The sequence below is a fragment of the Pseudomonas sp. PGPR N4 genome (assembly GCF_059693665.1).
Genome location: NZ_JCAUKV010000008.1, coordinates 222,716 through 279,746 on the forward strand (window position 1 = coordinate 222,716; position 57,031 = coordinate 279,746).

The 57,031-nt window shown below is 63.6% G+C and carries 41 protein-coding genes (1 of these 41 only partly in view); 20 read left to right on the forward strand and 21 right to left on the reverse strand.

Features of this window, described 5'->3' with window-relative positions:
• A protein-coding gene (gene ampD / locus AC58X1_RS24310) for a 1,6-anhydro-N-acetylmuramyl-L-alanine amidase AmpD (RefSeq protein WP_150570074.1) crosses the window boundary here: on the forward strand, window positions 1–65 show its 3' end. Its footprint begins 502 nt before the window's first position; only the last 65 of its 567 coding nucleotides appear in the window; its start codon lies beyond the left edge, outside the window; the stop codon is at window positions 63–65.
• On the forward strand, window positions 62–892 hold the full coding sequence (ampE, locus tag AC58X1_RS24315) for a regulatory signaling modulator protein AmpE (protein WP_497429591.1): 831 nt from the start codon (window positions 62–64) through the stop codon (window positions 890–892). Before ampD ends, ampE begins: the two co-directional genes overlap by 4 nt.
• Before the next feature lie 8 nt (window positions 893–900).
• Here the strand turns inward: ampE and AC58X1_RS24320 are convergent, their stop codons facing one another.
• Window positions 901–1,677: a TatD family hydrolase gene (locus AC58X1_RS24320; RefSeq protein WP_497429592.1), complete on the reverse strand. Its 777-nt coding sequence runs from the start codon at window positions 1,675–1,677 to the stop codon at window positions 901–903.
• Window positions 1,678–1,679: 2 nt separating this feature from the next.
• A complete protein-coding gene (gene cra / locus AC58X1_RS24325; RefSeq protein WP_101316594.1) occupies window positions 1,680–2,675 on the reverse strand; it encodes a catabolite repressor/activator in 996 nt (331 codons plus the stop codon).
• A gap of 282 nt (window positions 2,676–2,957) precedes the next feature.
• On the opposite strand from cra, the gene ptsP reads away from it, so the two are divergent.
• The 3 genes from ptsP to AC58X1_RS24340 are packed head-to-tail and all read left to right on the forward strand — an operon-like array spanning window position 2,958 to window position 8,490.
• On the forward strand, window positions 2,958–5,810 hold the full coding sequence (gene ptsP / locus AC58X1_RS24330) for a phosphoenolpyruvate--protein phosphotransferase (protein ID WP_497429593.1): 2,853 nt from the start codon (window positions 2,958–2,960) through the stop codon (window positions 5,808–5,810).
• Entirely contained in the window at window positions 5,810–6,757 is a 948-nt protein-coding gene (pfkB, locus tag AC58X1_RS24335) for a 1-phosphofructokinase (RefSeq protein WP_447735729.1), read from the forward strand. The genes ptsP and pfkB overlap by 1 nt, the downstream gene beginning before the upstream one ends.
• Entirely contained in the window at window positions 6,754–8,490 is a 1,737-nt protein-coding gene (locus AC58X1_RS24340; RefSeq protein ID WP_101316600.1) for a PTS fructose-like transporter subunit IIB, read from the forward strand. Before pfkB ends, AC58X1_RS24340 begins: the two co-directional genes overlap by 4 nt.
• A gap of 34 nt (window positions 8,491–8,524) precedes the next feature.
• Here the strand turns inward: AC58X1_RS24340 and AC58X1_RS24345 are convergent, their stop codons facing one another.
• Window positions 8,525–8,746: a DUF3820 family protein gene (locus AC58X1_RS24345; protein WP_101316602.1), complete on the reverse strand. Its 222-nt coding sequence runs from the start codon at window positions 8,744–8,746 to the stop codon at window positions 8,525–8,527.
• A gap of 199 nt (window positions 8,747–8,945) precedes the next feature.
• Between AC58X1_RS24345 and AC58X1_RS24350 the strand changes: the two genes are divergently transcribed.
• A complete protein-coding gene (locus AC58X1_RS24350) occupies window positions 8,946–9,422 on the forward strand; it encodes a ferritin-like domain-containing protein (protein WP_101316604.1) in 477 nt (158 codons plus the stop codon).
• Here AC58X1_RS24350 and AC58X1_RS24355 read toward each other — a convergent pair.
• The 15 genes from AC58X1_RS24355 to norR form a co-directional block, all read right to left on the reverse strand.
• Window positions 9,419–10,915 (reverse strand): sensor domain-containing diguanylate cyclase, encoded by a 1,497-nt coding sequence (locus AC58X1_RS24355; RefSeq protein WP_101322943.1) that lies wholly within the window; start codon window positions 10,913–10,915, stop codon window positions 9,419–9,421. The genes AC58X1_RS24350 and AC58X1_RS24355 overlap by 4 nt on opposite strands.
• 203 nt (window positions 10,916–11,118) lie before the next feature.
• A complete protein-coding gene (locus AC58X1_RS24360) occupies window positions 11,119–12,441 on the reverse strand; it encodes an OprD family porin (RefSeq protein ID WP_497429594.1) in 1,323 nt (440 codons plus the stop codon).
• A gap of 205 nt (window positions 12,442–12,646) precedes the next feature.
• Window positions 12,647–12,871: a hypothetical protein gene (locus tag AC58X1_RS24365; protein ID WP_188035371.1), complete on the reverse strand. Its 225-nt coding sequence runs from the start codon at window positions 12,869–12,871 to the stop codon at window positions 12,647–12,649.
• Between the two features lie 130 nt (window positions 12,872–13,001).
• Window positions 13,002–14,414 carry a heavy metal sensor histidine kinase gene (locus AC58X1_RS24370; RefSeq protein WP_150570081.1) on the reverse strand — a complete coding sequence of 471 codons (1,413 nt, stop codon included), beginning with the start codon at window positions 14,412–14,414 and terminating at the stop codon, window positions 13,002–13,004.
• The gene (locus AC58X1_RS24375) at window positions 14,389–15,063 is read right to left on the reverse strand and encodes a heavy metal response regulator transcription factor (protein ID WP_103436083.1); all 675 of its coding nucleotides are present in this window, start codon (window positions 15,061–15,063) and stop codon (window positions 14,389–14,391) included. The genes AC58X1_RS24370 and AC58X1_RS24375 overlap by 26 nt, the downstream gene beginning before the upstream one ends.
• Before the next feature lie 9 nt (window positions 15,064–15,072).
• The gene (locus AC58X1_RS24380) at window positions 15,073–18,165 is read right to left on the reverse strand and encodes a multidrug efflux RND transporter permease subunit (protein WP_150573626.1); all 3,093 of its coding nucleotides are present in this window, start codon (window positions 18,163–18,165) and stop codon (window positions 15,073–15,075) included.
• Window positions 18,162–19,325 carry an efflux RND transporter periplasmic adaptor subunit gene (locus AC58X1_RS24385; RefSeq protein ID WP_497429595.1) on the reverse strand — a complete coding sequence of 388 codons (1,164 nt, stop codon included), beginning with the start codon at window positions 19,323–19,325 and terminating at the stop codon, window positions 18,162–18,164. Before AC58X1_RS24385 ends, AC58X1_RS24380 begins: the two co-directional genes overlap by 4 nt.
• 161 nt (window positions 19,326–19,486) lie before the next feature.
• Window positions 19,487–20,221, reverse strand: coding sequence for a YkgJ family cysteine cluster protein (locus AC58X1_RS24390; RefSeq protein ID WP_497429596.1), 735 nt, complete (start codon window positions 20,219–20,221; stop codon window positions 19,487–19,489).
• Window positions 20,218–20,529, reverse strand: coding sequence for a hypothetical protein (locus tag AC58X1_RS24395; RefSeq protein ID WP_101316620.1), 312 nt, complete (start codon window positions 20,527–20,529; stop codon window positions 20,218–20,220). The genes AC58X1_RS24390 and AC58X1_RS24395 overlap by 4 nt, the downstream gene beginning before the upstream one ends.
• A 104-nt stretch (window positions 20,530–20,633) precedes the next feature.
• Window positions 20,634–21,533 (reverse strand): chemotaxis protein, encoded by a 900-nt coding sequence (locus tag AC58X1_RS24400; protein WP_101316622.1) that lies wholly within the window; start codon window positions 21,531–21,533, stop codon window positions 20,634–20,636.
• A gap of 246 nt (window positions 21,534–21,779) precedes the next feature.
• Window positions 21,780–22,964, reverse strand: a complete 1,185-nt coding sequence (locus tag AC58X1_RS24405) for an HlyD family type I secretion periplasmic adaptor subunit (protein ID WP_497429597.1) — start codon at window positions 22,962–22,964, stop codon at window positions 21,780–21,782.
• Window positions 22,961–25,153, reverse strand: coding sequence for a type I secretion system permease/ATPase (locus tag AC58X1_RS24410; protein ID WP_497429598.1), 2,193 nt, complete (start codon window positions 25,151–25,153; stop codon window positions 22,961–22,963). Before AC58X1_RS24410 ends, AC58X1_RS24405 begins: the two co-directional genes overlap by 4 nt.
• Window positions 25,150–26,583, reverse strand: coding sequence for a TolC family outer membrane protein (locus AC58X1_RS24415; RefSeq protein ID WP_150570087.1), 1,434 nt, complete (start codon window positions 26,581–26,583; stop codon window positions 25,150–25,152). Before AC58X1_RS24415 ends, AC58X1_RS24410 begins: the two co-directional genes overlap by 4 nt.
• A 58-nt stretch (window positions 26,584–26,641) precedes the next feature.
• The gene (locus AC58X1_RS24420) at window positions 26,642–39,175 is read right to left on the reverse strand and encodes a BapA/Bap/LapF family large adhesin (RefSeq protein WP_497429599.1); all 12,534 of its coding nucleotides are present in this window, start codon (window positions 39,173–39,175) and stop codon (window positions 26,642–26,644) included.
• 168 nt (window positions 39,176–39,343) lie between these two features.
• Window positions 39,344–40,894: a nitric oxide reductase transcriptional regulator NorR gene (gene norR / locus AC58X1_RS24425; RefSeq protein WP_497429600.1), complete on the reverse strand. Its 1,551-nt coding sequence runs from the start codon at window positions 40,892–40,894 to the stop codon at window positions 39,344–39,346.
• A gap of 150 nt (window positions 40,895–41,044) precedes the next feature.
• On the opposite strand from norR, the gene hmpA reads away from it, so the two are divergent.
• The 12 genes from hmpA to AC58X1_RS24485 all read left to right on the forward strand — a co-directional run bounded on the left by hmpA (window position 41,045) and on the right by AC58X1_RS24485 (window position 52,814).
• A complete protein-coding gene (gene hmpA, locus AC58X1_RS24430) occupies window positions 41,045–42,217 on the forward strand; it encodes an NO-inducible flavohemoprotein (protein ID WP_497429601.1) in 1,173 nt (390 codons plus the stop codon).
• A gap of 281 nt (window positions 42,218–42,498) precedes the next feature.
• Complete coding sequence (locus tag AC58X1_RS24435) at window positions 42,499–43,005, forward strand: disulfide bond formation protein B (protein ID WP_101316636.1); 507 nt, start codon at window positions 42,499–42,501, stop codon at window positions 43,003–43,005.
• A gap of 559 nt (window positions 43,006–43,564) precedes the next feature.
• Window positions 43,565–44,509 (forward strand): ubiquinol oxidase subunit II, encoded by a 945-nt coding sequence (cyoA, locus tag AC58X1_RS24440; protein ID WP_101316638.1) that lies wholly within the window; start codon window positions 43,565–43,567, stop codon window positions 44,507–44,509.
• A 3-nt stretch (window positions 44,510–44,512) separates the two neighbouring features.
• Window positions 44,513–46,531, forward strand: coding sequence for a cytochrome o ubiquinol oxidase subunit I (gene cyoB / locus AC58X1_RS24445; RefSeq protein ID WP_497429602.1), 2,019 nt, complete (start codon window positions 44,513–44,515; stop codon window positions 46,529–46,531).
• A gap of 3 nt (window positions 46,532–46,534) precedes the next feature.
• Complete coding sequence (locus AC58X1_RS24450; protein ID WP_101316642.1) at window positions 46,535–47,158, forward strand: cytochrome o ubiquinol oxidase subunit III; 624 nt, start codon at window positions 46,535–46,537, stop codon at window positions 47,156–47,158.
• Window positions 47,158–47,490: a cytochrome o ubiquinol oxidase subunit IV gene (cyoD, locus tag AC58X1_RS24455; protein ID WP_150570092.1), complete on the forward strand. Its 333-nt coding sequence runs from the start codon at window positions 47,158–47,160 to the stop codon at window positions 47,488–47,490. Before AC58X1_RS24450 ends, cyoD begins: the two co-directional genes overlap by 1 nt.
• 11 nt (window positions 47,491–47,501) lie before the next feature.
• Entirely contained in the window at window positions 47,502–48,389 is an 888-nt protein-coding gene (gene cyoE, locus AC58X1_RS24460; protein ID WP_103436097.1) for a heme o synthase, read from the forward strand.
• Window positions 48,390–48,523: 134 nt separating this feature from the next.
• A complete protein-coding gene (locus AC58X1_RS24465; protein ID WP_497429603.1) occupies window positions 48,524–49,648 on the forward strand; it encodes a hypothetical protein in 1,125 nt (374 codons plus the stop codon).
• 191 nt (window positions 49,649–49,839) lie between these two features.
• Window positions 49,840–51,048 carry an alanine transaminase gene (alaC, locus tag AC58X1_RS24470; protein ID WP_101316650.1) on the forward strand — a complete coding sequence of 403 codons (1,209 nt, stop codon included), beginning with the start codon at window positions 49,840–49,842 and terminating at the stop codon, window positions 51,046–51,048.
• Window positions 51,049–51,197: 149 nt separating this feature from the next.
• Window positions 51,198–51,572 (forward strand): YkgJ family cysteine cluster protein, encoded by a 375-nt coding sequence (locus AC58X1_RS24475; protein WP_103438698.1) that lies wholly within the window; start codon window positions 51,198–51,200, stop codon window positions 51,570–51,572.
• Window positions 51,573–51,658: 86 nt separating this feature from the next.
• Window positions 51,659–52,222: a GNAT family N-acetyltransferase gene (locus AC58X1_RS24480; protein WP_101316654.1), complete on the forward strand. Its 564-nt coding sequence runs from the start codon at window positions 51,659–51,661 to the stop codon at window positions 52,220–52,222.
• 52 nt (window positions 52,223–52,274) lie between these two features.
• Window positions 52,275–52,814: a hypothetical protein gene (locus AC58X1_RS24485; RefSeq protein ID WP_150570100.1), complete on the forward strand. Its 540-nt coding sequence runs from the start codon at window positions 52,275–52,277 to the stop codon at window positions 52,812–52,814.
• 11 nt (window positions 52,815–52,825) lie between these two features.
• On the opposite strand, the gene AC58X1_RS24490 is transcribed toward AC58X1_RS24485, so the two are convergent.
• A complete protein-coding gene (locus AC58X1_RS24490; RefSeq protein WP_497429604.1) occupies window positions 52,826–53,299 on the reverse strand; it encodes a DMT family transporter in 474 nt (157 codons plus the stop codon).
• A gap of 90 nt (window positions 53,300–53,389) precedes the next feature.
• On the opposite strand from AC58X1_RS24490, the gene AC58X1_RS24495 reads away from it, so the two are divergent.
• Complete coding sequence (locus AC58X1_RS24495; RefSeq protein WP_497429605.1) at window positions 53,390–54,298, forward strand: LysR family transcriptional regulator; 909 nt, start codon at window positions 53,390–53,392, stop codon at window positions 54,296–54,298.
• A gap of 95 nt (window positions 54,299–54,393) precedes the next feature.
• Window positions 54,394–54,786, forward strand: a complete 393-nt coding sequence (locus tag AC58X1_RS24500; RefSeq protein WP_497429606.1) for a lysozyme inhibitor LprI family protein — start codon at window positions 54,394–54,396, stop codon at window positions 54,784–54,786.
• A gap of 18 nt (window positions 54,787–54,804) precedes the next feature.
• On the opposite strand, the gene AC58X1_RS24505 is transcribed toward AC58X1_RS24500, so the two are convergent.
• Both AC58X1_RS24505 and AC58X1_RS24510 read right to left on the reverse strand, forming a co-directional pair.
• On the reverse strand, window positions 54,805–55,698 hold the full coding sequence (locus AC58X1_RS24505) for a bestrophin family protein (protein ID WP_220633113.1): 894 nt from the start codon (window positions 55,696–55,698) through the stop codon (window positions 54,805–54,807).
• Window positions 55,699–55,801: 103 nt separating this feature from the next.
• Window positions 55,802–56,452, reverse strand: coding sequence for a trypsin-like peptidase domain-containing protein (locus AC58X1_RS24510; RefSeq protein WP_101322947.1), 651 nt, complete (start codon window positions 56,450–56,452; stop codon window positions 55,802–55,804).
• Window positions 56,453–57,031 lie beyond the last annotated feature (579 nt).

Below are 57,031 nucleotides of genomic sequence, written 5' to 3' on the forward strand. Positions count from 1 at the left end.
CCGGCGCCGCCTTTGACTGGCCGCGTTATCGCGCCGACTTGCTGAACAATGAGGGACAACCATGAGTTTTCTGGTGTTGGTGCTGGTGCTGTGGGTGGAGAAGTTTTCGGCGCTGCGTCAGCGGTTGCAACGTGATGGCTTTTTTCTAGGCGAGCTGGCCCGGCTTGAGCGCCGTGGCAAACAACAGCCCTGGTGGCAGTTGGCGGTTCTGGTACTGGCGCCGGTCGCGCTGCTTGTTTTGCTGCTGCATGTGCTCGAGCCGGTGGCGTACGGCCTGCTGGCATTGCCGGTGCACTTGCTGGTGTTGATCTACAGTCTAGGCCGCGGTGATGCCAAGGCGGCGTTGGGGCCATTGCGCGATGCCTGGCACCGGGGGGATGAGCAGGCGGCGCTGCATGTCGCTGAGCGTGACCTGGGCATGCAGGCCGATGATGCGCCGAGTTTGCTGGTGAAGGTGCAGGGGTATCTGTTGTGGCACGCCTACCAGAGTTTCTTTGCGGTGATCTTCTGGTACTTCCTGCTCGGGCCTGGCGCGGCATTGGCCTATCGGCTGCTGGTGCTGTGCAGCGAGTACAGCGGACAGCCCGCGCTTAAAGCCAGGGCCGAGCAGCTGCGGCATGTCATGGATTGGCTGCCAGTGCGGGTGCTGACCCTGAGCTTTGCCCTGGTCGGCAACTTTGTCGCGGTGATGCGGGTAATGCTGCACGAGTTGCTCAATTGGCGTATCAGCGCTGCGCTGCTGGTAACCCGGGTTGGGCGTGCCGCTGACGACATCCCCGAACAGGAAGACAGCCAGTTGGGCCTGGCCCGTCTGGACAGCTTGTGGGAGTTGCTGTTGCGCTCGGCAGTGCTGTGGTATGCGGCCTTTGCTCTGTGGACGGTGTTGCTGTAGAGGAGGCGCTACCAGCCAAACAGCTCGCAGGCTGTGCGGCTGGACGCGGCCGCCAGCTGCTCCGGGGCGACGCCCATCAACTCGGCCAGCACCTGAGCGATCTGCGGTAAGTGCTCGGGGCTGTTACGCAGGCCTGGGTACATTGCCGGCGCCATGTCCGGCGCGTCGGTCTCCAGTACCACGCTTTCCAGCGGTAAGCGTGCCACGGTCTTGCGCAGGCGTAGCGCTTGCGGCCAGGTCGCCGCGCCGCCCAAGCCCAGCTTGAAGCCGAGCTTGATGTATTCGCGGGCCTCTTCGAAGCTGCCGGCAAAGGCGTGGATGATGCCAGCCCGTTGCAAGCGATAACGCTTGAGCGTGGCGATCACCTGGGCATGGCTGCGGCGTACGTGCAGCAGCGCCGGTAGGTCGAAGTCGCAGGCGATCTGCAATTGCGCTTCAAACAAAGCCTGTTGTTCGGCAGGGTCGAGCTCCGGCAGGTAGTAGTCCAGGCCGATCTCGCCCACCGCACATAGGCGCGGGTCGCCGCGCAGGCGCTCGAACCAGTTGCGCAGTTCCAGCAGATGTTCAGGCCGATGCTGGGCCAGAAACACCGGATGCAGACCTAGCGCGGCATACACACGCGGGTCGCCGCAAGCCAGTTGCCAGACCCGCTGCAGGTTATCTGCCGTCACCCCCAATACCACCACCCGTTCCACGCCGCCCGCTGCGGCATTACCCAAAACATGCTCGCGGTCGGCGTCGAACTCTGGGAAGTCCAGATGGCTGTGGGTATCGATCAGGCGCATGGTCAGGTCGGCTGAATACGTTGCTTGAAGGTTCGCGGTACCGCGTGCACACCCGGTTGGTAGCGCTTCTGTTCGATGGCCGCCAGGGCCAGCTCCAGCGCGGCGGCGGCGATCAGACCGTGCTGCTGGGCCATGGCATTGACTGGCAGCGGCAGGAAATCGAGCAATTGGTTGTCACCAAAGGTGCCCAACTGCAGTTGGCGTGATTCGGCCGGGCGGGCCTGGAGGGCGTCGAACACCCCTTGCAGCAGTACATAGGAGGTGGTCACCAGCGCATCCGGCAAGCCGCCATGCTCGGCAATCAATTGCTCCATCAAGCGCTGGCCGCACTCGCGGCTGAACGCTTCGCCCTGATAGCGGCGGATCTCCCCGGTGAACTGCTGCAGGGCTTGATCGAAGCCGCCGGCCCGGGCCTGGCTGACCGACAGTTCTGGGCGTGCACCGATCAGGGCAATGCTGCGCGGGGCGGTTGCCAGCAGACTGCGGGCGAGTTGCTGGCTGGCATCGCGATCGTCGCTGATGACCGAGCAGAAGTGCGTAGGGTCAAGGCCACGGTCGATGGCAATTACCGGCAGGCCTTTGTCTTGCAAGGCGCGGTAGCTATCGTCCTCACCTGGCAAGCAACTGGCGACGAACAGCGCATCGCAGCGCCGGGCCCGGAACAGCTGCTGCAGTTGCCGCTCGATGTCCGGCTGGTCGTCGCTGCTGGCGATCAGCAGTTGGTAGCCACGCGCGCGGGCCGCCTGTTCGAGTTGCTTGGCTATGCGTGCATAGCTGGGGTTCTCCAGATCCGGGAGAATGAAGCCCAACGTGCGCGTGTGCCGGCTGCGCAGACCCGCCGCCTGGGGGTTTGGCGTGAAACCATGGGCGTCGACAACCGCCTGGACACGCTCGACGGTGGCGCTGCTGATACGCTGCTGTTCGGCCTTGCCGTTGATGACATAGCTGGCGGTGGTGACTGAAACACCTGCCAGACGGGCGATATCACTGAGTTTCACCGAATTTTCCTTGTTATTTCCGGGACTGGCTGTGGCACCTGATTGGGTAGTTTGACCCAGCCTCAAGCCTGCGCGCAGGCGACCATTGTCGCAATTGTCCGACGGGATGGGGCTTTTTCGTCGCAAGATTATCGAGTAACGTGGCCGCCTGGTCAGATTAAACGTTTCAGCCGACAATTATCAGCGGGCACTGCCGCCTGCGTCGGCTGTTGAGCTGGTTGTTTTGCTGAATTTCACAACAATACCTCAGTACCCGCTGCGGGACTGCAAAAGGAGAAGGTCATGCTCGAGCTCGCCAAAGAGCAGATAGCCATGGGTCAGTCTGCCGCCGACAAAGGCCAGGCTCTGCGCCTGCTGGCTGACTGCCTGGTTGCCGATGGACTGGTTGCCGAGGGCTACCTGCAAGGCTTGCAGGACCGCGAGGAGCAAGGCTCGACCTTCCTCGGTCAGGGCATTGCCATTCCCCACGGCACGCCGCAGACGCGTGATCAGGTGTTTGCCACCGGCGTGCGCTTGATGCAGTTCCCCGAGGGCGTGGACTGGGGTGATGGGCAGATGGTCTACCTGGCGATTGCCATCGCCGCCCGCTCCGACGAACACCTGCGCCTGCTGCAACTGCTGACCCGCGCCCTCGGTGAGACCGACCTGGCCCAGGCACTGCGCCGGGCCAGTTCGGCCGAGGCGCTGCTCAAACTATTGCAGGGCGCACCGCAGGCGCTGGCGCTGGATGCGCAGTTGGTCAGCCTGAACCTGCCGGCTGACGACTTCGAAGAGCTGGCCTGGCGCGGCGCTCGTTTGCTGCAACGCGCCGGCTGCGTCGAAAGCGGCTTTGCCGCCATGCTGCAGCAGGCCGAGCCGCTGCCGCTGGGCGAAGGCCTGTGGTGGCTGCACAGCGAGCGCCAGGTGCGCCAGCCGGGGCTGGCGTTCATCACCCCGCAGCAGCCGCTGCGTTATCGCGATCAGCCGCTCAATGGTCTGTTCTGCCTGGCCAGCCTGGGTGCTGCCCATCAGGCGTTGCTCGAGCGCCTGTGCGAAGTGCTGATCGAAGGCCGTGGGCAGATGCTCTATCAGGCCACCAGCAGCCGCACCGTGCTTGAAGTGCTCGGCGGTGAAGTTCCGGCTGACTGGCCCAGTGCACGGATTGTGCTGGCCAATGCCCACGGCCTGCATGCACGCCCGGCCAAGGTGCTGGCGCAACTGGCCAAAGGCTTCGAGGGTGAAATCCGTATTCGTCTGCTCGACGACAGCCAGCCGGCGGTATCGGTGAAGAGCCTGAGCAAGCTGCTCGGCCTCGGCGCCCGCCGTGGTCAGACGCTGGAATTGATTGCCGAACCGAATATTGCCAACGATGCCCTGCCGGTGTTGCTGGCGGCCATCGCCGACGGCCTTGGTGAAACCGTTGAAGCACTGCCCCAAGCCAGCACCGAAGAGGTCGTAGTGGTTGCCGAACCGCTCTCGGCACCTGTGCCTGGCAGCCTGATTCAAGGCGTGCCTGCGGCCCCGGGGATTGCCTGCGGGCCGGCGCATATCTGCGTCGAACGTGACATCGACTATCCGCTGCGCGGTGTCTCGCCAAGCCAGGAGCGAGCGCAATTGCGCGCTGCGCTGGAAACCGTCAATGCAGAATTGCAGGCACTGGTGCAGCGCAGCGACAAAGCCATCGGCGAGATCTTCATCACCCATCAGGAAATGCTCGCCGACCCGGCCCTGATGGACGAAGTCGAGCAACGCCTGGGCCAGGGCGAAAGCGCTGCCGCCGCCTGGATGAGCGTTATCGAGGCCGCCGCGCGCCAGCAGGAAGCCCTGCACGACGCACTGCTCGCCGAGCGCGCCGCCGATCTGCGTGACATTGGTCGGCGCGTGCTGGCGCAACTGTGCGGCGTCATCGATACCCCTGAGCCAACAGAGCCCTATGTGCTGGTGATGACCGAAGTCGGCCCGTCCGACGTCGCCCGGCTCGATCCGCAGCGGGTCGCCGGCATCGTCACCGCCCAAGGTGGCGCTACTGCCCATAGCGCCATCGTTGCGCGTGCGTTGGGCATCCCGGCGGTAGTCGGTGCAGGCGCGGCGATGCTGTTGCTGGCCCCCGGCACGCCGCTGCTGCTCGACGGCCAGCGCGGCCGGGTCAGCGTGGCGCCGGCCGCGGATGAGCTGCAACGCGCGTTGACCGAACGCGACCAGCGTGAACAGCGCCTGCAGCAAGCCTGGGCCAGCCGCCATCAACCCGCCGTCACCCGCGACGGCCATGCCATCGAAGTTTTTGCCAACATCGGCGGCAGCCAAGGCATCGACAAAGTGGTCGAGCAGGGCGCCGAAGGGGTTGGCCTGCTGCGCACCGAGCTGATCTTCATGGCCCACCCGCAGGCGCCCGACGTGGCAACCCAGGAAGCCGAATACCGGCGCGTACTCGATGGCCTCGACGGGCGGCCGCTGGTAGTGCGCACGCTGGATGTCGGCGGCGACAAACCGCTGCCGTACTGGCCGATCGCACGCGAAGACAACCCGTTCCTTGGCGTACGCGGTGTGCGCCTGACCTTGCAGCGCCCGCAGATCATGCGCGACCAGTTGCGCGCATTGTTGCAGGCCGCCGACGGCCGCCCCCTGCGGATCATGTTCCCGATGGTCGGGCAGATCCACGAGTGGCGCGAAGCCAAGGCCATGGTCGAACAATTGCGCGAAGAGATCCCGGTCGCCGACCTGCAACTGGGGATCATGGTCGAGGTGCCTTCCGCGGCCTTGCTGGCGCCACAGCTGGCGCGCGAGGTGGACTTCTTCAGCATCGGCACCAACGACCTGACCCAGTACACCCTTGCCATCGACCGCGGCCACCCGAGCCTGTCAGCCCAGGCCGATGGCCTGCACCCGGCAGTGCTGCGCCTGATCGACATGACCGTGCGCGCCGCCCATGCCGAAGGCAAGTGGGTGGGGGTCTGTGGCGAGCTGGCCGCCGACCCGCAAGCGGTGGCCATATTGCTTGGGCTTGAGGTCGACGAGCTCAGCGTGGCCTCGCGCAGCGTCGCCGAAGTCAAGGCGCTGGTGCGCCAGCGTGATTACCAGACGGCCCGTGCGCTTGCGCTCGAGGCCCTGCAACAAGACAGCGCCGCCGCCGTGCGCGCGTTGGTGGAGCACTACTGATGGCCAAGATCCTGACCCTGACCCTGAACCCGGCGCTGGATATCACCGTCAGCCTCGACAGCTTGCGCGCAGGCCAGGTCAACCGCAGCCAGGCGCAGCACAGCCACGCCGCCGGCAAGGGCCTGAATGTCGCCCAGGTGCTGGCCGACCTTGGCCACAGCGTGACCGTCGGCGGGTTTCTTGGCCGCGACAACCTGCAGCTGTTCGAAGCGCTGATCCAGTGGCGCGGCTTTGCCGACTGCTTTGTCCGCGTGGCCGGCGAGACGCGCAGCAACATCAAGCTGGTCGAGGCCAACGGCTGCGTGACCGATATCAACGGCCAGGGCCCGGAGGTCGATGCCGCTTCACGCAGCGCGCTGATGCGCAAGCTGCTGCAGATTGCGCCAGGGCATGACGCGGTGGTGGTTGCCGGCAGTCTGCCGCGCGGCATCGACCCGCAGTGGTTTGCCGAGCTGCTCGGGCAGCTCAAGGCGCAAGGCTTGAAGATTGCTCTGGACAGCAGCGGCGAGGCCTTGCGCGCCGGCCTTCAGGCAGCGCCCTGGCTGGTCAAGCCGAACACCGATGAGCTTGCTGAGGTACTCGGCCACAGCGTCACCGGTCGGGCCGAACAGCAGCAGGCTGCCAGCCAACTACTGGCAAGCGGCATCGAGCATGTAGTGGTTTCGCAAGGCGAGCACGGCGTCAGCTGGTACCGCGCAGGTGCCGTGCTGCACGCACAACCGCCGCAGGTGCGCGTGGCGAGCACGGTCGGTGCCGGCGACTCGCTGGTGGCCGGCATGGTCCATGGCCTGTTGCAGGGCGAGGCGCCAGCACAGACGCTGCGCCGCGCCACCGCCATCGCCGCCCAGGCGGTGACGCAGGTCGGCTTTGGCATCCGCGACCGCGCGCAGCTGGAGCAACTGCAAGCAGGCGTACACATCACAGAACAACAAGAGGCTTGCCGATGAACATTGCCATTGTCACCGCCTGCCCCAACGGCCAGGTCTCCAGCGTACTCAGCGCGCGCCTGCTGGCGGCTGCAGCGCAGCGCCGCGGCTGGAGCACCAGCGTCGAGGTGCAGGATGCCGAGCACCCCGAACGTAATTTGAGCGCCACGCAGATCGCCGAGGCCGACTGGGTGCTGGTGATCAGTACCGGCGCGGTCGATCTGTCGCGCTTCGTTGGCAAACGCCTGTACCAGAGCACACCGGCTCAGGCGTTGGCCGATCGCGAGAGTTTTCTCGATGAGGCAGCTGCCCAGGCGCAGGTCCACAGCGCCAGCGCCGTGGTCGATGCACCGGCCGCGCTGGGGCCGCCGAAGATAGTCGCGGTCACGGCCTGTCCAACCGGCGTGGCCCACACCTTCATGGCTGCCGAAGCCTTGCAGCAGGCCGCGCAGCAACTGGGCTACCAGCTCACGGTGGAAACTCAGGGTTCGGTCGGTGCGCGCAATCCGCTGTCGGCGCAGGCCATTGCCGAGGCCGATGTGGTACTGCTGGCGGCCGACATCGAAGTGCCCACTGCGCGCTTTGCCGGCAAGCGGGTCTACCGCTGCGGCACCGGCATAGCTCTCAAGCAAGCCAAGGCCACCCTCGACAAGGCCCTGCTCGAAGCCAAGCAGGAAAGCGCTGCCGATGCCGCCGCGGGGGCCACGGCCAGCAGCGAAAAAAGCGGCGTGTACAAGCACCTGCTGACCGGTGTGTCGTTCATGCTGCCCATGGTGGTAGCTGGCGGTTTGCTGATCGCCTTGTCCTTCGTGTTCGGCATCAATGCCCACGAAGTGCCCGGCACCCTGCCGGCGGCGTTAATGCAGATCGGCGCTGAGGCAGCCTTCAAACTGATGGTGCCGCTGCTGGCCGGTTACATCGCCTGGTCGATTGCCGACCGCCCTGGCCTTGCGCCGGGGATGATCGGCGGGATGCTGGCGACCATTCTTGGCGCGGGCTTTATCGGCGGCATCGTAGCCGGCTTTCTGGCCGGCTACAGCGCCAAGGCGATCAGTCGCTGGGTGCGCTTGCCGAGCAGCCTCGAGGCGCTCAAGCCGATCCTGATCATCCCGCTGCTGGCCAGCCTGTTCACCGGCCTGGTGATGATCTATGTGGTGGGCCAACCGGTCGCCTCGATGCTTGCGGGCCTGACCCAGTTCCTCGACAACATGGGCACCACCAATGCCATCCTGCTCGGGCTGCTGCTGGGTGGGATGATGTGTGTGGACCTTGGCGGGCCGATCAACAAGGCGGCCTATGCGTTCTCGGTCGGCCTGCTGTCGAACCAGAGCTTTGCACCGATGGCCGCAACCATGGCTGCCGGCATGGTGCCGCCGATCGGCCTGGGAATCGCCAGCCTGATCGCCCGCAGCAAGTTCGCCCAGAGTGAGCGCGAGGCAGGCAAGGCAGCCTTGGCATTAGGCCTGTGCTTTATCTCCGAGGGGGCGATCCCGTTTGCTGCCAAGGACCCGTTGCGGGTGATTCCAGCGAGTGTTATCGGCGGCGCGCTGACCGGGGCGCTGTCGATGTACTTTGGCTGCAAGCTGATGGCGCCGCATGGCGGCCTGTTCGTATTGTTGATCCCCAATGCGATCAACCATGCGCTGTTGTACTTGCTGGCGATTGCCGCCGGCAGCCTGGTCACGGCGCTGATCTATGCCGTGCTCAAGCGTAAAGAGCAGGTCGAGCTGGCGATAGCGCCGGTCAAGGCCTGAGACCTGAGCGCCAGGCCCCTTCGGGTGAAGGGGCCTAGCGTTTGTGCTTGTGCCGCAATGGCACCAGCAGTTCACCCAGCCCGTTGTGATCTATCTCATGCATCAAAGCCAGCAGCGCCCCTAGCTCACCTGGCGGAAAGCCCTTGCGCGCAAACCAGCCAAGGTAATCGCCAGGCAGATCGGCCAACAGCCGGCCCTGGTACTTGCCGAATGGCATGCTGCGGGTCACCAGCAGTTGCAGGTATTCAGGTTTCATCGCCAGCCGCCTCCGGATAAAGCGCCGACGATACTGCAATCTGCACGAGGGCCCAAGCGGTGATCATGCAGAACGCCGTTTACAAGGGTTAGGCATTAATCCGTAAGCTAATGATTTATAAGTATTTTTTGTTGCTCGATAAATTGGCACGAAGCCTGCTCTGTATATAACCACTTCCCACTGCCAAGGAGTTTGAGCAATGAGCAATCCAAACAAAGATGTAATCGACGTCCTCAACGACCTGATCGAATACAGCAAGGATGGCGAGAAAGGCTTCAAGACCTCTGCCGAGGACGTGAAGAATCCTGAGCTGAAAGCGTTCTTCGTCAAGCGCGCTGCTGGCTGCGCTACCTCGGCTGCCGAGCTGCAGAGCGAAGTGCGTCGTCTGGGCGGCGATCCAGAAACCTCTACCAGCGTCAGTGGTGATCTGCACCGCGGTTGGGTCAATCTGAAGTCGCTGCTGACCGGCAAGGACGACGAAGCGATCCTCAATGAAGTCGAGCGCGGTGAAGACCACGCCCTCAAGGCTTACAAAGAGGCCCGTGAGAAGCTGGTCAAACTCGGCCGTACTGCTACCGATAGCAGCTACAACCTGGTCGAAACTCAGCTACAAGGCGTACAGCGCAATCACGATGAAGTGAAGGTCCTGCGCGACGCAGCACGCGCCCGCTCTTAATCGAGCGGTCCCTCTACCCGGTTACGGCCTTTGGCCTTGGCCCGGTAGAGGGCCTCGTCCGCGGTGCTCAGCAGACTGGCCAAGTCTTGCTGGGTACCGGGGATGTACAGGCCGATGCCGATGCTCACCGTCACCGAGTGGGTATCTGCGCCAAATGGCGCCAAGCCCTCCACCCCCTGCTTGATCCGCTGCGCCAGCAGCAGTGCGCCAGCCTGTTCGGTTTCCGGCAGCACAATCTGAAATTCCTCGCCGCCATAGCGCGCTGCCAAGTCTGAAGGCCTGCGAATACAGCCTTCTATGGTTTTCGCGACCTCCCGCAATGCATGGTCACCACCGGCATGCCCGTGGCGTTGATTGAACGCCTTGAAATGATCGATATCGACCATCAGGATCGCCAACGGCCTGCGGTTGCGCTGTGCCCGTGCCCATTCCAGACGCAGCACCTGATCCAGCCGCCGGCGGTTGGCAAGGCCGGTCAAGCTGTCGGTTGCCGCCAGTTTTTCCAGGCCTAGTTCGAGCTCCTGACGACGGCGCAGCTCGCGTCCGAGCAGCACCGTCAGCCACAGGATGGCGATGCACAGCACGCCCGTGGCGATGCTCACCACGGCGGCGGTACGGCGCCATGACTGGAATACTTCATCGCTCGAGTGCGCTACCACCACAACGAGTGGCTGGTCGGCAACCTGGGCGAAGGTGTACAGGCGCTCGACCCCGGAAGCACTGGACTTGGCAGTAAAGCTGCCACTGCGTTGGCTGAGGATGCGCTGGAAGTTGGGCCGGCTGCTGAAGTTGCTGCCGATCAGCGTACTGGGTGCCGCACTGGGATGGCGCGCCAGCAACTGGCCGTCGGTGTTGAACAGGCTGATGCTGCTGTCGACACCGATATCCAGGCGCTGGAACAGCTCGCTGACGTAACCCAGGCGCAGTGCGCCGGCAGCAATACCTGCGAACTCACCATTCAGCCCGTTGATACGCCGGCTGAAACTGATGCACCAGTCCAGGTCGCCAAGCCTGGCCTTGAACGGTGGGCCGATCAACATGCCCAGGCTGGGGTCGGCCTGATGGGCCTTGAATACCTTTGTGTCGGCGAAGTTGGCCTTGCGCGGGACAGCGCTGGTGGAGTCGCCAATCACGTTCCCCTGCGCATCGATCCACAGTACGTCACCGCGCCGGCGGTCGATGAAGGCTTCGTTGAACAGCAGCCGCTGGCGCAGCTCGCTCGGCACGCCAGTCAATTCCTTGCGCCCGACTGCCCAGATCAGCCCTTGCAGGGACTGGTCGTAAAGCTCGATGTTGCGTAGCACATCGCTCTCGATCAGCTGGACGATGTTGCTCGACGAACGGATTGCCGACTGCTCGACGCTGTCGCGTTCGCGGGCGAGCAAGAACACCACTATCGCCAAAATCGCGAGCACAGCCAGGCAGCTGCCTAGATTGAGCAACAGTTCGGGGTGCGACTTGAGCGGGGCATTCCCCGGTGATCGATTGGGCAACATGAGGCTCGCAACTGCGTAAGTCCCTCGTGTCCTTGAGGGGAGGGCCAGGGCGGGGCGGCGGTAGTGTAGGGAAGCGGTGATTGTCGGACAAGAAGTTATCTGGCCATCCGACGAGTGCGTGCAGCGCTGGCGGGGCTGATACGGGGCGCTCTGCAGCGGCAAAGCCGCATTGCAGAGTGCCCCGTGCTTGCAGGCCGCGATCAGAACAGGTTGAGCGGATAATCCACGATCAGGCGGATTTCATCGTTGTCCTGCTCGGCAGCGTAGGCCTGGTTGGCGCGATGGCTGGCATAACGCAGGAGTACCGACAGGTCTTTGAAGTCGCCCTGCTGGAATACGTACTTGATGTCCAGGTCACGTTCCCAATGGGTGGCGTGCTTGCCGTCGGCATTGTAGTAGTCGTAGTAGGCGTTGTTTTGCGCTGCCTTGGTCAGGTCAGCTTCTCCGCGTGAGTACGACAGCTCAGTGCTCAGGCCATCGACGCCGAGGCCGGCAAAATCATAACCGTAGGCCAGCTTCCACGAGCGCTCGTTCGGTGCGTTGAAGTCCGAGTACATCCGCGAGTTGTCGAGGAACACGCTGTCACCCAGATTGATGTAGTCGAACGGCGTCTTGCCGTTGACCCGCTGATAGGCGGCGGTAACGCTGTGATGACCGGCGTTGACCGTGAAGTGCAGGCTGAACGTGTTGTTGTCGATGTCGCCCAGCAGCGCCTGGCCGGTGTCCTGGGTGTGATAGAAGTGCAAACCCGGGTTGAGGCTGACCAGGTCGTTGACTGCATAGGTGTAGTCAAAGTCGAAGTAGTACTGGTTCCAGATGTCCTTCAGCTCGGCTGCATAGAGGTTGCTGGTGATCGCTTCGCTGCCGCTCCAGGAGGCGCCGGCCCAGCTCAGGTGCTGACTGTCGCGGTTGTCCTGCAAGGCGCCGTAGTAAGTGTCGATGCGGCGGTGGCCGCTCTGGTTGTACGGCTTGGTGAAGCTGACCTGGCCGCCTTCGAGGAGCAGGCCGTCGATGCTGTTGTTGCTCAGGCTGACGCCGCGAAAGGTCTGCGGCAGCATGCGCGTTTCGCCGCCGGCGATGACCGGGTTGCTGAGGAACAAGTCACCGGCCTTGAGCTCGGTGTCGAACGCCTTGAGCTTGAGCGCGGCACCGGCAGTGGAGAAGGCGTGCGGCGCAGCGCCCAGCTCGCCGTTGGCCTTGGTGTGTTCAGGCAGGATGCTGGTGCCGGCATAGCCGCCACCGCCATCGAGCTTGAGCCCGAGCATGGCGTGCGCATCCAGGCCGAAGCCGACAGTGCCCGGGGTGTAGCCGGACTCAAAGCGGGCGACGAAACCCTGGCCCCATTCACGGTTGTCGCGCACACCGCTATTGAGGTTGTTGCGGTTGAAGTAGGCGTTGCGCAGATGCAGGTTGAACGAGGAGCCTGCAACAAAACCTTCAGCGGCTTCGTCGGCGTGGGCAACGCTTGGCATCGTTGCGGCGAATGCAATGAACAGCGGGGTGAAACGGAAAGCGGAAGACACCGGTTAGAGCTCCTTTGGTCTGACGGTGGGGCAATTTTTATTGTCGAAAAACGCAGTGACTGCAGTGAGTCAAGGTATCTGCGTGGTGCAAATTTTGGACATAAAAAAAGCCGCTGATCAGCAGCGGCTTGAAGAGGCTAACATATCGGCGCGCAGGGCGCCCACGTGCAGGCCTTGGGAAGAGGGGCAGATGCAGGTAGCTCGATCAGCTGTCGCTGGCAGCATCCTGGTCAGTCTTGGCAGCTGTCTGCTGCGCATCTTTGCCGGCCTCAGCCGATTGCGCGGCATAGCCTTCGCGGGCTTCTTGATGGGCCGTGGCAAGGGCTGCGTTACGGGCGACAAAGGCCGGCGATTCTTCCGCCATGGCGAGCGGTGACAACAACAGGGAAGAGGCAACGAACAGGCTCGCGATACCCATACTGTTGGACATTTGAAACAACCTTCTTGCGCTGCAAGTGTGAGTGAGGACAGGCGCCAAATTAGTCCTGTTCAGCCCGCAGAAACAGCATCCGCTTGGAGATGCACTGTTGCGAAAAAAGTAATGATAACCGGCGAAACCATCAGCTATCAGCGGCAAACCCGCTGGCTTGAGCGCTCGGCAGGCGTATGCCGAAGGTGTTGCTGCCGTGGTTGCTGCGCACAAATACTTCACCGCCGTGCATCAGCGCGATTGCCTTGACGATCGCCAGGCCCAGGCCATGATTGCCAGCGCCGTTGTTGCTGCGCGCGGCATCGACCCGGTAGAAACGCTCGAACAACAGTTGCAGGTGCTCGTCGGCGATGGCCGGGCCGGGGTTGCTTACGGCAATGCTGACCTGCTCAGGCTGCGCATCGATGCGCACGGTGATCACCTGATGGGCCTGGGTGTGCTGCACGGCGTTGTGCAACAGGTTGATCAGCGCTCGGCGCAACTGCGCGGTTTCGATCGGCGCGATGGCATCGCCGCTGACCCTGACCTGCACCTGGGCGTCTTCGAGGATGTAATCCAGGTAGTCGAGGGTGGTGGCTACTTCAGCGGCCAGCGACGCCTGGGTCAGCGCGGTGGCCTTGCTGCCCTGATCGGCGCTGGCCAGGAACAACATGTCGTTGATGATGCTGCGCAGCCGTTCCAGCTCTTCAAGGTTCGATTGCAGTACTTCAAGGTAGTGCTCGGCGCTGCGTCCGCGGGTCAGTGCCACCTGGGTCTGGCCGATCAGGTTGGTCAGCGGCGAGCGCAGTTCGTGGGCGACATCGGCGTTGAACGCCTCGAGTCGCGAATAGGCGAGGGTGACCCGCTCCAGGGTGGCGTTGAAGGCGCCGGCAAACTGCGCCAGCTCAGGGGCCAGTTGCTCGGTCGGCAGCCGCCCGTCCAGGCGCGGCACGGCCAGCGCCTGGGCTTTGCTGGACAGCGCTGACAGCGGCCGTAAACCGATGCGTGCCACCCAGTAGCCCAGCAGGGCGGCCAGCAGCACGCCCAGCGCGGCCAGGCTGACGATGGCCACCAGCAAGCTGTGCTGCGCCTGCCAGAAGGTTTCGGTGTCGATGCCGATAATGAAGCGCAGCGCCGGCCGCTGTGCCAAGGGCGGCAGCTCACTGACCAACATCTTGTACGGGTAGGGGCTGCCGTTCAGGCGCAGGTCGCGCATGCCCTCGGCGCCTTCGGCGAAGGCGCGGATCTGTTCGCTGGGTTTGCCGTACTCGAACTGCGGGTCGCTGCTGACCGCCCAGAAGCGGATGCGCCGATCTTCTTCACTGAGCAGATTGAGCTTGTTGCTGACCTTGAGCCAATGCTCGTGGGTGCCGAAGCGCTTCAAGGTCGACTCGAGCACGCTGTAGCGGGCGTCCAGTTCGGCCGCGGGCAGCAGGTCGAGGCTGCGGTCGACCTGGCGATACAGCGCAGCGCCGATCAGCAGGAATACCGCCAGCGCCACCAGCATGAACAACCCGGCCAGGCGCAGCGCGATGGAATTAACCGGCACGGTTTTCCAGGACATAACCCATGCCTCTGATGGTATGCAGCAGCTTGTTGGCGAACGGCCCGTCGAGTTTGGCCCGCAGGCGCTTGATCGCCACCTCGACGACATTCGCGTCGCTGTCGAAGTTGATGTCCCAGACCAGCTCGGCAATGGCGGTCTTGGAGAGGATTTCGCCCTGGCGTCGGGCCAGCACGCTGAGCAGCGAAAACTCCTTGGCGGTCAGTTCCAGACGCTGCCCGGCGCGGCTGGCCTTGCGGCTGATCAGGTCGATGGAAAGGTCAGCGACCTGCACCTGCAGCGGCTCATGATTGCTGCTGCGACGGGTCAGCGCCTGCAGGCGGGCGACCAGTTCGAGAAACGAAAACGGTTTGCCGAGGTAGTCGTCAGCGCCCTCGCGCAGGCCATGGATACGGTCTTCGACACGCTCGCGGGCAGTCAGCATGATCACCGGCGTCTGCTTGCGTGCGCGCAGGCCACGCAGCACGCCGTAGCCATCCAGGCCGGGGAGCATGACGTCGAGCACGATCACGTCATAGTCGCTGTGCAGGGCCAGGTGCAGGCCGTCGGTGCCATCGCGGGCGACGTCAACGGTGAAGCCTTGCTCGCTCAGGCCCCGATGCAGGTAGTCGGCGGTTTTTTCTTCGTCTTCGACGATCAGTACTCGCATGGTCTGCTCTCAGCTGATACGTGGCGCGGCGGCGTCGGTGCGGTGGCGGCGATGGAACAGGCGCTCCAGCGCCAGGTAGATCACCGGCGTCGTGAACAGGGTCAGCGCCTGGCTGACCAGCAAACCGCCGACCACGGCGATGCCCAGCGGCTGGCGCAGTTCGGCGCCGGTGCCAAAGCCGAACATCAATGGCACCGCGCCCAGCAGCGCGGCCAGGGTGGTCATGATGATCGGCCGAAAGCGCGTCAGGCACGCCTGGTGAATGGCCTGCTCCGGGCTCATGCCGTGTTTGCGCTGAGCCTCCAGGGCAAAGTCGATCAGCAGGATACCGTTCTTCTTGACGATGCCAATCAGCAGCACCACGCCGATCAGGCCCATGATGCTGAAGTCCTGCCCCATCGCCCAGAGCAGAATCAGCGCACCGAGACCCGCCGAGGGCAGGGTCGAAATGATCGTCAGCGGGTGCACGAAGCTCTCGTAGAGCACGCCGAGGATGATGTACACCGCCACCAGCGCAGCGAGGATCAGCCACGGCTGGCTCGACAACGAACTCTGAAAGGCCTGCGCTGCGCCCTGGAAGTTGCCGCTGATCGAATCGGGCATGCCCAGCTCGCGCTGGGTCTGCTCGAGGATGCGCACGGCATCGCCAAGGGCCACTCCCGGCGCCAGGTTGAATGACAGGTTGGCGGCCGGGAACAGGCCGTCATGGGCGATCGACAGCGGCCCGGTACTCGGCGCAGCGACATGCGCCACCGCTGCCAGTGGCACCATTTCGCCGGTCAGCGGCGAGCGCAGATAGAAGTAGTTGAGGCTTTCGGCCTTGCCACGCTGGCGCGCGTCCAGTTCGAGGATCACCTTGTACTGGTTGGTCTCGGTCTGGAATTCGCTGATCTGCCGCTGGCCGAAGGCGTCGTACAGTGCCTGGTCGATATCGGTGGTGGTCAGGCCGAAGCGTGCGGCCGCCTGACGGTCGATGTCGATGCGGGTGACGCTGGCGCCCAGCTGCAGGTCATTGGACAGGTCACGCAGGGCCGGCACCTCGCGCAGGCGCTCGGTCAGGCGTTGGGTCCAGAGGTTCAGGGCAACGCCGTCGTTGCTCTTGAGCACGTATTGATACTGCGTGCGCGACGGCCCGGAGCTGAGGTTGATGTCCTGGCCGGCGCGCATGTACAGCACCACCCCAGGCACCTTGGCCAGTTGCGGGCGCAGCCGGTCGATCAGTTCGCTGGCGGTGACGTCGCGCTCGCCGCGGGGTTTCAGGGCAATCCAGAAACGGCCGTTGGCGATGGTCTGGTTGTTGCCGGTCACGCCCACTGCGTGGGAGAAAGCGCGCACGGCCGGGTCAGCCTCGATGATCTTCGCCAACGCCTCGTGCTTGGCGACCATCGCCGGGTACGACACATCCGCCGCCGCTTCGCTGGTGCCAAGGATGAAACCGGTGTCTTGCAGCGGGAAGAAGCCTTTGGGGATGGCCACGTAACCGACTACCGCCAGCGCCAGGGTCAGGCCGAACACGCCGAGGGTAAGCCGCTGGTGGGCGAGGGCGCGATTCAGGCCCTTTTCGTACCAGCGCAGCAAGCGCTCACCGAAACCGCCATGCTGCTCGGCACTCGGCCTGCGCATGAACAGGGCGCTGAGCGTGGGTGCCAGGGTCAGCGAGACCAGCACCGAAATCAGGATGGTCGCGGTGGCAGTCAGGGCAAATTCCTTGAACAGCCGGCCGACCACACCGCCCATGAACAGCAGCGGGATGAACGCGGCAATCAACGAGAAGCTGATCGAAATCACCGTGAAGCCGATCTCGCCAGCGCCTTTGATCGCCGCTGTACGGCTGTCATCGCCGGCTTCAAGGTGACGGTGGATGTTCTCGACCACGACGATGGCATCGTCGACTACAAAGCCGACCGAAATCACGATCGCGACCAGGGTCAGGTTGTTCAGGCTGAAGCCCATCACGTACATCAGTGCGCAACTGGCAATCAGCGACACGCCAAGCACGCTGGACACCACCAGGGTCGCCGACCACTGGCGCAGGAACAACGCCATCACTCCGATCACCAGCACCACCGCAATCAGCAAGGTCAGCTCGACCTCGTGCAGCGAGGCGCGGATGGTCTGGGTGCGGTCCTGCAGTACTGACACTTCGACCGAGGCCGGCAGCATCTCCTGCAAGCGCGGCAGCGCCGCCAGCACGCGGTCGACGGTGTCGACGATATTCGCCCCCGGCTGGCGGAACACCACAAGATTCAACCCCAACTGATCGCCGGCCCAGGATTTGACGTACGCGTTCTCAGCGCCCTCGATCACCTTGGCGACATCGCTCAGGTAGACCGGTGCGCCATCGCGATAGGACACGATCAGCCGGGCGTAATCCTCGGGATGAAACAGCTGATCGTTGGCGCTGATGGTCGACACGCTGTGCTCACCGTACAGAGCGCCTTTGGCCAGATTGAGGCTGGTCTGCTGGATGGCCAGGCGGATATCGGCCAGGGTCAGGCCGATGGCGGCGAGTTTTTCCGGCTGCGCCTGAACCCGGATGGCCGGGCGCAGCTGGCCGGAAATATTGATCAGGCCGACCCCGTCGATCTGGCTCAGCTGGCGCGCGAGCAAGGTCTCGACGTAGTCGCTCAGTTCGTTGCCGGGCATTTGTGCCGAGCTGACGGTAAGCACCAGCACCGGACTGTCGGCCGGGTTGACCTTGCGCCAGGTCGGCGGGTTGGGCAGGTCCTGGGGCAGTTTCGAGGTGGCCGTGTTGATCGCCGCCTGGACCTCCTGGGCGGCGGTGTCGATGTTCTTGTCGAGGCTGAACTGCAGGATCAGGTTGGTCGAACCCAGTGCGCTGCTGCTGGTCATCTGGGCCAGGCCGGGGATGGCGCTGAACTGCACCTCCAGAGGCGTGGCTACCGATGAAGCCATGGTTTCAGGGCTGGCCCCGGGCAGCTGGGTGGTGACCTGAATGGTCGGAAAATCCGCCTCCGGCAGCGGCGCCACTGGCAACCTGGGGAAGGCAATCGCGCCGAGCAGGATCAGCGCGAAGGTCAGCAGCAGGGTTGCCACCGGGTGATCGATGCACCAGGCCGAGAGGCCGTTGCGGCTGTTCATGGCTGTAGCCTGCGCTCGGCCAGCTCAGTGCTGGCGGGTGAATCGCCGAGCACTTCGACGCGCGCGCCAGGTTTGAGCCGCGACTGGCCATCGACTACCAACTGGTCGCCGGCGGCTACCCCGCTGATGATGGTCAGGTCGCTGTCTTGAAACAGCACCTTGACCGGCACGCTGGTGACCTTGTCGCCGTCCAGGCGATAGACGTAGTGGCCATCGATGCCGCGTTGCACCACCGGCGGTGGCACCACCAGCGCGCCGCGATCAAGCCCTGTGCGCAGTTTGACCGTGACCAGTTGGCCGGGCCAGAGCAGGCCGTCCTTGTTATCGAACTCGGCCTTGATGCGCAGGGTGCCGGTGTTGGCTGATATCTGGTTGTCGATCAAGGCCAGGCGGCCTTCACCGAGCAGCGTGCGCTGATTGTCGGCATCCATGAACGCTTGCACCAGTGCCGGCTCGGGTGCCTTGAGCAACTGCTGCAAAGTGGGCAGCAGTTGCTGCGGCAGGGCGAACTCGACTGCAATCGGATCGATCTGGGTCACGCTGAACAGGCTCTGGGTATCGCTGCTGCGCACCAGATTGCCGGGGTCGACATTGCGGATACCGACTCGCCCGGTCACCGGCGAGCGGATCTGCGTGTACGACAGCTGCACTTGCGCGTTGACGATGGCCGCCTGATTGCCTTTAGCGGTTGCCTGCAGCTGCTTGACCAGCGCTTGTTGCTGGTCAAAGGTCTGCTTCGATACGCCGTCATCGCTGCTGAGCAAGCGATAACGTTTGAGATCGACCGCAGCCACCTGCAACTGCGCCTGGCTCTGCTCGAGCAAGGCGCGGGCCTGATCGAGGCTGGCGCGGATGGCCCGGTCGTCAATGACCGCGAGCAGATCACCCTGCTTGACCCACTGACCTTCCTTGACCAGCACCTGGGTGAGAATGCCGTCGACCTGCGGGCGGATCTGCACGTTGTGCAGCGACAGCACGCTGCCGATCGCCGTGGCGAAGCGCGGCACGTCCTGCTGCGCCACCTTGGTCACCCGCACCGGCACTGCGCTGGGCGCGTGATTCTGCGGCGCTGCCTGGCGCTGGCTGAACCACCAGGCAAGCGCGAGCAGGACGATCAGCGCAATACACAGCACAATCACAGAGCGGGACGGACGTCGCATCGGGTCGGGTACCGTAGCCGAAGGGAAGGGGGAAATGCTTTGGTCTACTCACAGCTTATAGCCCGGCAACCGGGTCGCCAGGGTGACAGCCAGCTGTCAGCCCTGACAGTTTTGCCCGGCACAGCGGCGCGCTCAATGCCTGCGCCGCACTGCAGTGTCGTTCAGAAACCGATAAAGGCGTAGTACTGCGGCGTCTCGGCAGTCGTGCGCAGGCCATGTTCGAGCAGCTCGGCGCTCAGCGCCGGGTCGACCACATGCACGCTCCAGGCAGCACGCTCAGCGCTGGCGACCTGCTCCAGCGCTGTGCTGAATGCGCCCACGTCCGGCAGGTACGCAGTGAAGCCGTTGCCTTTCAGGGCACTGGTGTTCATCCCCAGCGCTTCGCAGATGGCCACCTTGGTGGCGATGTCATCGCGGTCGGCCTGGCGTGACGCGGCGATCAGTGCGACCAACTGCGGATCGGCCAGCACCTGCCCATGGATCAACTCAGGGCCTTGTTGCCATGCCTCGGGCGGGCAGTCCTTGTTCTCCGGCCGCAGCGGCAGATGCGGATTGATCTCGGCGGGATAGATCCGGCACACCAGCGGCCGTGTTTCATAGATGCGGCACAGGTCGTGTTCATCGAGGTTGCGGCAGCGGCCAGGGTTGAACGCGGCAAAGGTCACCGACACGCGCAGCTCAGCTGCGCCGCAACTGACCGGATATGAACGCCCCAGCACATGTTCGCGCTGCTCCAGCGGCATGCCTGGGCCATCGCTGACGAAGCCTTCGATCAACACCACTACCTGCCCCTCTGCGGCCACCCATTGGCGGGCCTCGGCGAGGGTCAGTGGCACATGGTGGCCGGTGCAGCATTTGCCACAGCCGGTGCAGGCAAAACGAATGGGTGGATTCACTTGGCGCTGGGGTTCCACTCGCTGACGTAGGCCTGCTTGTGCGCACGGTCATACAGGCACAGCTCGGTGCCGGTGCGCTTTTTCATGTGTTTTTGCGGGTAGATGCCTTCGATCAGCAGGGCGCTGTAGCCGACCCGATCATCGAACTCGGTGGGTTTGCCGCGGGCGTGGGCGTCTTTCAGTTGGCTGGCGGCCAGGCAGTCCTTGAGCATCTGCTGGCGATATTCGTTCCAGGCTTCACTGCTGGAAGCCTGGGCGACACCGCTGCTCAGGGCGCAGACAGCGAGGAGGTAGCGCAAACACTTCATACAGGGTACCGGTAACAATTGCCCAGGGAGCGCCGATTATGCCTGACTCGTCACCCGCTGGGCATGCAGCTGGCGGTGTGCGCCGGGCAAATGGCAACCAGGTGTTACCGTTCGGCGAATACCACGGTGCGCGCTGCGGTGACCAGGCACTCGGTGAGGTCGGGCGAGGAGAACTTGGTGAGGATCGCATTGGCGCCGGCATTCTTCGCCTTCTCGCTGCTCATGGCGCTATCCAGCGAGGTGTGCAGGAGGATGTACAGGTGCTGGAAGTCGGGCGTCTCGCGCAGGGTACGGGTGAAGGCGTAGCCGTCCATCTCGGACATCTCGATATCCGAGACGATGATGTTGATCTCGCGTTCGGTGCCTTGCAGCTCGAGCAGGACGTTGATCGCATCCTTGGCACTGCGCGCGGTGTGGCACTCGATACCGAGGCCGCGCAGGGTGTGCACCGACTGCTGCAGTGCAACCTGGCTGTCATCGACCACCAGGATGTTGGCGGCCGCGAGCAGGCTGGCGTCTTCCTCGCCGAGTTCGCCCGGCAGCGGCTCGGCTGGCGCCGGGGCGATGGCGTGGATGACCTTTTCGATATCCAGTACCTGCACCAGGGTGTTGTCGACCCGGGTCACGCCGGTGATGAACGAACGGTTGCCCGAGCCGAATGGCGGCGGTTTGATGTCGGTGCTCAGGCAATGCACGATGCGGCTGACGGCCTGTACATGCAGGCCTTGGCGCGAGCGGCTGATCTCGGTGACGATCAGGCAGCCGCCATCGGGGTCGGCCAGCGGCCGTTCGCCGATGGCCAGCGACAGGTCGATCACCGACAGCGAGTTGCCGCGCAGAGTGGCCACGCCTTTGACGTGCGGGTGCGACTCGGGCAGCTTGGTCAGCTGTGGACAGGTGATGATTTCACTGACCTTGAGCAGGTTGATCGCCATCAGCTTGCCGCTGCGCAGGGTGAACAGCAGCAGCGACAACGAGTCCGCGCGGGCATTTTGGGTGGCCATGGGCAACCTTCGGCTAAGTCAGAATAGGGAGGATGCCGGGTTATCGGCCTGCCCGGCCCAGGCTTTAGCACCATCCTTTATCATCGGCGCACGCGTACTACTGTAGGAGCGGCCTTGTGTCGCGAAAGGGCTGCGTAGCGGCCCCAGGATCTGCGCAACACCACATAATCGCCGGGCCCGCTTTGCGGGCCTTTCGCGACGCAAGGCCGCTCCTACGGGGACCGTGTTGGTCTTGGGGCAACCGGTTCAACGTTCGCGCAGGGCCTCCTTGGCTCGATTGAGTGGCTTGATCAGGTAATCGAGGATGGTTTTTTCGCCGCTGCGGATGTCCACCGTAGCGATCATGCCCGGGACAATGGCGAAATGTTTGCCGGCCTTGTTCTGCAGGCTGTCCTGTTCGGTGCGGATGAACACCCGGTAGTAATAGATCTCGGGTTTGAATTCGTCCTGCAGGGTATCTGGCGAGATACCCACCACCTTGCCTTCGAGGCCGCCATAGATTGAGTAGTCGTAGGCGCTGATCTTGACCTTGGCCGCCTGATCGGGGTGGATGAAGGCGATATCGCGCGGGGCAATGCGTGTTTCTATCAGCAGGCGCTCGTCCATCGGTACGATTTTCATCACCTGGCCGCCTGGCTGGACCACCCCGCCAAGGGTATTCACTTCGATATCCTTGACGATGCCGCGTACCGGCGAGCGCAGGGTCAGGCGGGACAGCGAGTCGTTGCGGCCGCGGATCACCTGCTCGAGGCTGTCGGCTTCGGCGCTGGCCCTGGCCAGGTCTTCGCGGGCGCGCACCAGGTAGTCCGAGCGCGCTTCGTTGGCCTTGAGTTCGAGCTCCGAGCGCTGGCGGTTGAGGCGGATCACTTCGACCCGGCTGGAGGCGCCCATCTTGGCCAGGTTTTCGGTGATTTTCAGTTCGCTGCGCACCAGCCGCAGCGAGTCCTCGATGCCGGCCAGGGTCTGCTCGAGGCCGCGGCGGCGGGTTTGGTACAGCGCGGTTTCGGTCTCGATCAGCTCCGACGACTTGCTCAGGCTGGGCGGGAAGTTCAGCGGCTTGCCGGTGACCTCGGCGCGCAACCGGGCGACGCTGGCCAGCGCTGCCCAGTACTTGGCCTCGCTCTCGCCGACGCTGGATGAGGTCTTGGTTGGATCGAGCTGGGCCAGCACCTGGTCGCGCTCGACCAGATCGCCTTCGGCGACGTTCATCTGCGCGACGATGCCGCCTTCAAACGACTGGATCACCTGCTCGCGCGAACTGGGGATGACCTTGCCGGTGCCGGTCGACACCTCAACCACCTCGAACCACGCCGCCCAGGCCAGAAACGCCGCCAGCATCAAGGCGCAGACCATGATGATGCGCCCGGCGCGCAGCACGGCGTGGTCGTCTTCTCCATCCAGGTATGATGCCGGAAGTTCGTGGCTGCTCATGCTTTGCCTCCCTGGCTTGGCTGACCGCCTTGACTCAAACGTGACAGGGCAGCGTCACGTTTGTCGTCGATGATGATCCGCCCGCCATCGAGCACCAGCACCCGATCGACCCGTTGCAGGACGCTCATGCGGTGGGTGGCGATGATCAGCGTGCGGCCCTGGCAGAAGCGCTCGAGGTTATCCAGCAGGCGCCGTTCGCTGATGTCATCCAGCGATGCGGTCGGCTCATCGAGCAGCAGCACCTGTGGCTGGCGCACCAGCAGCCGCGCCAGGACCAGGGCCTGGCGTTGCCCGCCGGACAAGCCTGCGCCGCCTTCGAGCACCAGGTGGTCCATGCCCTTGGGCAATTGCCGGACGAATTCCAGCGCGCCACTGGCAGCCAGGGCGGCGAGCAGTTCCTGGTCGCTGGCCTGGCCGGCGCCGAGGGTGAGGTTTTCCCGCAGGGTGCCGTGGAACAGCCGCGAGTACTGCGCCAGCAGGCCGACGTCGCGGCGCAGGTCGGCCGGGTCGAGGTGGGCCATGGCGATGCCATCGAGCGTGACCTCGCCCTCGACCAGATCCATCGCCCCGCCCAGAGCCTGCAGCAGGGTCGACTTGCCAGCGCCATTGCGGCCCAGAATCGCGATGCGTTCGCCGGGCTGAATGTTCAGCTGGCTGATGCTCAGGGCCGGCGGTGCTTCAGGGCTGTAGCGGAAAGTGGCCTGGCGCAGCTGATATTCGCCACGAATTGCCGGCAGGTGCACGCGTGCTTCGCTTTCGGGGTGATCGACTGGTGACTGCATCAATTTGTCCAGCCCTTGCAGGGCGACCTTGGCCTGTTGCCAGCGGGTCAGCACGTGGGTCAGTTGGGCCATGGGCGCCATCATCCGCGACGACAGCATGGATGCCGCGACCAGGCTGCCGGTGGTCAGGTCACCCGCAATCACCATCGGCGCGCCGACCACGATGACCACGGCAAACACCGCGCCCTGGACGTTCTGGGTCCAGGTCACCAGGCCATTGGTCAGCGTGCGCAGGCGCAGGTTGCTGTGGGCGCAGGCGGCGTTGTACTGGTTCCATTGGCGCTCGAAGCGGGCCTCGGCCTGCAGCGCCTTGATCTCGTCCATGCCCTGGATGCTCTCGACCAGCATGGCGTTGCGCAGCGCCGACTCGCGCATCGACGCATTCGCCAGACGTGCCAGCCGCCGTTGCGCGAGCAGGCCGGGCAGGAGCATGGCCACCAGCGCTGCCAACGGGATCACCACCAGCACGCCGCCGATCAGCCAGAACACCAGCAGGAACAACAGGAAGAACGGCAAATCGGCCAGCGCCGTGGCAGTGCTCGAGGTGATCAGGTCGCGGATCTGTTCCAGTTCGCGCAACTGTGAGATGAACGAGCCGGTAGATTTTGGCCGCACCGAGTTGCGCAGGCGCAGGGCATGGCCGAAGACCAGGTCGGAGATGCGCAGGTCGGCGCGCTTGCCGAGCAGGTCGGTGACCTTCAGGCGCAGCAGGCGCATGCTGAAGTCGAACACCAGCGCCAGCACTACGCCGCCGAACAACACGTACAGGGTCGGCAGCGATTCGGCCGGGATCACCCGGTCGTATACCTGCATCGAGAACAGCACCCCGGCCAATGCCAGCACGTTGGCCACCAGTGAGGCGAGCATGACCTGGCCATACGGGCGCAGGTCGCGCAGGACGATGCGGGCGAACCAGTGGCGGTCATACGGCGCGGTGTAGTCGTCGGTGCGCACATCGCGCAACGGCCGCGCCGGACGCAGCAGGGCTACCCGCACGATGCGGCCGGTCAGCGCCTCACGGGGCAGCCGTGAGGTCAGCCCCTGATCACCGGCGAACACCACTGCCAGATCGTTTTCTTCGGTAACCGCCTCGACCGTGGCCAACTGGCCGTCGTCGAGTTCCAGCACCATCGGCGTGCGCCACTGGCGCAGGCCTTTGGCATCGAAGCGCACGAAACGCAGGGTCAGCCCGGCCTGCCGCGCCATGTGCCGCAGGATCTCGTCCAGCGGCCGCGCATCCTCAATGGCGGCCAAGCGGATGCGCTGCGGCGAGACGTCCAGGCGGTAGTGGTGGGCGACCTGCAGCATCACCTCCAGCCACGGTCCGAGGTCAGCCCGGGGCGGTGCGTCCGGCGCAGCCGCGGCCTGTTGCGTCTGCTGCAGATCAAGGTTGACGGTGTCGCTCATGGTTGAATCTCCACGCCTTGCAGGCTGCGGCCTTCAAGAGCGAAGGCCGAGCGCAGCGCACTGCTGTTGTAGAGGCAGTCGATATCCAGTCGGAGCAGGTCCGAGCGAGTGCCGGCCAGTTCGAAGCGTGACTGGTAGATCTCCTGCTCGGCGTTGAGCAGGTCGAGCAGCGGTCGCGTGCCGAGGTCCAGGTACTGCCGGCCATAGAGCATGCGCGCCTCCTGGATGCTGACCTGGCGCGCTTCCAGCGAGCGCAGCCGCCGCGCCAGGCCGGCGGTCTGCGCCTGCGCCTCAGCCAGGCCGCGGCGGGCCTGCAGGCGAGCGGCGTCTTCAGCAGCGTCGGCCGAGGTCAGCGCATATCCCGCGGCGCGGCTGCGGGCACTGACGGCGCCGCCTTGATAAATCGGCACTTCGAGGTTGAGGTAAATGCCGGCCTGGGTGCGGTCGAGGCGCGAATTGTCGCGGTCGTATTCGTTGTCCAGGTAGTGATTGACCTGCGGCTGCAACGACAGGGTCGGGTAGGCTTCAGCCTTGGCCTGGGCCAACTCGGCCTGAGACTGCGCACGCAATGCCAGGGCCATCAGCACCGCTGGCAAACGCTCGTCGCCGCCTTGGGTGCGGCTGCAGGCACCCTCCAGTTGGCGCGGTGACTCCTCGGCCAGCGCCGGTGGCGAGATGCGCCCGAGCAGCGCCGCCAGGGTCGAGCGCCAGCGTTGGTGCTGCGCTTGATATTCAGCGAAGGTGGCTCGCGCGCTTTCGACCCGTGACTCGGCCTGCACCGTGTCGGAACGGGCGCTGGCGCCCATGTCGCTGCGTTGCCGGGCGAGCTCGACGATGTCGCCGACGCCGCGGATCTGCTCGCGGGCGATCAATGTCAGTTGCTCGTAGCGGCGGGTTTCGATCCAGGCATAGGCGGTGTCGCGGGCAAGGTCATCGAGCACCAGCAGGATGTTGGCCTGGGCCCGGGCGGCAGCGGCGCGGGCGGCGCTGACGGCGTTGTCGACCTTGCCGAAGTCATACAGCATCTGCTTGAGCGACAGGTTTAGTGCCTGGCTGCTGCGGTCGGCGCCGTTGCCGGTGTCGTAGCCGCCGCGCAGGCCGCCGGAAATCTGCGGGTAATAACCAGCGCGGGCGACGTTGATGCCTTCGCCCTGTTTGTACAGGTTGCCTACCGCCTCGGCGATGCTGGGGTGCCATTGCGCGGCCATCAGCACCGCCTCGTCGATGCCGAGGCGGTCGCCAGCTATGGCCGACTGGCCGACCGGCGCGCGCGCCGGTACGGCATCCGGAGCATCGCGCAACAACGACGGGCCGATCTGGCGCAGTTGCGGGTCTATGTCATCGGCCGCCATGGCGACCGGGTAGAGGTTGCACGCGAGGAGCCCGAGGGCTCCCAGTAACAGCGGTGACAGCTGACAGCCTCGCTTCACAGGTTTCCCTTACTGCTGGTCGTCCTTGCCGCCGGTTGCCCGGCGGGATTCATCAGCTTCAAACAACGTGGATGCCGTTCTGTACCCACAAGTGGTGGCTTGGATCCTCCTGAGCGGTGTACTGGGTATAGTCGATACCGTCGGCATTCTGCTGGCCGGTCAGGGTCCAGTTGTCGCTGAGCTGCACGGTATCGTTGCTGTCACCCTTGATCAGCAGAGTGTCGTTGGCGCTTTCGGTCACCGCCACCACGTCGGCCAGGCTCAGGCTCAAGGTCACCGAACTGCTGTCGTTGAGGTCGATCACCTCGATGTCGTGCAGGCGCCCAACCAGGCTGCCGAGGTCGATACTGGCATCGCCGCCGGCCCACAACAGGGTGTCGGTACCGCTGCCGCCGTCGACGTTGGTGAACTGCTGATCGACGATCACCAGGGTGTCGTCACCGGCGCCGCCGGTCAGGCTGATTGCCCCACCCTGACTGCCGTCGAGGTGGTCGTTGCCATCGCCGCCGTGCAGCCCTTCGACCGCAGTGGCGGCGGCCACACTGAACAGCGCGCCGGCGTCATCGTCGCTGCCGGCCAGCAGTGCCGAGGTAGCGGCAAAGGCCCCGGCATTGTTTAAACCGATGGTCAGGGTGGCGGTGTCGGTGGTGCCGTTGGGGTGGGTCAGTTCGTAGGTGAAGGTGTCCTGCTGGCCAATCACGGCAGCGCTCAGGCCGGGCTTGAGGGTATAGCTGTAGCTGCCATCTGCCTGCACCAGCAGCGTGCCGTAGGTGCCGGTGACACTGATGCCGTTGTAGCCGGGGATGGCATAGGTGTTGGCCGCCACCAGCACGCTGAGCACGGTCAGGCTGGAGCCGAGGGTATCGCTGCCGGTACCGGTGGTGTCGTTGAGTAGGTTGCCGCTGACCGGGGTGTAGCCACTGACTACGAATTCCTTGGTGTAGGTCGTGGTGGTGTTGATCGTGGTGGCAATCGAAGCGGCCAGGCCAATGCCGCCGGCGCTGACGCGAATTTGATACGAACCTGGCCCCTTGTCCTGGAAGGTGTACGCCGCGCCGCCGCCGAGCAGGCTGACCAGTGAACCGCCGGTAACGGTTTGCTCAACTACATACAGACCTGTTGCCGGATTGAGCTTGAGCAGCTCGATCTTGGTGCCGTTGAGCAGCCCGAGCAGATTGCTCGAGTTGAGCACTACCTGCAGATCGGCAGTGGTGTCGACCGCAACCGTATTGGTTGCCGACGTCACCGAGCGGCTGCCAATCAGCGGCAAGCTCAGGTTGGCCAGGTTGGCGCTGCCGCTGGTTTCACGGTTGACCAGGCTGATACCGGTGCTGTCGAGGTCGTTGACCGCGTCGACCACGGTGGCTGGCGCGCTGTAGTTGTTGTCGTTCCAGATCTCGGTGGCTTGTGGGCTGTCGATGCGCACGTAGAGATTGGCGGTGTCTTTGAGGCCGTTGGCATGCAGCAGCTGATAGCTGAACACATCGACCTTGCCCACACTCGACGGGCTGCCGTTGGGGGTATAGCTGTAGCTGCCATCGGCGCGGATCAGCAAGGTGCCGTACAGACCCTGCACTTCGGTGGCGGCGCCGGCGGAGACGTAGCTGCCGTTTTTCAGGACCTGCACCACCGCGCCGTTGTCCGGGCCGGTCTGGTCGACGCTGCCGTCGGTGCCAGGGTCGCTGAGGACGTTGCCGGTGGTCGGCGTGCCGGTGCCGGTGAACTGGGTCAGGCTGGTGGACTGCACGTCCAGACTGGTGGTGACTGTGGTCAGCAGACCGATACCGGTACTGCTGACCGTTAGCCGGTAGTCACCCGCCAGCAGTTCGCCGATATTGACCTGCAGACCCTGGCCCAGCGGCAGCAGGATCAGGTCGAGCAGCCCCTGGCTGCTGCCGGTGGCGAGGGTGACCCAGGCGCCAGCAGCATTCTTGACCTGCAGGGTGTAGGTCGCGCCGTCGAGCAAGGCCAGGGCGCTGCTGGTGCTGAGGGTCAGGGTCGGGTCGGCAGTAGTGCCGGCGGCCACCGTCCAGGTGAAGGTTTTCGAGAAGCCGGACACCACCGTCAGGAAGCTGTCGGCGAATGTCTTGGTGGTGACGACCGGGGCCAGGTTTACCGTGGCTACCGCCAGGTTGTCGCTGGCCGAGACTGGCGCGTTGGCGTCGACGTCCGGTGCGATCAGCGCAACCCCGGCGGAGACGTTGTTGCGCGGGTCGGTAAGGGTGATCGAAAGGGCTTGGCCGTTATCCTGGGCAGGGCTCAGGGTGACCGTGAAGGTGCCGTCCGGATTGACCGTGGCAGGCTGCGAAACGACCCCGCTGGGACCGCGCACCGTCACCGTCGCGCCAGGCTCGCCGCGCCCGGTGATGACGCTGCCGTCGGCATTGATCACCAGATTGCTGGCGATGGCGGGTGGGGTGATGTCCGGGGCAGTCAGGGCCACCCCGGAGGTATTGCCCGCGGCATCGCTCTGGTTGACCGTCAAGGCCTGGTTGTCGACCTGCGCCGCCAGCAAGCTGACCACGAACAGGCCGTTGGCGCCGACGATGGCGCTGCCCAGCACTACGCCGCCGGCGCCGAGTACGGTGATCTTGTTGCCGGCGATGCCGGCGCCGCTGACCAAGGTGCCAGCAGCATTGATGGTGGCGGTGGGGGCGGGCGGTGGCGTAGTGTCCGGCGCGCCGATGGTGGTGGTGCCGGAGATATTGCCAGCGGCGTCGGCCTGGCGCACGGTCAGCACCTGGCCGTCGTTCTGGGTAGCGGTGAGGTTGACGGTAAATTGCCCGTTGGGGCCGACCACGGCGGTGCCCAGCGGTGTGCCTGTAGCCGAGAACACGCTAACGGTGGCACCGATTTCGCCCGTGCCACTGAGCTGGGTACCCAAGCCATTGACCAGCAAGTTGCCTGGCGGATTGGGCGCCTGCACGTCAGGGGCGATGAAGCCCACGTTGTCGGACAGATTGAGGGCAGCGTCGCGCTGGCTGACCTCAAGGATCTGACCGTTGAGCTGTGGCGCATTGAGATTGATGCTGAAGGCGCCGCCAGCGTTGACCTGGCCACTGCCGAGCAGATTGCCCTGGGTATCCCGTACGAACACGGTGGCTCCCGCCTCACCGGTGCCGGTCAGGACCAGACCGTTGCTGGACAGTGCGCTGACTACCGGTATCGCAGGTGGAGTGGTATCACCGGCCTGGACAATGACCGGGGCCGATTCGCCGGCGCCGGCTGCGTCGGCGGTTACCGAGAGCACCTCGCCGTTGCGTTGCGGTGGGTTCAGCGTAACGCTGAAACTACCGTTGGCTTGAACGACCAAGGCCTCGCCGATGACCTGACCGGCCGCGTTGTAGACGGTGATGCTGGCGCCGAGGATCGAGGTACCTGTCAGCGTTTCGCCATTGGCAATCAGCGCGACATTGAGCGGCGCGGCGGTCAGCGGTACCAGCGGCGGGGTGTAGTCGGCCGGCAGCGAAGGGTTCTGCGCGGCATCGGTCTGCACCACGCTGAGTTCTATACCTGGCAGGGCCAGGGTATCGAGCTCGATCTGGAACGTGCCGTTGGCGAGCACGGTGCCCTCGCCGATCTGCACGCCGTTCTGGCTGACGATCACACTGGCGCCGGCTTCGCCGCGGCCGCTGAGTACGCTGTAGGTCGCATCGATCACCAAGTTGCTGACCGGTGCCGGTGGGCTGGTGTCTTCAGCCGTGACAGTCACCGCCAGCGCGGCGTTGCCGGCGGCGTCAGTAGCAACCACGTCGAGTATCTGGCCGTTGTTTTGTGGCGGGTCGAGGGGCACGCTGAAGTTACCGCCTGGGGGGACCTGGATGGAACCGACCACGGTGTTGTCCGGGGCACGTACGGTGATGAAGCTGCCGGGCTCGCCAGTGCCGATGAGCAGTGTGCCCTCAGGGTTCACGGAGAGGCCAGTGGGTTGCGCTGGCGGGGTCAGGTCAGGTGCCGTGACGGCAAAGGCCGGCGACGGATTGCCGGTAGCATCCTGGGCAACGATGCTCAGCACCTGGCCGTCAAGTTGCGCCGGTGACAGGTTGAGGACGAAGGTGCCATCGGCGGCGATGCTGCCCTGACCGACCAGGTCGCCCTTGTCGTTGAGCACGGTCAGCCGTGCGCCGGCCTCACCGGAGCCTTTGAGCTGGGTGCCGCTGGCGTTGATGGTGGCGTCGACGGCAGGCGGTGGAGTGGTATCCGGCGCGGTCGCCGGGGTGCTTGGCGACAGGTTGCCTTTGGCATCCTCAAGGGTCACCTGCAGTTGCTGGCCGTTGTTCTGCGGCGGGTTCAATGCCACCACGAACCTGCCATCGGCGCCAACCTGCACGGTGCCGATCTGGCTGCTGCCAAGGTAGACCCTGGCGGTACTGCCTGGCTCGCCGACGCCGCTGAGTTGGCTGCCATCGGCATTCAGTTGCAGTTGCGCAGGTGCCTCAGGTGGGGTCAGGTCAGGTGCCTCGACGCTGACCGGCTGGCTGACGTTGCCGGGCGGGTCGGCCTGTTGCACCGCGAGCACTTGCTGGTTGATCTGCGCGGGCGTGAGCATGACCTCGAAGCTGCCGTCGGCAAGCACTTTGGTGGTGCCCAGCAACGTGCCGTTGGCATCGGTCACGGTGACGGTTGCGCCGGCTTCACCGCGGCCGGCGATCATGCTGCCGTCGGTACTGATAGTCACCGCAGTGAGCTGCGCCGGCGGGGTGAAGTCAGGCGTATCGAGAGTTGCTGGCGCAGAGACGTTGCCGGCCAGGTCGGTCTGGGTCAGGCTGAGCCGTTCGGCATTGCCCAGGGCAGGGTTGAGGGTGAGGGTAAAGAAGCCGTTGGCATCGACCAGTGCTTCGCCCAGCGGCGCGCCATCCGGGCCGCTGACCTTGACCGTGGCCCCGGCCTCGCCGCGACCAGTCAGGGTCGCGCCGTCGCTGGCAATCGCCAGCGCCGTCAGCGCATCCGGTGCGGTGATATCGGCCGCGGTGGTGCTGGCCGCCGGCGATTGGTTGCCGGCGTTGTCAGTGAGCACGACCTGCAGGCTTTGGCCGTTGGCCTGGATCGGATTGAGCGAGACCTGGAAGCTGCCGTCATCACGCACGATGCCGCTGCCGATGACGCTGCCGTCAGCGGCCAGCACAGTGACTTTGCTGCCAGCTTCGCCGGTGCCGTCGAGCAGGGTGCCGCCGCCGGTGACGGTGAGGTTGCCCGGTGCGTTCGGGGCGAGCAGATCGGGTGCGGTCAGGCTGACGCTGTTGGATTCGTTGCCGGCGGCATCGGTCTGGCTGGCGTTGAGCGCCTCGCCATTGCGCTGCGGAGCAGTCAGTTGCAGGCTGAACCGGCCGTCGGCGCCGACCACCCCTTCGCCCAGATCGACGCCTCCAGGGCCGCTGATGCTGACCCGGGCGCCGGGCTCGCCACGGCCGGTCAAGGTCAGCCCATCACTGGCCAGTTGCAGTTCGCTGAGCGGCTGCGGCGCAGTGGTATCCGGCGCCTGCAGGGTGGCCGGCAGCGAAGCGCTGCCGTCGGTGCCGACTGCGCCGACCTGCAGGGTTTCACCGTTGGCCTGGACGCTGTTGAGCGCCACCGTGAAGGTGCCGCCTGCCGCTACCACCGCAGTGCCAAGTACTACGCCGCCGGGGCCGTACACCGTGACCGTGCTGCCGGCAGTGCCGCTGCCGGTCACGCTGAGGCCATCTGCGGCCAGCAGCAGATTACCGGGGATATCCGGCGCCAGGCTGCCTGGTGCAGTGATGGTTTCGGCGGGCGAGGCGTTGCCGCTGGCGTCGCTCTGGACCACGCTGAGATTGCTGCCGACGATTGCCGCCGGGCTCAGGTTGACCGTGAAACGGCCGTCCGCAGCCACTGTACCGGTCCCCAGCAAGGTGCCATCGGCTGCCCGCACTGCCACCGTTGCGCCAGCTTCGCCGGTGCCGGCCAGGCTGGCGCCATTGGCGGCCACGGCGAGGTTGGCGACGGCGGCGGGCGGGGTCGTGTCAGGTGCGGTGAAATTACCGGGTTGGGACACGTTGCCGGCGGCGTCGGTGGCGGTCACTTGTAGGGTTTGACCGTTGGCCTGGACGCTGTTGAGGGTGACCTGGAAGGTGCCATTGTTGGCCGCGACCACGCTACCGAGAACATTGCCGGCACTGTCGCGGACAGTGACCGTACTGCCCGCCTCGGCGGTGCCGCTCAGTTGCACGCCGTTACTGGCCAACAGCAGATTGGCAGGCTCTGCGGGAGGGGTCAGGTCCGGAGCTGTCACGGCCACAGGCGCTGAGGTGTTGTTGGTGGCGTCGCTCTGGGTCACACTCAGGCGCTGGGCGTTTAGTTGTGCGTTATCCAGGGTCAGGGTAAAGCTGCCGTTGGCGGCGACGTTGCCGCTGCCGATGATGGTGCCGTCCGGGCCGCGCACCGTGACGCTGGCGCCGGGCTCGCCCAGGCCGGTCAAGGTCAGGCCATTGTTGTTGAGCACCAGGTTGGTCAGCGGTGCCGGTGGGGTCAGGTCAGGCGTGTTGACCGAGGTCGCGGGTGAGGTATTGCCCGCGGCGTCCTGCTGGGTCACGCCGATCGGCTGGCCGCTGGCCTGCGGGGTGCTGAAGAGCACGCTGAAGCGTCCATCGGCACCTACTGTGGCGGTACCGAGCAAGGCCCCGGCGCTGTTGCGCACCTCGACACTGGCACCGGCTTCGCCCAGACCGGAAAGCTGGCGGCCGTCGGCGCTGAGCACGGTTTGGGTGACCGCCGCAGGTGGCGTGCGATCCGGTGTGGCCAGGCTGGCGGGGGCAGAAATATTGCCAGCCGCATCGCTCAGGGTGACCTGCAGGGGGGCGCCGCTGGTTTGCGCTGCCGGCAGGGTGATCTGGAACTGGCCAGCCGGGTTGACGGTACCGGTAGCCAGCACCGCGCCACTGGCGTCGCGCACGGTGACGATGGCCCCGACTTCGCCCTGGCCGCTGACCACGGTAGCTGCGCTATTGAGGCTGACGCCGCTGGCCGCCAAGGGCGCTTGCAGGTCTGGCGCAGTGGTCGTCGCTGCCAGCGAAACGTTGTTGCTGGCGTCGCTCTGGGTGACGGTCAACAACTGCGCATTGGCTTGTGGCGGAGTGAGGCTGATGCTGAACAGGCCGGTACTGCCGACCGTCGCCGAACCGAGCAGGGTGCCATTGGCATCCACTACCGAAACGGTCGCGCCGACCTCGCCGCGACCCGTCAGCAGGCTGCCGCTGCGGTCAATCGCCAGTTGTGTTGGCGCATCAGGCGCCGTGGTGTCCTCAGCCGTGACGATAGCCGGTACCGAAGGTTTGCCTGCGCCAAAGCGCGCGTTGACCTGCAGGGTCTGGGCGTTGAGTTGAGCGTTGCTGAAGAACACCCGGAAGATACCATCGCTGCCCACCGTCGCAGTGCCCAGGGTGGCGCCGGCGGAGGTCACAGTGATCAGTGCACCGACTGTGCCCATGCCGGTCAGGACGAAGCCGTCGGCGCTGAGGTCGAGGTCGGTCGGCGTTGCGACTTCGCTGCCATCCGGGCCGGCCAGCGGTGTGCTGGCTTCGCCGCCCGGGTCCTTGACCACTACAGTGGCGCTGTCGCCGCTGGCCAGCGGCGGGTTGATCGGCACCACGAAGCTGCCGTCCGGGCCTGCCACCACGCTGCCTATGTCTTTGCCGTCAGCGTCACGCACGATCACCGTGCTGCCGGGCTCGGCGTTGCCGCTGACGCTGGTGCCATCAGGGCTGACGCTGATATCGGTCGCTTCTGCGGGTATGGTGGTGTCAGGGGCGGTGATCGGCAGCACCGGGCTGGTGTTGGTGGCCGCATCGACAGCCTCCAGCAGCAGCGGTTGACCGTTGTTCTGGCTGCCTGGCAGCTGCACGCTGAAGCTACCGTCTGCCTCGACATCCCCTCTGATCAACTCGATGCCGTTGGCATCGCGAATGATCACCTCGGTGGCACCTGGAGCAGTGCCGGTGACCGTGCCGTCATTGGCCACGCTGACGCCGTTGGGCAGGGCTGGCGGGGTCAGGTCGGGCGCGGTGACTGGCACCACATCGGATTCATTGCGGCCATCGGTGGCGACCACGCTCAAGCCCTGGCCGTCTTTCTGTGCTGGGTCGAGAATGACGCTGAAATTGCCGCTTGGCGGCACGGTGGTGCTGCCGATCACAGTGCCGGCAGCGTCACGCACTTCGACCGTGCTGCCCGCTTCGCCCCTGCCACTGACCTGGGTGCCATCGGCGTTGACCTGCACGCCGGTTGGCAGGATCGGGGCAGTAGTGTCGATGGCGTTGATCGGCACGCTCGGGGAGGTCTGCCCTTGCAGGTCGGTGACAGTTACCGACAACTGCTCGCCCGCGACCGGCACGGGGTTGAGCGGGAGGCTGAAGCTGCCGTTGTCAGGCACCACCACACTGCCGATGAGGTCCCCGTTCGGGTCGCGCACCTGAACCGTCGTGCCGGGTTCGGCCTGACCGCTGATCAGGTTGCCGCCCGCATTGAGTTGCACCCCTTGAGCAGCTTCAGGAGCTTGCAGGTCTGGCGCGGTCAGGGTGTCCGGCTCGGAGATGTTGCCAGCCTGGTCCTTTTGCGTGGCGGTCAGGGTCTGGCCGTTGAGCTGGACGGGGTTGAGGGCGACCTGGAAGCTGCCATCGCCCTGCACGGTTGCGCTGCCAAGGATGACGCCGCCAGTGCCGGTCACGGTGACGACGCTGCCGGGTTCACCGCGTCCACTGAGCGCACTGCCGTCCGCCGCCAATACCAGGCCGGTGGGCGCATCGGGGGCCTGGCCGTCAGGGGCGGTGACGGGCACTGTGGTGGAGATATTGCCCGCCGGATCGCGCTGCTCGACGGTCAGTGCCTGGCCGTTGTTCTGGGCTGGGCTGAGGGGAATCGTGAAGCCGCCGTTGGCTTGCACTACCGCGCTGCCGAGCACTGTACCGTCAGCGGCGCGTACGGTTACGGTAGCGCCGGGTTCGCCAAGGCCTGTGATCTGGCTACCGGTGCCATTGATCGCCTCATTGCTGATCGGCTCCGGTGCCTGAGTGTCGGGCGCAGTGAAGTCGACCGGACCGGCACTGTTGCCGCGGCTGTCGGTGGCTTCGACGGTCAGTTTCTCGCCGTTGCGCTGGGGCTGGTTGAGGGTCACGCTGAAGTTGCCGTCGGCGCCTACGGTGCTACTGCCCAGCACGGTACCGTCGGCAGCCCGCACGGTGACCAGCGAGCCGGCCTGACCGACACCGGTCAGTTGGGTGCCGGCGATATCCAGTGCCATCTGCGCCGGTTGCAACGGGCCGTCGAGGTCCGGCGCAGTTGCGCTGGCGCTGGACTCGTTGCCCGCCGCATCGCGCAGCTCGACGTCGAGCACCTGGCCATCGGTCTGGGCGGGGACGAGGGTGACGGTGAATACGCCATTGGCGCCTACCAGCGCAGTGCCCAGCAGATTGCCCTGAGCGTTGCGCACTTCTACTGTGGCGCCGGCTTCGCCGCGCCCGGTCAGGGTCACGCCGTTGGCGCTGATCTGCAGGTCGCTGGCTTCGCCTGGGGGGGTGATATCCGGGGCAGTGATCTGCGCTGGCAGCGAACTGCTGGCGCCATCCACCGCAACCACGTCGAGCAATTCGCCGTTGGCTTGCGCCGGGTTCAGCGGCAGGGTGAAGGTACCGCCGGCGCCGACCACCGTGCTGGCCAGGACATTGCCTTGGGCATCACGAACGTCGATCCGCGTACCCGGGGTAGCACTGCCGCTGATCGAGCTGCCGTCCGCGGCCAGGCTGAGATTGCTCGGGGTCGCCGGGATGGGTGTAGTGGGTACGGTCAAGTCGAGTTCCGGCGAGGTGTTGCCGGCGGCATCCTTCTGCACCAGGCTGATCGCCTGGCCCGCAGCGGCGGGGGTATCCAGATCGAACAGGAAGGTGCCGTTGGCGCCGACTGTGCCAGTGCCGAGCAGGGCGCCATTGGCATCCCGCACCTCGACGATGGCACCTGCTTCACCACGACCGGCAATGGTCAGACCGCCATTGCCCACGGTCACGCCGCTGATGATCGTTGGCGCAGTGATGTCCGGGGCGTCGTAGGCCAGCGGCGTCGATGCGTTGCCGGCCAGGTCGATGACGCGGATATCGAGCACTTCACCATTGGCCTGAGGTGGGTTGAGGGTCAGGGTGAAGGTGCCGTTGGCAGCTACGATGGCGCTGCCGAGCAAGTCGCCATTGGCGTCGCGCACCTCCACCCGGGCGCCTGGTTCGGCGCTGCCGCTGAGGGTCTCGCCAGCGCTGAGGCTGATGTTTGTAGGCTGGACGGGGGCCTGCAGGTCAGGGCTGAGCAGCGTAGCTGGGGCCGAGGCATTGCCAGCGGCGTCGGTCAGGGTAACTTGCAGGCTTGAGCCATTGGTAACTGCAGCAGGCAGTTGCAGGTTGAAGCTGCCGTCGGCCAGGACGGTGCCGATCGCGAGCAGATTGCCTTGAGCGTCGAGCACCTTGACGGTGCTGCCAGGCTCGCCGCGACCCGATACCGTACGCCCGTCTCCGCTGATAGCGAGTCCGCTGGCCGGGTTCGGTGCAGTGGTGTCGGGGCTGTCCAGGTCGGGTGCGCTGACACTGCCGGGCGCGGAGAGATTGCCCTTGGCATCGGTGGCGGTAACCTGCAGTGCTTCGCCGTCGACCTGGGCCGGATTCAGGGCGATGGTGAACACGCCGGTTGGGCCGACCACAGCTGTGCCGAGTTCAACGCCATTGGCGCCCACCACTCGCACCGTGCTGCCAGGCTCGGCGCGACCGCTGAGCTGGCTACCGTCAGCGCTGACCACCAGCTGGCTGGGGGCAGCGGGCGCGGTGATATCCGGTGCGCTGATCTGCACTGGCAGGGACACGCCGCCGTTGCCATCAAGAGCAACTACGTCGAGTAACTGACCGTTGGCCTGAGCAGGATTGAGCACCACGATAAAGGTGCCTTCGGCGCCGACGACCACGCTGCCGATTACATTGCCATTGGCGTCACGCACCTGAATGCGGCTGCCAGGCGGGGCGGTGCCGCTGAGCGAGCTGCCATTGGCGGCGATGCTCAGGTCACTCGGGCTGACTGGGGTAGTTGTAAGGGGCACATCGAACTGCAGCGGCGCTGACGCATTGCCGCTCGCGTCGGTCTGCACCACGTTCAGGCGCTCGCCTGGCTGCACGGCGCCGTTGAGCTCGATCAGGAAGGTACCGTTGGCAGCTACCGTGCCGCTGCCGAGCAGCAGGCCATTGCTGTCGCGCACTTCGACCGTGGCACCGGGCTCACCGCGGCCGCCCAATACTTGCCGATCCGGACCGACAACCAGGCCGCTGACAGCGGCTGGGGCGGTGGTGTCGGGGGCATTGAACTGGAGTGGCGCCGAGGTGTTCTGGGCGGCGTCGACCAGGCGCACGTCCAGCGCTTCACCGTTGGCCTGGGGCGGATTCAACGTCAGGCTGAAACTGCCGTCGGCAGCTACAACGCCGCTGCCGATCAGGGCGCCTGAGGCGTCGCGGACCTGCACCGTGGTGCCTGGCTCGCCTTTACCGGTCAGGGTGACACCGTTGCTCAACTGCAGGTCGGTGGGCTGCGCAGGTGCAAGCAGGTCGCGCGACACCACGCTGCCGGCGGCGGAGACATTGCCGGCCGCATCGGTGAGGGTGACCTGCAACGTGCTGCCGTCGAGCACGGCAGGGTCGAGGGTGATCTGGAAGGTGCCGTCGGCGCCGACGGTGCCGCTGCCCAGCAGGTTGCCGTCAGCATCGCGCACCTGCACGGTGGTGCCCACTTCGCCGCGACCGCTGAGTTGTTTGCCGGTACCGGCGATGACCAGATCGGTTGGCGCATTCGGCGCAGTGGTGTCGACCGGCGGCGTATCGATGTCCGGGGCCGTCGTGTTGCCAGGCGCTGAGGTGTTGCCGGCAGCATCGGTAAGGGTCACCTCGAGCGCCTGGCCGTTGGTTTGTGGCGGGCTCAGGGTGACATCGAAACGGCCGTCGGCACCGACTGTGCCGGTGCCGATCAGGTTGCCCGCCGCGTCACGGATGTTGACCGTGGTGCCGGCTTCGCCCCGGCCGCTCAGGCGCAGGCCATCAGGCGAGACCAATAGATCGATCGGGCTGGCGGGTGCGGTGGTGTCGCCAGGGTTGGGTGAACTGCCACCGCTGCTGCCACCGCCACCGCCGCCACCACCACCGCCGATTGCCGCCGCAGCACCACCGGCGCCCAGCAAGCCCAGGGCCGCGATGGCAAAGGTGTTGGTCCCGCTGCCGGCAACGCCGACCCCGGCCATCAGCTCATCCAGCGAGGCGATGTCCTCGAAGGTGAAACCGGTAAAGGCCTCTGCGTTGTACTGGGCGTGCCAGAGCGTGCCGTCTTCGCCGACGAAGACCATGTCGCTCTGCTCGCCCGCCGCGTCGACTACAAAGAAGTTGCCGATGGTGACTTTTTCGCCCGACTTGAGCGTGACGATCAGGTCCTGGCCGCTGCGAGTGACGGTGGCCACTTCGCCGGGCGGCACTGGCATCTGCACCAGGCCCGGCCCTTTCAGGCTCAGATTGCCCCAGGCGTTCTGGGTAACGGCGGCTGTTTGCTTGTCGGCAACGACGATGTTGTCCATAGGTGCTCCCTGCTGATGGACCGGCGGTGAACATAGACCAGAGGGCCGGCGCAGACGTGCGCAGCAGCCGCCCAGAGCGGTCCTTGTTCACCGTTAGTAAGGGAGATATAGCAGCCGTGCGGGAGCCAACCAGAGGCTTTCTGGGTTAATCCTTTTGTACAGTCGCCCTCATTTGAGGCCTAGCCGACGACATAAACGGCTGAGGTTTGCCCGGTCCAGACCGAGCTCGCGAGCCGCGCTCGCCCAGTTGTTCTGGTGCTTTTGCAGGCAGGCCTCGATCAGCTGGCGTTGATAACTATCGACGGCCGTACGCAGGTCGCCGTTCGTCGTCTGAATCGCATCGGCGGGCAGCTGCAGCGCCGCGGCTGGCATGGGCGCTACGCTGCGCAGGTCGAGGTCAGCGGCCTGCAGGGTGAGAATGCGCGGGCGCTGTGCTTGCTGGCCAAGCGCCTTGAGCGCTGAACGGCCAATGAGGTGTTCCAGCTCGCGCACGTTCCCTGGCCAGTCGTACGCCAGCAAGGCGGCCTGGGCTTCGCTGCTCAGACGCAGGCTGTTCAAGCCCAGGCGCGAGCGGTTTTGTTCGAGGAAGTAACCGGCCAGCAGCAGCACGTCGCGGCCGCGCTCGCGCAGCGGCGGCACCTGCAAGGGGTACACACTCAAGCGATGATAGAAGTCGGCGCGGTAACGGCCGTTGCGCACTTCGTCGGCGAGGTCGCGGTTGGTCGCGGCGATCAGGCGCACGTCGACATGGTGCTCGCGGTCCGAGCCGAGCCGTTGCAATTGGCCGCTTTGCAGCACTCGCAGCAGCTTGGCCTGGACCGTCAGCGACAGCTCGCCGACCTCATCCAGGAACAAGGTACCGCCGTTGGCCAGTTCGAACTTGCCGCGACGCTCGCCATGGGCGCCGGTGAAGGCGCCGCGGACATGGCCGAACAGCTCGCTCTCGACCAGGGTGTCCGGCAGCGCTGCGCAGTTGAGGCTGATCAGCGGCTTGTTGGCGCGGCTGCTGGCCTGGTGCAAGGCCTGGGCGACCAGCTCCTTGCCAACGCCGGTTTCGCCGGTGATCAACACGGTCAGGTCGCTGCTGCCGACCAGGCGGATTTCTTCGAGCAGATGGGTGTGGGCCTTGCTCTGGCCGATCAGCTCCTTGTCCTGGCCACTGGCCTGGCGATAGACCTCGGCTCGCTGGTGCTCGTCCTCGACGCGCAGGGCCAGGTGCTGAATCCGCTCGGCGACGGTGACCGTGGCGGCGGCGAGGCTGGCGAAGGCCTGCAAAGCTTCCAGTTCCAGGCTCTGAAACTGCCCCGGGGTCAGTGCATCGAGGGTCAGCAGACCCCACGGCTGCTCGTCGACCAGCAACGGGCAACCCATGCAGTCATGGACCTCCAGGTTGGCGTCAGGGGCATTGACCAGACCGTCGTACGGGTCGGGCAGGTCGCTGTCACTGGCGAAGCGGGTCGGTTCGCTGTGGCTGAGCAGAATCTTGAAGCGCGGATGCTCGCTGACCCGAAAGCGCCGGCCAAGGGTATCCGGGGCAAGCCCGTCGACCGCCAGCGGCACCAGCCATTCGCCATCCAACCGGAGCAACGCAGCCGCGTCGCAAGGCAGCAGGCTGCGCATGGCTTGCAGCAAGCGCCGGTAGCGTTCCTGGTCGGGCAGATCGCGGGACAGGTCGCTGACCAGCGGAAGAAGGGCAGTGAGCAGTGGCTTTGTGGTCATAAAGACTCCTTTTGGTCTTTATGACTATAGTCCGGGATTGGTCATTTTGACACTGCTTGCTTGAATGTCCCGGTTTTGCTGGGGCGGATAGTTGGCATGATAGCTGTAACAGCATCTGCATCTATTTGAAGCCCCTCAGGAGTTGCTGCAATGCTCAATGCCGACCAACGTGCAATCGTCAAAGCCACCGTACCGTTGCTTGAAAGCGGCGGGGAAGCGCTGACCACCCATTTCTATAAAATGATGCTCAGTGAATACCCAGAGGTACGTCCGCTGTTCAACCAGGCTCACCAGGCCAGCGGCGATCAACCGCGGGCGCTGGCCAATGGCGTACTGATGTATGCCCGCCATATCGACCAGCTCGAGCAACTGGGCGGTTTGGTCGGGCAGATCATCAACAAGCATGTCGCCTTGCAGATCTTGCCTGAGCACTACCCGATCGTCGGTCGCTGCTTGCTGCGCGCCATCGAGGAAGTATTGGGCAAGGACATCGCCACACCTGCGGTGATCGAGGCCTGGGCCGGTGCCTACGGCCAGCTGGCCGACATCCTCATCGGCGCTGAAGAAAGCCTGTATCAGCAGAAGGAGCACGCCACTGGCGGCTGGCGTGGCGCGCGTGAGTTTCGCTTGGTACGCCGCGAGCAGGAAAGCAGCGAGATCGTCTCGTTCTATTTTGCCGCGCAGGACGGCCAGCCGGTGCTCAAGGCCGAGCCTGGTCAGTACATCGGCCTGCAGCTGTTCATCGATGGCATCGAGCAGCGCCGCAACTATTCGCTGTCGGCACTGAGCGATGGCCAGCAGTACCGCATCAGCGTCAAGCGGGAGGCGGGCGGCAAGGTCTCCAACTATCTGCATGAGCAGCTGATGGTGGGCGATACGCTCAATCTGTTCCCACCGTCAGGCGACTTCACCCTGGCGGCTAGCGACAAGCCGTTGGTGCTGATCAGCGGTGGGGTCGGCATCACGCCGACCCTGGCCATGCTCGAAGCCGCCCTGACGACGCAGCGTCCGGTGCATTTCATTCATTGCGCACGTAATGGCGCAGTGCATGCCTTCCGCGACTGGGTAGACGCGCTGGCTGAGCGTCATCCGCAGCTCAAACGCTTTTACTGCTACGCCGAAGCGGGGCAGGGCGCAGACGCAGTGGGCTTGTTGAGCGAGCAGCAATTGGCCGCTTGGCTGCCGCAGGAGCGGGATGTCGATGCTTACTTCCTGGGGCCGAAGGCATTCATGGCGGCTGTCAAACGCCAGCTCAAAGGGCTGGGCGTGCCCGAGGCGCAGAGCCGTTACGAGTTCTTCGGGCCGGCGGCTGCGCTGGAGTAAACCCGTTGTTACAGCCGGCTCGCGCGATCACGGGCCGGCTGCAGCTTAATCTCGCTTTAATCCCGCTATCCTTCACTTGCGTGTGTCGAGGCGCCTGCGCCTGCCCGGCATTCGCCCGCCTATATACAGGGCCGTCGTTGAACTGAAGAGGTTTGGCTCGGTCCTAGTGTCTCCGGAGAGTGGCGCTTGCCGTTGTCTCGACGCATCCACGCTCATGGCCAGCGTGTAAACTGCCCAGCGGCTGGCCTGCGTGCTGTCACTCTCCCTCGAAGGAATCGGCAATGAACGAACAACTCTCGCGCCTGAACCGTGAACGGCGCTTTCTGGCCCTGCTGGGCCTGATCTGCCTGGCGCTGATTGGCGGCGCGCTGTATATGCAGATTGTCCTCGGCGAGGCGCCATGCCCGCTGTGCATCCTGCAACGCTATGCATTGCTGCTGATCGCGCTGTTTGCCTTCATCGGCGCGGCAATGCCCAACCGCCGGGGCCTGACCCTGTTCGAAGGGCTGGTGGTACTCAGTGCCATTGGCGGAATCGTTGCGGCTGGGCGCCATGTGTATATACTCGCCAACCCTGCGGTCAGTTGCGGTATCGATACCCTGCAACCGATCGTCGATGACTTGCCACTGGCCAAGGTCTGGCCACTGGCGTTCCAGGTCGAGGGTTTCTGCAGCACGCCATACCCTCCGCTGCTGGGTCTGTCGCTGGCACAATGGGCGCTGCTGGCGTTCGTGCTGACCGCGATTCTGGTGCCGGTAGGCATCTATCGCAACCGCAAACGGGCTTAGACCAAAGTACCGTTTGAGCGCAAGTCTGTTGCACGGCGAGAGAAGCCCCTTTTCTCGCCATTCGCTTGATCCAGATCAATGACAAAGCCTTGCAGGATAAGTGTTTCAGGCCTGTAGGATGGGGTGCGACAAACTGTCGCGAACCTGATTTTCCCTACTCCATTGTTACCGAATCTGCAAAAGACTGTTGCTCAATAAGTCATAGTCAAGGGTGGGCGACCTATCTACAATCGCCCCCAATTTCCGTTCGGCACTGCTTGCGAGTCGCAGGATTTGAAGGAAGCCACGGCCTCCTTTTTGCTGACTTCGTCAAGTTTCGCCCAACGGCGATACCGGGCGGACACCCCTCCGCGTTAACCCGCACCAAATGGACTTGGTACAGCTGTACGGGCCGTTTGCCTACACCATAAATACCGTTAAGCCCGCTAACCGCCCAGGTCCACGTTGAGGACCCCAGGCAGGAGCGAATTCGAGCCAAAATTGCTGACGCTTGGCAGGACGAAGTGTTGGTGACCAAAACACAAATTGCATTGAAGCAAGCTGATCTAGAGGTCGTGAGATGAGTAAAAAGCGTTACCCCAGACTGTTTGGCATATTGCCCTTTTTAGGCATGCTTTTACTCAGTGGGTGCAACTGGACCCTGCTCGACCCGAAGGGTCAGGTCGGCATTGAGCAAAAGAACCTTATCCTGATCGCTACCGGCCTGATGCTGCTGGTGGTTGTGCCGGTCATCATCATGACTTTGGCATTTGCCTGGAAGTATCGTGCTTCCAACAAGGCAGCCACCTACACCCCAGACTGGTCGCACTCGACCAAGATCGAACTGGCCGTGTGGATCATCCCGGTCATCATCATCGTTGCCTTGGGCTACGTGACCTACGTGTCCACGCACAAGCTGGATCCGTATCGTCCGCTGGATTCCGACGTGAAGCCGGTGCAGGTCGATGTGGTCGCGCTGGACTGGAAATGGCTGTTCATCTATCCGGAACAGGGCATTGCCACCGTCAACACGCTGGTCTTCCCGGCCAACACGCCGGTGAACTTCCGTGTGACCTCGGATGCTGTGATGAACTCGTTCTTCATCCCGGGTCTGGGCGGCCAGATCTACGCGATGGCGGGCATGACCACCAAACTGCACCTGATCGCCAACGAGAACGGTGTGTTTGACGGTATCAGCGCCAACTACAGCGGTGCTGGTTTCACCGGCATGAAGTTCAAGGCTACTGCCACTTCCCAGGCCGACTTCGAGAAGTGGGTTGCTGAAGTCAAGCAGTCGCCAAAAACGCTGAGCAAGGCTGAATACGAAGCCTTGGCCAAACCAAGCGAAAACCACCCAGTCACGCTGTACAGCGTGGCCTCGCCTGACCAGTTCCAGACCATCGTCGACAAGTACGAAGGCATGAACCGCGGTCGGCCGAACCACGAAGAACAAGGCAGCAAAGACCTGGCCACAACCCAGGGTGTGGAGTCGAGTAAGCAACCAGCTGCCGGGGCAGAGGAGTAAGAGATGTTCGGTAAATTAAGTCTGGAGGCGATCCCGTATCACGAGCCGATAGTCATGGTGACACTTGCCATGATCGCGCTGGGTGGTATCGCTGTAGTAGGTCTGATCACCTACTTCCGCAAGTGGACCTACTTGTGGACCGAGTGGCTGACGACTGTCGACCACAAGAAAATCGGCGTGATGTACATCATCGTCGCCATGATCATGCTGATCCGCGGCTTTGCCGACGCCATCATGATGCGTACCCAGCTGGCCGTGGCCACGGGTGGCGACACCGGCTATCTGCCGCCTGAACACTATGACCAGATCTTCACCGCGCACGGTGTGATCATGATCATCTTCATGGCGATGCCGTTCTTCACTGGTCTGATGAACCTTGCGGTTCCGCTGCAGATCGGTGCACGTGACGTGGCCTTCCCGTTCCTCAACTCCCTGAGCTTCTACCTGCTGCTGGCAGGCGTGCTGCTGGTCAACATCTCCCTGGGTGTTGGTGAGTTCGCCAAGACTGGCTGGGTTGCGTATCCGCCGCTTGCGGGTATTCAGTACAGTCCGGGCGTGGGTGTCGACTACTACATCTGGGCACTGCAGCTATCGGGTCTGGGGACAACGCTGACCGGCGTCAACTTCCTCGTCACCGTGATGAAAATGCGCGCGCCTGGCATGAAGCTGATGGACATGCCGATCTTCACCTGGACCTGCACCTGGGCCAACGTGCTGATCGTGGCTTCGTTCCCGATCCTGACCGCTGCGCTCGCTCTGCTGACTGTTGACCGTTATCTGGACTTCCATATCTTCACCAACGAGCTTGGTGGGAACCCGATGATGTACGTCAACCTGTTCTGGGCGTGGGGTCACCCTGAGGTTTACATTCTGATTCTGCCGGCCTTCGGCGTGTTCTCGGAAGTTACCTCGACGTTCTCTGGCAAACGCCTGTTCGGCCACCACTCGATGATCTATGCATCGGGCGCGATCGCCATTCTCGGCTTTGCAGTTTGGCTGCACCACTTCTTCACCATGGGGGCCGGCGCGAGCGTCAACACCTTCTTCGGCCTGGCGACGATGTTGATCTCCATCCCGACCGGTGTGAAGTTGTTCAACTGGCTGTTCACCATGTATCAAGGCCGCGTGCGCTTCACCGCGCCGATGCTGTGGACCCTGGGCTTCATGGTCACCTTCTCGATCGGTGGCATGACTGGCGTTCTGCTGGCCGTTCCAGGTGCTGACTTCGTGCTGCACAACAGCCTGTTCGTTATCGCTCACTTCCACAACGTGATCATCGGTGGTGCGGTATTCGGCTACATTGCCGGCTTCGCCTTCTGGTTCCCGAAAGCCTTTGGTTTCACCCTGAACGAGAAGTGGGGCAAAGCTGCCTTCTGGTTCTGGATCTCGGGCTTCTACGTTGCGTTCATGCCGCTGTACGCCCTGGGCTTCATGGGCATGACCCGTCGTCTGAACCACACCGAAAACCCACTGTGGGAACCCTACCTGTGGGTAGCGGTAGTCGGCGCCGTGCTGATCCTGTTCGGTATCGCTTGCCAGCTGATCCAGCTGTTCGTGTCGATCCGCGATCGCAACCAGAACCTGGACGTCACTGGCGATCCATGGGGTGGCCGTACGCTGGAGTGGTCGACTTCTTCGCCGCCGCCGTTCTACAACTTCGCTCACATGCCTGAGAGAGTTGGTCTGGACGCCTGGCACGAAGCCAAGGAAGCCGAAGTTGCGTACAAGGTTCCGGCCAAGTACGAAGCGATCCACATGCCAAGCAACACCTCTACCGGTCTGTTCATGGGCATGTTGTTGACCGTCTTCGGCTTTGCCTTCATCTGGCATATCTGGTGGCTGGTTGGCGCAAGCCTGGTAGCAACCATCGCAGTCTTCGTTCGCCACGCTGCACGTGACGACCAGGGCTACATGGTGCCGGCTGAAGAAGTGGCGCGCATCGAAGGCGAGCGCATGCAAGCGTTGGCCAAAGCAGGTGCTCTGCCTGCCGGCGCACGTGTCGAATCGTTTGAACGGGTGTAATCAATGTCCAGTCAAGTAATCCACGGTGACGCTCATGGTCATGACCATGGGCACGACGATCACCACCACGACTCGGGCCAGATGACCGTACTTGGTTTCTGGCTGTACCTGATGACCGACTGCATCCTGTTTGCGTCGCTCTTCGCCACCTACGCGGTGCTGTCCGGCGGTTTCGCCGGCGGCCCGTCGGGTCACGACATCTTCCAGCTCGACTTCGTGCTGGTTGAAACCGCGTTCCTGCTGCTGTCCTCGATCACCTTCGGCTTCGCCATGCTGAAGATGTTCGACGGCAACAAGGCAGGTGTACTGGGCTGGTTGGCTGTGACCTTCCTGTTCGGTGCTGGCTTCATCGCGATGGAAATCTATGAGTTCCATCACCTGATCTCTGAGGGTTACGGCCCGCAGCGCAGTGGCTTCCTGTCGGCGTTCTTCGCGCTGGTCGGTACCCACGGTCTGCACGTGACTGCCGGTCTGATCTGGATGGCGATCATGATGTATCAGATCAACAAGCACGGCATCACGCCGACTGCCAAGACCCGCATGAGCTGCCTGAGTCTGTTCTGGCACTTCCTCGACGTGGTCTGGATCTGCGTATTCACCGTCGTTTACCTGTTGGGGGTTCTGTAATGGCTAACGCACACGACACTCATCACGAAGGTAGCCACGGCAGCGTCAAGTCGTACATGGTCGGTTTCGTACTGTCGATCATCCTGACTGCGATCCCGTTCGGCCTGGTCATGTTCCCGACCTTTCCGAAGAACCTGACCGTCCTGATCGTGGTGGCCATGGCCGTCATTCAGGTAGTGGTACACCTGGTGTACTTCCTGCACATGGACCGCTCGAAAGAGCAGCGTTCCAATGTGTCGACGTTCCTGTTCACCATTCTGGTAATCGCGCTGCTGGTCGGCCTGTCGCTGTGGATCATGTTCAGCATCCACTTCGAAATGATGGCCAAGTGAGGTAAGACTGCATGTCACTGAAGCACTTTATCCAAATCACCAAACCGGGGATCATTTTCGGTAACGTGCTTTCCGTGGCAGGCGGTTTCTTCCTTGCCTCCAGCGGGCATGTGGATTTCGCCCTGTTCCTGGCGGTGGTTCTCGGTACCTCGATGGTGGTGGCGTCCGGTTGCGTGTTCAACAACTGCATCGACCGTGACATCGACATCAAGATGGAGCGCACCAAGAACCGCGTGATGGTCCAGGGCGGCATGTCGCTGCCGCTAGCGCTGATTTACGCCACCCTGCTTGGGCTGGGTGGTTTCAGCTTGCTGTACGTGCAGGCCAACCCGTTGGCGGCGTACTGCGCCCTGATCGGGTTCGTCGTCTACGTCGGTTTCTACAGCCTCTGGCTGAAGCGCAAATCGGTGCACGGCACCTTGGTTGGCAGCCTGTCCGGTGCCATGCCTCCGGTGATCGGCTACTGCGCCGTGAGCAACAGCTTCGACCTGGCTGCAGTGACCCTGCTGGTGATGTTCAGCCTGTGGCAGATGCCGCACAGCTTTGCCATCGCGATCTTCCGCTTCAAGGATTACAGCGCTGCCAATATTCCGGTTCTGCCGGTGGCGCGCGGTATCCTCGCGGCGAAAAAGCAGATCGTGCTGTACGTGCTGGCATTCGTCCTCGCTACCCTGATGCTGACCCTCGGCGGTTACGCCGGGCTCGGCTACATGGCGGTTGCCGCCGGTATGGGCCTGTACTGGTTGTACATGGCCTGGGGCGGCTACAAGGCTGAAGATGACAGCAAGTGGGCGCGCAAGGTATTCGGCTTCTCTATCCTCACCGTGACCGCCTTGAGCGTGATGATGTCGGTAGACAGCCAGACTGCTGCTGACGTGTTGATGACTTACGCCCGCTGAAGACATCTGTTGTGAAGAAGCCCTGGCCGTGTGTCGGGGCTTTTTTTTGCCTTGTTCATGGCAGTTCTTCCGCCTGCTCGGCACCGCCTCACACGCCATATGGTGTGCCTCCCTAGTCCCCAGGAGACATCCAGATGAGTGTATTTACGGCCTATTTCTGTGGCACCGGTTCCACCCGCTATGACACCGCCAACCCTGATTTCTGGAACGGCGAACTGGTCTCGACGTTGGCCCACAACGACCAAGGCCGGCTCTGGGCTGAGCAAATTGCTGTCGATGGCCCAGGCAGCGGCAACCTGCAGGACGATGACCTGTTCGTCAAGCCGGGCAGTTATTTCAACTGGACCGGTCAGCTGTTTGGCCGCGGCTGGGAAGAAAACGTCGCCCACGTGGTACAGGTGATCAAGGGCAAAACCAACTGGCAGCGCACCAAGCTCAGCAAAGAAGAGTACGAAGACCTGAAGAAACGCGGGGTTGAGGTCCCGGATGCCGAGGCTGGCTCTTCGTGGTTCTGGCGTATGTATGACTATGGCGACAGCTTTGCCAAGCAAGAGCTCTATCAGGAGATCATTACTCGCTTCCGCAAACCGCTGATTCCGACCCAGATCAATCTGGTCGGCTGGAGTCGCGGCGGCATCAGCTGCCATATGCTCGCCAATGCCTTGGCCAGCGACCCGGAACTCGAGCACATTCCGGTCAACATCTTTGCCATCGACCCCGTACCCGGGGTAGGCAATATCGACAAGCGCCGCGTACAGCTGGCCAGCAATGTGAAGGAGTACGTCGGCTTCTACTCGCGTGACGAGCGTTCAAAAGGCTTTGCCTGCGTTATACCGAGTGTGGCCGCGACTACTCGCATCCATGTCTTCCCTATGCACGGTCGGCATGCCACGTTGGTCGGTAACGCTTCGGTCGATGGTGCCGGCGGTGGCAAGCACCTCGATGAGCCGGGCTTGCTGGTGCGCCATTTTGCCGAAGTCTGCCTGACCCGTTGGGGCGTGAAGCTCAACAACCGGCTGCAGCTCAACGACATCCAGTTGATGCAGTATCACAAGGAAATGATCGCAGAGAACGAGCGCTACACAGCGATGCGCAAGAAGTCCTACACGGTGGTGACAGAGGGCAGTGCAGCAGACCGCTTTGTTCACTTCGGCACCGATGAAACGTCCTTCAGCAAGGTTACCGGCAGTGCATTCAAGCCCAGTGAAGGCTTGGCATTGGAGCGGGTAACCGTAGACAGCTACAAGGTACTACGCTGATCGAGCTGGCTGTTCAGCGCGCGCCACTGAGCAGCCGCTTCTGAGGAATTGTTTAATACGCCTGAAAATATATAAAAAAACAGAAAATTATCCTTTGCAGATAAATCATTTCGGCATTATTGTCTGATCTGGCCGCTACAGCGGCTAACGTCGCTCGGACGGTTCCGGGCGCTTACGTCTTCGAGGTACACATGGCCGACCAAGGTTCGCCGCGCCGCTTTGCGCGCATAGATCGTCTCCCGCCCTATGTTTTCAACATCACTGCCGAGCTGAAGATGGCTGCCCGCCGTCGTGGCGAGGACATCATTGATCTGAGCATGGGCAACCCCGATGGCGCCACGCCGCCGCACATCGTCGAGAAGCTGGTGCAGGTTGCCCAGCGTGACGACACTCATGGTTACTCCACCTCGCGCGGCATTCCGCGCCTGCGCCGGGCGATTTCGCGCTGGTATCAGGACCGCTATCAGGTCGATATCGATCCTGAGAGCGAGGCCATCGTCACCATTGGCTCGAAAGAGGGCTTGGCGCACTTGATGCTGGCCACCCTTGATCATGGCGACACGGTTCTGGTGCCCAACCCCAGTTATCCCATCCACATCTACGGTGCCGTGATCGCCGGTGCACAGGTGCGTTCGGTGCCGTTGGTGCCGGGGGTGGATTTCTTCACCGAGCTTGAGCGGGCGATCCGCGAGTCGATCCCCAAGCCGAAAATGATGATCCTGGGCTTCCCGTCCAACCCGACTGCGCAGTGTGTCGAGCTGGATTTCTTCGAGCGTGTGGTAGCGCTGGCCAAGCAATACGATGTGCTGGTCATCCACGATCTGGCCTATGCCGACATTGTCTACGACGGCTGGAAGGCCCCTTCGATCATGCAGGTGCCCGGTGCCAAGGACATCGCGGTGGAGTTCTTCACCCTGTCCAAAAGCTACAACATGGCCGGCTGGCGGATTGGTTTCATGGTCGGCAATCCAGAGCTGGTCAGCGCCTTGGGCCGGATCAAGAGCTATCACGATTACGGCACCTTCACCCCGCTGCAGGTAGCGGCCATTGCCGCCCTTGAGGGTGATCAGCAATGCGTGCGCGACATCGCCGAGCAATACCGCCAGCGCCGCAACCTGTTGGTCAAGGGTTTGCACGAGCTGGGCTGGATGGTCGAGAACCCCAAGGCCTCGATGTACATCTGGGCGAAGATACCCGAGGCGTACGCACACCTGGGCTCGCTGGAGTTCGCGAAGAAGCTGCTGGCCGAGGCCAAGGTCTGCGTATCACCAGGGATTGGTTTCGGCGATTACGGCGATGACCATGTACGCTTTGCCCTGATCGAAAACCAGGACCGCATCCGTCAGGCGATTCGTGGCATTCGCCAGATGTTCCGGGCGGATGGGCTGACCGCCAAGTAACCGCTTCGCACGTTCAACAGCCAACCGACATGCCGCCGATCAGCGGCATGTTTTTTTTCATATACCCTCTTCTCAGCCACCCCCGGTTGGATCAACAATGGCGCCGCGGGCCAAGCCCCGATAACAACAACTCTCCCTCCCTGGCGACCATGTCCGAATATAACCCTTGCCTTGACTGCGGCGCGTGCTGCGGGTACTTCCGTGTGTCCTTCTTCTGGGGCGAATGCCAGTCATCGGGCGGTGTCGTGCCGGACGATCTGGTGGTGCAGATCACCCCAAGCCGGGTCGCCATGATCGGCACCGACGCCAAGCCGTGCCGCTGCATCAGCCTCGATGGCGAGATTGGCAAGCAGGTGGGGTGCAGCATCTACGCCAACCGTTCCACGCCCTGTCGCGAGTTCGAGGCGTCCTGGGTCGATGGCGTGCACAATCCCAGTTGCGACGCAGCCCGTGCTGCCTATGGGTTACCGCCGCTGGAGGCCAATGAGCCGCACTGGCCAGATGAAGGCGCCGAGGTGGCGTGATTGCACTGGGTTGAAAATGCCCGGTGACCCTGGGGTCCGACTGACGCTAGACTGTCATCTTTCCAGCGATGGACAGGAGGTCCGGCGTGACCCAGCCCCGCAGTTTCCCCTCTGACTTGCTCCTTGAAAGCCCGCGCCTGCAACTGCGCCCGATGCGTCATGCCGACGCCGCGCAGTGGTTGGAGATGATGGCCGACCCGCAGGTCATGCGTTACTGGCACCACGCCCCGTGGCAGGACCTGGCTGAGGCGCAAAGCGCTCTGGCGGCAGACCGCGAAGCGTACGCCAAGGGCGAGCAACTCAAGCTTGGCATGTACCGGCGCGACACCGGGGCGCTGATCGGCATGGTCCAGCTGTTCAACATCGACGACGTCTCCCGTCGCGGCGAAATCGGCTATTGCCTAGCCAGCAGCGTGCAGGGCCGCGGCTATATGGACGAAGCACTGACCTGCTTTATCGATTACCTTGCGCACACGCTGCACCTGCGCCGCCTGGAAGGTGAAATCGACCCGCGCAATCAGGGCTCGGCACGTACCCTCGAGCGTCAGGGCTTTGTCCTTGAAGGCACCCTGCGGGCACGTTGGTGCGTGGCGGGGGAGTTGTCCGATTCGGGTATCTACGGCTTGTTGCTGGAGCCACCGGTTGCCTGATATGACGGTGAATGACGGTCGGGTGAACGCCGGTCGCCGCTGGTTCCTGCAGTTGCCCACGTTCTATATCGCCCTGAGCCTGTTGCTGTTCCTCTGCAGTCTGGCATTTGACGGTGTCTACCTGAGCGCGGGGCGGCATATGCCCGCCTTGCAGATCCTGCTATACGGGCCTTGGGGGATTCCGTTCGAGCACTACCAGTGGTTTGCCAATCCTTTGTTGGCCCTGGCCGTGCTCAGCCACCGGCGCTTTCGCCGGCTGGCACTGGTGCTGGGCCTCGCCGCGCTGTATCTGGCGGCGAGCAGCCTGGGCATCGATCGCCTGCCGGACAATCGCAGCTATGCCTTCCAGGACCTGATTGGTTTTGGCGCGGGCTTTTACCTGTGGCTGGCGGCAATCGCGTTGTTCTGCGCAGGGCAGGCCTGGTGGTGCTGGAAGGCCCGCAGTGCCGCGCAAATGCCAGGATGGCGCTGGCTCGACGTGGCCTTGATCGCCGCGTTGGGGGTGACGGTGTACGTGGCCACCGAAATGCCCTCGCTGCGCTTTCAAGTGGAAAGAGTGCTGGACCCGCCCATTCAACCGCAGGCCTTCTGACCGGTCTGTTGTCAGCGCGCAGTGCCCCACTGCACCAGCAGCATGCCGAGCACGATCATGCCCACGCCGGCCAGCCTGAGACTGTTGACGGGTTTTTCCGGCAGGCCCATCAAGCCCCATTGATCGATCAGCAATGAGGACAGTACCTGCCCGGCGATCACGCAGACGATAAACCCTGCCGCACCCAAGCGCGGTGTGAGGATCAGCGCAGCAGTGATGTACAACACGCCTGCCAATCCTCCCAGCCAGGCCCACCACGGCGCCTGGGTCAGATTCTGCAGCTGCGGCAGCGGTGTCCGCAGCACCAGCAATGCCGGTATCAGCAGCATCAGGCTGACCAATAACGAAACCCCCGCGGCCCATAACGGATGCCCCAGCAGTCGGCCGAGGGCGGCGTTGCTGCCTGCCTGGAACGGCACAGCTGCGCCGGCCAGCAGGGCGATCAGCATGGGAAGCAGGACAGACAAGGTAAGTGCATGCGGCATTGGGATGCTCCTGAAGAAATCACTGGCTGCAGTCTGTGTTATCCATTTCAATGATGGAAATTCGAACTCCGCACAGTTGGTATTCGCTAGATGGATGATCTGCGCCGCATCGACCTCAATCTGCTGCTGACGCTAAACGCGCTGCTCAGTGAGCAGCACGTGTCCCGCGCCGCGTTGCGTCTGCATCGCAGCCAGCCTGCGGTGAGCCATGCGCTGGCTCAGTTGCGAGAAATCTTTGCCGATCCGCTGTTGGTGCGGCGTGGCGGCAGGCTGCAGCTGAGCCCTCGTGCGCAATCCCTGCGCGAGCCTTTGCAGCATGCGTTGCAGCAGTTGGACGGTCTGCTTGGCAGTCCTGGCTTTGAGGCCGGCAAATCGCGTCGTACTTTTCGCCTGTCGATGTCGGACTATGGCGCCAGGGTGTTGCTGCCCGGCCTGTTACGGCAGGTCCGCGAAGAGGCGCCCGGTGTCGACCTGGTGGTCTCGCAGGGCAGCCGGGAGGCCATGCTGGGGCAATTGATCGACGGAGAAGTGGATCTGGCGCTCGGCGTGTTCCCCGATTGGCCGGCTGAAGTGCAGCGCCAGGTGCTGTTCGAAGAAAGTTTTATCTGTGTGGCCGACCGCAGGGCCCTGCCGCAGCGCGCAGGGCTGAGCTTGAGTCAGTGGTTGCAGCGCCCCCACGTGCTGGTTGCGGTGCGGCCGGGCATCGACAATGAGATCGATCGCGCCCTGCAGCAGGTGGGCGAGCAACGGCGGATTGCCTTGACGCTGCCGCACTGGGGCGTAGCGCAGACACTGTTGGTTGGTACCGATCTGATACTTACGGTGGCGCGGCGCAGCCTCAGCGGGGCTCGTCTGGACCCGGCGCTGCGTACCTTCGCCCCGCCATTGGCGATCGCACCTTTTGCTTTTGCCCAGGCGTGGCATGCGCGCCGGGAAGGCGACGCCGGCCATGCCTGGTTGCGTGCGCGGGTGGCGAGCATCTGTCAGAACACGGAGTGAGCCGAGTGGGTTTGGTCTGATTGTTGCCGTTGGTAGCCGGCCTTGGGTGGGGAAGTGCTAGGCTGGTCGCCGTCACTCATCCGCGAGACTTGCTCATGCGTAACCGCACTACTATCGTCATGACCTTGATCCTGGGTTGCTCGAGCGCAGCCGCGAGCGCCGACGACTTTTCCACCAGTTATACCGAGTGTATGGACAAGGCCTCCAGTACTGTTGCCATGAGCAGCTGTATCCATAGCGAGACCAGCCTGCAGGATCAGCGTCTGAACCGTGTCTACAAGCAGTTGCAGGCAAAGCTTGCAGGCGATGCGCAGAAGGCCTTGCGCACGGCGCAGCGCAGCTGGATCAAGTATCGCGATGACAACTGCGCCCTCCATAGCCAGGCCAGCGGTGGCACCCTGCGCCAGATCGAGGCCGGCACATGTGTGATGGGCATGACCCGCGACCGTGCCGCGGAGCTTGAGCGGATACTCAGCCCGGGGCAATGACTGGCTGGCCTTGGATGATTAGTCCGTGGTTACCTGGCCGCACTGGGCTTCGCGCTGCATCGACTCCAGATTGCGCTCGATGGTTTCGCAGATGGTGTCCATCTGGATCTGATGCTCGCTGAAACGGAACGGGCTCTGCAGGTCGGAGCCGATCCGCTCGATCGCCAGCAGCATGAAGCCCACCACGGTCGAGGCCAGTGGGGTGAACCAGCCCAGCGACTCGACCAGGCCGATCGGCACGATCAGGCAGAACAGCGAAAGGAACAACCGCGGGAAGTACACATAAGGGTAGGGCAATGGCGTGTTGGCGATCCGCTCCATCCCGCCTTGCGCGTTGGACAGGTCGACCAGGGTCGACTCCAGCCTGGCCAGGCGAATGCTGTCCAGCCGGCCGGCCTTGTATTCGCGGGCGAGCAAGGCGGCCGAGCCGCTGAGGATGTCATTGGCGAAGTTGTTCGAGCGATTACGCCGCTCGAATTCCTTGGGTGGGATAAACGCCATCAGCTCGTCTGGGCATGCTTCCCCCTTCAAGTGCGCCGCCAGGCAATTCACGTAGGCGACATGCCGGCGTAACAAGGTAGCCTTGATCGGGTTCAAGCCCTCATCGCCGTCATCAATGAGGGTCAGCACCTGGCGCGCGAAACTGCGCGAGCTGTTGACCAGCGCGCCCCACAGGGTGCGTGCCTCCCACCAGCGGTTATAGGCACTGCTGTTACGGAAGCTGACCAGCACCACCAGAGCAGAGCCGAGCAACGTCAGTGGCATCAGCGGCAAGGTGAACTTGCTGTTGAAGAACAGCATGAAATCGATTGTGACCAGGACATCCCAGATCAACAGCCAGAACAGCGACCAACCGATATAGCCGAAGGTCTTCGCCACCAGGCGCAGCTTGCGGGCGATGAGTTGTTTCACGCGGTAGACCTCGAACGGAGTGGATGCAGATCCGACGCCGGACGAGGTCCAAGGTTCGCGGCTGTTGGTCGGGGCGCTGTAACCAAACGTTTTCACGCTTGGTTCATCGTGCTGTGGCAGCGACTACCATGCCTCTGACCGGCGTCACTGGCAGTTGCGGCCTGCCCTTCTTGGCCAGCAGATGCTGATAACGCCGCCATTCCTTGTCGATCTCGCTGTAGGACATGAACACACTGATGTGCTCGCTGCTGGCCAGGTCGGCGCGGTCATGTGCTTGCACTTCGTCCCTGGACAGATAAGCGATATTGATACCCAGCACCTTGCCGTCGTCGGCAAACACCGGGCCGCCCGACATGCCTTTGGTAATAGGGCCGTCATGCACGCCATAGAACACGCTGCCCTTGGTACCTTGCAGGCGCACCAGTGATGGCAATGCGTGGCCTTTGCCTTGCATCGGCATCATCAGGCTGTTGAAACCGACGGCTGTCACAGCTTCGCCAGGCACATACTGGCGCCACAGCGGAACCTGGGTTGCCTTGTGCTTGAAGAACACCACATCGCCCAGGCCTTCATGGACAATGTTCGGCAGAAACGGGGTGTGTTTGGCGGTGACGGCGTAGTCCTCGTTCCACTGAATGGCAGAGGCCATCAACAGCATCGGCAGCGGGCCGCGCGAGGTGACTACGAAAGCCTGATCATAGACCGGATCAGATACATACGAGGTTGGCACTCCATTGCACCCACTCAGCAGCATCATTGCTGCCAGACAGGGCACGATTTTGCTCATGAATCACACACACAAGAATGGAACGCCAATATGGCGATGAGCCATCACCAAGGCAATACTTTATTGCTATACCCGACGAGCGACAGCTTAAGGTGTAGATGGCCACTGGCCCAATTGATTCGGCGGATGCCTGCGGCTGCTGCCGCCAGCATACGGGCGCCAGTGTTTTGCCTGGCGGGTGTGGCGCGGGCAGACCGCTCTTCTATATAGAGAGGAATCGCAGTGGAGGCTGGCTGTATGCGACCCGCCATAAAAAATGCGGGAGGGGGGTTGACCGGCTTTTTCTATCCTGTATTATTCGCCTCCCGCTAGCGAGAAGCTTCAAGCTGATCCTGGCGCAAGCAACTGATTTGATTGAACAAATCAAAAATAAAAGGTTGCTAAGTGAGATGAGCTTCTGTAGGATGCGCATCTCGGTTGAGACAACAAGTTCTTAACCAATCGCTCTTTAACAAATTGAATCAAGCAATTCGTGTGGGTGCTTGTGAGTACGGTTTGATAGTCGCCAAGATTATCAGCATCACAAGTGGCCACATGAGAAATCAT

What these genes read in the sequence shown, in the direction of transcription:
- AC58X1_RS24395 (WP_101316620.1), bottom strand. Translation starts at nt 20,529, where the DNA reads ATGAAGTGTTTGCGCTACCTCCTCGCTGTCTGCGCCCTGAGCAGCGGT.
- AC58X1_RS24385 (WP_497429595.1), bottom strand. Translation starts at nt 19,325, where the DNA reads ATGCGACGTCCGTCCCGCTCTGTGATTGTGCTGTGTATTGCGCTGATC.
- hmpA (WP_497429601.1), top strand. Translation starts at nt 41,045, where the DNA reads ATGCTCAATGCCGACCAACGTGCAATCGTCAAAGCCACCGTACCGTTG.
- cyoA (WP_101316638.1), top strand. Translation starts at nt 43,565, where the DNA reads ATGAGTAAAAAGCGTTACCCCAGACTGTTTGGCATATTGCCCTTTTTA.
- AC58X1_RS24490 (WP_497429604.1), bottom strand. Translation starts at nt 53,299, where the DNA reads ATGCCGCATGCACTTACCTTGTCTGTCCTGCTTCCCATGCTGATCGCC.
- AC58X1_RS24500 (WP_497429606.1), top strand. Translation starts at nt 54,394, where the DNA reads ATGCGTAACCGCACTACTATCGTCATGACCTTGATCCTGGGTTGCTCG.
- AC58X1_RS24420 (WP_497429599.1), bottom strand. Translation starts at nt 39,175, where the DNA reads ATGGACAACATCGTCGTTGCCGACAAGCAAACAGCCGCCGTTACCCAG.
- cyoB (WP_497429602.1), top strand. Translation starts at nt 44,513, where the DNA reads ATGTTCGGTAAATTAAGTCTGGAGGCGATCCCGTATCACGAGCCGATA.
- norR (WP_497429600.1), bottom strand. Translation starts at nt 40,894, where the DNA reads ATGACCACAAAGCCACTGCTCACTGCCCTTCTTCCGCTGGTCAGCGAC.
- AC58X1_RS24465 (WP_497429603.1), top strand. Translation starts at nt 48,524, where the DNA reads ATGAGTGTATTTACGGCCTATTTCTGTGGCACCGGTTCCACCCGCTAT.
- AC58X1_RS24475 (WP_103438698.1), top strand. Translation starts at nt 51,198, where the DNA reads ATGTCCGAATATAACCCTTGCCTTGACTGCGGCGCGTGCTGCGGGTAC.
- AC58X1_RS24410 (WP_497429598.1), bottom strand. Translation starts at nt 25,153, where the DNA reads ATGAGCGACACCGTCAACCTTGATCTGCAGCAGACGCAACAGGCCGCG.
- AC58X1_RS24495 (WP_497429605.1), top strand. Translation starts at nt 53,390, where the DNA reads ATGGATGATCTGCGCCGCATCGACCTCAATCTGCTGCTGACGCTAAAC.
- ampE (WP_497429591.1), top strand. Translation starts at nt 62, where the DNA reads ATGAGTTTTCTGGTGTTGGTGCTGGTGCTGTGGGTGGAGAAGTTTTCG.
- AC58X1_RS24370 (WP_150570081.1), bottom strand. Translation starts at nt 14,414, where the DNA reads ATGTCCTGGAAAACCGTGCCGGTTAATTCCATCGCGCTGCGCCTGGCC.
- cyoE (WP_103436097.1), top strand. Translation starts at nt 47,502, where the DNA reads ATGTCACTGAAGCACTTTATCCAAATCACCAAACCGGGGATCATTTTC.
- AC58X1_RS24435 (WP_101316636.1), top strand. Translation starts at nt 42,499, where the DNA reads ATGAACGAACAACTCTCGCGCCTGAACCGTGAACGGCGCTTTCTGGCC.
- AC58X1_RS24380 (WP_150573626.1), bottom strand. Translation starts at nt 18,165, where the DNA reads ATGAACAGCCGCAACGGCCTCTCGGCCTGGTGCATCGATCACCCGGTG.
- AC58X1_RS24400 (WP_101316622.1), bottom strand. Translation starts at nt 21,533, where the DNA reads ATGGCCACCCAAAATGCCCGCGCGGACTCGTTGTCGCTGCTGCTGTTC.
- cyoD (WP_150570092.1), top strand. Translation starts at nt 47,158, where the DNA reads ATGGCTAACGCACACGACACTCATCACGAAGGTAGCCACGGCAGCGTC.
- AC58X1_RS24345 (WP_101316602.1), bottom strand. Translation starts at nt 8,746, where the DNA reads ATGAAACCTGAATACCTGCAACTGCTGGTGACCCGCAGCATGCCATTC.
- AC58X1_RS24375 (WP_103436083.1), bottom strand. Translation starts at nt 15,063, where the DNA reads ATGCGAGTACTGATCGTCGAAGACGAAGAAAAAACCGCCGACTACCTG.
- AC58X1_RS24320 (WP_497429592.1), bottom strand. Translation starts at nt 1,677, where the DNA reads ATGCGCCTGATCGATACCCACAGCCATCTGGACTTCCCAGAGTTCGAC.
- AC58X1_RS24365 (WP_188035371.1), bottom strand. Translation starts at nt 12,871, where the DNA reads ATGTCCAACAGTATGGGTATCGCGAGCCTGTTCGTTGCCTCTTCCCTG.
- AC58X1_RS24510 (WP_101322947.1), bottom strand. Translation starts at nt 56,452, where the DNA reads ATGCTGCTGAGTGGGTGCAATGGAGTGCCAACCTCGTATGTATCTGAT.
- alaC (WP_101316650.1), top strand. Translation starts at nt 49,840, where the DNA reads ATGGCCGACCAAGGTTCGCCGCGCCGCTTTGCGCGCATAGATCGTCTC.
- AC58X1_RS24340 (WP_101316600.1), top strand. Translation starts at nt 6,754, where the DNA reads ATGAACATTGCCATTGTCACCGCCTGCCCCAACGGCCAGGTCTCCAGC.
- AC58X1_RS24405 (WP_497429597.1), bottom strand. Translation starts at nt 22,964, where the DNA reads ATGAGCAGCCACGAACTTCCGGCATCATACCTGGATGGAGAAGACGAC.
- AC58X1_RS24450 (WP_101316642.1), top strand. Translation starts at nt 46,535, where the DNA reads ATGTCCAGTCAAGTAATCCACGGTGACGCTCATGGTCATGACCATGGG.
- pfkB (WP_447735729.1), top strand. Translation starts at nt 5,810, where the DNA reads ATGGCCAAGATCCTGACCCTGACCCTGAACCCGGCGCTGGATATCACC.
- AC58X1_RS24350 (WP_101316604.1), top strand. Translation starts at nt 8,946, where the DNA reads ATGAGCAATCCAAACAAAGATGTAATCGACGTCCTCAACGACCTGATC.
- ptsP (WP_497429593.1), top strand. Translation starts at nt 2,958, where the DNA reads ATGCTCGAGCTCGCCAAAGAGCAGATAGCCATGGGTCAGTCTGCCGCC.